The sequence below is a fragment of the Streptomyces sp. NPDC007095 genome (assembly GCF_040634475.1).
Taxonomy (GTDB): Bacteria; Actinomycetota; Actinomycetes; order Streptomycetales; family Streptomycetaceae; genus Streptomyces.
In genome coordinates this window covers 1-57,671 of record NZ_JBEYFS010000027.1, presented here as the reverse complement: position 1 = coordinate 57,671, position 57,671 = coordinate 1, and the positions used below count along the sequence as shown (strand labels likewise).

At 70.7% G+C, this 57,671-nt stretch carries 42 protein-coding genes and 1 other RNA gene (1 of these 43 running past the window's edge); 21 read left to right on the top strand and 22 right to left on the bottom strand.

Annotated features, from left to right (window positions below):
* Positions 1–990 carry the final stretch of a glycoside hydrolase family 3 C-terminal domain-containing protein gene (locus ABZ656_RS12295; RefSeq protein ID WP_360267154.1) on the top strand. The gene continues 1,944 nt to the left of window position 1, outside the view, so the window shows 990 of its 2,934 coding nt (coding positions 1,945–2,934); its start codon lies off the left edge, out of view; the stop codon is at positions 988–990.
* Between the two features lie 6 nt (positions 991–996).
* On the opposite strand, the gene ABZ656_RS12290 is transcribed toward ABZ656_RS12295, so the two are convergent.
* The 6 genes from ABZ656_RS12290 to ftsE all read right to left on the bottom strand — a co-directional run bounded on the left by ABZ656_RS12290 (position 997) and on the right by ftsE (position 5,721).
* Entirely contained in the window at positions 997–1,353 is a 357-nt protein-coding gene (locus tag ABZ656_RS12290; protein WP_101404880.1) for a hypothetical protein, read from the bottom strand.
* 390 nt (positions 1,354–1,743) lie between these two features.
* Positions 1,744–2,132: a transfer-messenger RNA gene (gene ssrA / locus ABZ656_RS12285) on the bottom strand.
* A gap of 105 nt (positions 2,133–2,237) precedes the next feature.
* Positions 2,238–2,780 carry an SsrA-binding protein SmpB gene (gene smpB, locus ABZ656_RS12280; RefSeq protein ID WP_054229635.1) on the bottom strand — a complete coding sequence of 181 codons (543 nt, stop codon included), beginning with the start codon at positions 2,778–2,780 and terminating at the stop codon, positions 2,238–2,240.
* Positions 2,781–2,848: 68 nt separating this feature from the next.
* Positions 2,849–4,015 carry a S41 family peptidase gene (locus ABZ656_RS12275; RefSeq protein WP_101404879.1) on the bottom strand — a complete coding sequence of 389 codons (1,167 nt, stop codon included), beginning with the start codon at positions 4,013–4,015 and terminating at the stop codon, positions 2,849–2,851.
* Between the two features lie 67 nt (positions 4,016–4,082).
* Positions 4,083–5,000 carry a permease-like cell division protein FtsX gene (gene ftsX / locus ABZ656_RS12270; RefSeq protein WP_101404878.1) on the bottom strand — a complete coding sequence of 306 codons (918 nt, stop codon included), beginning with the start codon at positions 4,998–5,000 and terminating at the stop codon, positions 4,083–4,085.
* 31 nt (positions 5,001–5,031) lie between these two features.
* Complete coding sequence (ftsE, locus tag ABZ656_RS12265) at positions 5,032–5,721, bottom strand: cell division ATP-binding protein FtsE (protein WP_101404877.1); 690 nt, start codon at positions 5,719–5,721, stop codon at positions 5,032–5,034.
* Between the two features lie 391 nt (positions 5,722–6,112).
* On the opposite strand from ftsE, the gene ABZ656_RS12260 reads away from it, so the two are divergent.
* Positions 6,113–6,304, top strand: coding sequence for a hypothetical protein (locus ABZ656_RS12260; protein WP_095854342.1), 192 nt, complete (start codon positions 6,113–6,115; stop codon positions 6,302–6,304).
* 178 nt (positions 6,305–6,482) lie between these two features.
* Here the strand turns inward: ABZ656_RS12260 and ABZ656_RS12255 are convergent, their stop codons facing one another.
* The 4 genes from ABZ656_RS12255 to ABZ656_RS12240 form a co-directional block, all read right to left on the bottom strand.
* The gene (locus tag ABZ656_RS12255) at positions 6,483–7,100 is read right to left on the bottom strand and encodes an LPXTG cell wall anchor domain-containing protein (RefSeq protein WP_101404876.1); all 618 of its coding nucleotides are present in this window, start codon (positions 7,098–7,100) and stop codon (positions 6,483–6,485) included.
* Between the two features lie 313 nt (positions 7,101–7,413).
* Positions 7,414–8,520: a peptide chain release factor 2 gene (gene prfB / locus ABZ656_RS12250; RefSeq protein WP_054229629.1), complete on the bottom strand. Its 1,107-nt coding sequence runs from the start codon at positions 8,518–8,520 to the stop codon at positions 7,414–7,416.
* A 274-nt stretch (positions 8,521–8,794) separates the two neighbouring features.
* Positions 8,795–10,036 (bottom strand): protein kinase, encoded by a 1,242-nt coding sequence (locus tag ABZ656_RS12245; protein ID WP_101404875.1) that lies wholly within the window; start codon positions 10,034–10,036, stop codon positions 8,795–8,797.
* A gap of 158 nt (positions 10,037–10,194) precedes the next feature.
* Positions 10,195–11,973 (bottom strand): serine/threonine-protein kinase, encoded by a 1,779-nt coding sequence (locus ABZ656_RS12240; protein ID WP_360267146.1) that lies wholly within the window; start codon positions 11,971–11,973, stop codon positions 10,195–10,197.
* Between the two features lie 478 nt (positions 11,974–12,451).
* Between ABZ656_RS12240 and ABZ656_RS12235 the strand changes: the two genes are divergently transcribed.
* From ABZ656_RS12235 to ABZ656_RS12190, 10 genes are all read left to right on the top strand, one after another.
* On the top strand, positions 12,452–15,865 hold the full coding sequence (locus ABZ656_RS12235; protein WP_360267143.1) for an FHA domain-containing protein: 3,414 nt from the start codon (positions 12,452–12,454) through the stop codon (positions 15,863–15,865).
* 33 nt (positions 15,866–15,898) lie between these two features.
* On the top strand, positions 15,899–16,732 hold the full coding sequence (locus tag ABZ656_RS12230; protein ID WP_360267140.1) for a 2-phosphosulfolactate phosphatase: 834 nt from the start codon (positions 15,899–15,901) through the stop codon (positions 16,730–16,732).
* Positions 16,733–16,957: 225 nt separating this feature from the next.
* Positions 16,958–18,391 (top strand): ABC transporter substrate-binding protein, encoded by a 1,434-nt coding sequence (locus tag ABZ656_RS12225; RefSeq protein ID WP_101404872.1) that lies wholly within the window; start codon positions 16,958–16,960, stop codon positions 18,389–18,391.
* A gap of 7 nt (positions 18,392–18,398) precedes the next feature.
* Positions 18,399–19,739 carry a sugar ABC transporter permease gene (locus tag ABZ656_RS12220; protein ID WP_360267137.1) on the top strand — a complete coding sequence of 447 codons (1,341 nt, stop codon included), beginning with the start codon at positions 18,399–18,401 and terminating at the stop codon, positions 19,737–19,739.
* The gene (locus ABZ656_RS12215; RefSeq protein ID WP_101404870.1) at positions 19,736–20,644 is read left to right on the top strand and encodes a carbohydrate ABC transporter permease; all 909 of its coding nucleotides are present in this window, start codon (positions 19,736–19,738) and stop codon (positions 20,642–20,644) included. The genes ABZ656_RS12220 and ABZ656_RS12215 overlap by 4 nt, the downstream gene beginning before the upstream one ends.
* Positions 20,645–20,793: 149 nt before the next feature.
* Positions 20,794–23,058 (top strand): bifunctional glycosyltransferase family 2 protein/CDP-glycerol:glycerophosphate glycerophosphotransferase, encoded by a 2,265-nt coding sequence (locus ABZ656_RS12210; protein ID WP_101404869.1) that lies wholly within the window; start codon positions 20,794–20,796, stop codon positions 23,056–23,058.
* A gap of 151 nt (positions 23,059–23,209) precedes the next feature.
* Positions 23,210–25,441, top strand: coding sequence for a CDP-glycerol glycerophosphotransferase family protein (locus ABZ656_RS12205; RefSeq protein WP_360267133.1), 2,232 nt, complete (start codon positions 23,210–23,212; stop codon positions 25,439–25,441).
* A 1-nt stretch (position 25,442) separates the two neighbouring features.
* Complete coding sequence (locus tag ABZ656_RS12200; protein ID WP_360267130.1) at positions 25,443–27,665, top strand: CDP-glycerol glycerophosphotransferase family protein; 2,223 nt, start codon at positions 25,443–25,445, stop codon at positions 27,663–27,665.
* A gap of 8 nt (positions 27,666–27,673) precedes the next feature.
* Positions 27,674–29,044, top strand: a complete 1,371-nt coding sequence (locus tag ABZ656_RS12195) for a hypothetical protein (RefSeq protein ID WP_360267175.1) — start codon at positions 27,674–27,676, stop codon at positions 29,042–29,044.
* 46 nt (positions 29,045–29,090) lie between these two features.
* Positions 29,091–30,731 (top strand): hypothetical protein, encoded by a 1,641-nt coding sequence (locus ABZ656_RS12190; protein WP_360267127.1) that lies wholly within the window; start codon positions 29,091–29,093, stop codon positions 30,729–30,731.
* A gap of 44 nt (positions 30,732–30,775) precedes the next feature.
* Here the strand turns inward: ABZ656_RS12190 and ABZ656_RS12185 are convergent, their stop codons facing one another.
* A complete protein-coding gene (locus ABZ656_RS12185; protein ID WP_054229732.1) occupies positions 30,776–31,189 on the bottom strand; it encodes an organic hydroperoxide resistance protein in 414 nt (137 codons plus the stop codon).
* A 124-nt stretch (positions 31,190–31,313) separates the two neighbouring features.
* Between ABZ656_RS12185 and ABZ656_RS12180 the strand changes: the two genes are divergently transcribed.
* A complete protein-coding gene (locus ABZ656_RS12180) occupies positions 31,314–31,829 on the top strand; it encodes a MarR family transcriptional regulator (RefSeq protein WP_101408078.1) in 516 nt (171 codons plus the stop codon).
* Between the two features lie 78 nt (positions 31,830–31,907).
* On the opposite strand, the gene ABZ656_RS12175 is transcribed toward ABZ656_RS12180, so the two are convergent.
* The gene (locus ABZ656_RS12175) at positions 31,908–33,428 is read right to left on the bottom strand and encodes a glycosyltransferase family 39 protein (protein WP_360267123.1); all 1,521 of its coding nucleotides are present in this window, start codon (positions 33,426–33,428) and stop codon (positions 31,908–31,910) included.
* Positions 33,429–33,536: 108 nt separating this feature from the next.
* Between ABZ656_RS12175 and ABZ656_RS12170 the strand changes: the two genes are divergently transcribed.
* From ABZ656_RS12170 to galE, 3 genes are all read left to right on the top strand, one after another.
* Positions 33,537–34,817, top strand: a complete 1,281-nt coding sequence (locus ABZ656_RS12170) for a glycosyltransferase family 87 protein (protein WP_180362492.1) — start codon at positions 33,537–33,539, stop codon at positions 34,815–34,817.
* A 55-nt stretch (positions 34,818–34,872) separates the two neighbouring features.
* Positions 34,873–36,468 (top strand): glycosyltransferase family 2 protein, encoded by a 1,596-nt coding sequence (locus ABZ656_RS12165; protein ID WP_360267173.1) that lies wholly within the window; start codon positions 34,873–34,875, stop codon positions 36,466–36,468.
* A 113-nt stretch (positions 36,469–36,581) separates the two neighbouring features.
* Positions 36,582–37,562: a UDP-glucose 4-epimerase GalE gene (gene galE / locus ABZ656_RS12160; protein WP_101404865.1), complete on the top strand. Its 981-nt coding sequence runs from the start codon at positions 36,582–36,584 to the stop codon at positions 37,560–37,562.
* Positions 37,563–37,643: 81 nt separating this feature from the next.
* Here galE and ABZ656_RS12155 read toward each other — a convergent pair whose 3' ends face one another.
* The gene (locus ABZ656_RS12155) at positions 37,644–38,603 is read right to left on the bottom strand and encodes an oxidoreductase (RefSeq protein WP_101404863.1); all 960 of its coding nucleotides are present in this window, start codon (positions 38,601–38,603) and stop codon (positions 37,644–37,646) included.
* Positions 38,604–38,720: 117 nt separating this feature from the next.
* Here ABZ656_RS12155 and ABZ656_RS12150 point away from each other — a divergent pair, with 117 nt between their 5' ends.
* On the top strand, positions 38,721–39,335 hold the full coding sequence (locus tag ABZ656_RS12150) for a TetR/AcrR family transcriptional regulator (protein ID WP_101404862.1): 615 nt from the start codon (positions 38,721–38,723) through the stop codon (positions 39,333–39,335).
* 167 nt (positions 39,336–39,502) lie between these two features.
* Here the strand turns inward: ABZ656_RS12150 and ABZ656_RS12145 are convergent, their stop codons facing one another.
* Both ABZ656_RS12145 and ABZ656_RS12140 read right to left on the bottom strand, forming a co-directional pair.
* The gene (locus ABZ656_RS12145; RefSeq protein WP_101404861.1) at positions 39,503–40,150 is read right to left on the bottom strand and encodes a response regulator transcription factor; all 648 of its coding nucleotides are present in this window, start codon (positions 40,148–40,150) and stop codon (positions 39,503–39,505) included.
* 25 nt (positions 40,151–40,175) lie between these two features.
* Positions 40,176–41,369, bottom strand: a complete 1,194-nt coding sequence (locus ABZ656_RS12140) for a histidine kinase (protein ID WP_101404860.1) — start codon at positions 41,367–41,369, stop codon at positions 40,176–40,178.
* Positions 41,370–41,566: 197 nt separating this feature from the next.
* On the opposite strand from ABZ656_RS12140, the gene ABZ656_RS12135 reads away from it, so the two are divergent.
* Entirely contained in the window at positions 41,567–41,758 is a 192-nt protein-coding gene (locus tag ABZ656_RS12135; protein WP_101404859.1) for a hypothetical protein, read from the top strand.
* 50 nt (positions 41,759–41,808) lie between these two features.
* Here ABZ656_RS12135 and ABZ656_RS12130 read toward each other — a convergent pair whose 3' ends face one another.
* Positions 41,809–42,477, bottom strand: a complete 669-nt coding sequence (locus ABZ656_RS12130; RefSeq protein WP_101404858.1) for a TetR/AcrR family transcriptional regulator — start codon at positions 42,475–42,477, stop codon at positions 41,809–41,811.
* 157 nt (positions 42,478–42,634) lie between these two features.
* Here ABZ656_RS12130 and ABZ656_RS12125 point away from each other — a divergent pair, with 157 nt between their 5' ends.
* The gene (locus ABZ656_RS12125; protein WP_075029020.1) at positions 42,635–43,546 is read left to right on the top strand and encodes an ABC transporter permease; all 912 of its coding nucleotides are present in this window, start codon (positions 42,635–42,637) and stop codon (positions 43,544–43,546) included.
* Between the two features lies 1 nt (position 43,547).
* Positions 43,548–44,372, top strand: a complete 825-nt coding sequence (locus ABZ656_RS12120) for an ABC transporter ATP-binding protein (RefSeq protein WP_360267171.1) — start codon at positions 43,548–43,550, stop codon at positions 44,370–44,372.
* 156 nt (positions 44,373–44,528) lie between these two features.
* On the opposite strand, the gene ABZ656_RS12115 is transcribed toward ABZ656_RS12120, so the two are convergent.
* The 4 genes from ABZ656_RS12115 to ABZ656_RS12100 all read right to left on the bottom strand — a co-directional run bounded on the left by ABZ656_RS12115 (position 44,529) and on the right by ABZ656_RS12100 (position 54,379).
* Positions 44,529–45,680 carry a glycosyltransferase gene (locus ABZ656_RS12115; protein ID WP_360267116.1) on the bottom strand — a complete coding sequence of 384 codons (1,152 nt, stop codon included), beginning with the start codon at positions 45,678–45,680 and terminating at the stop codon, positions 44,529–44,531.
* Positions 45,677–48,586, bottom strand: coding sequence for a CDP-glycerol glycerophosphotransferase family protein (locus tag ABZ656_RS12110; protein ID WP_360267113.1), 2,910 nt, complete (start codon positions 48,584–48,586; stop codon positions 45,677–45,679). Before ABZ656_RS12110 ends, ABZ656_RS12115 begins: the two co-directional genes overlap by 4 nt.
* 105 nt (positions 48,587–48,691) lie before the next feature.
* A complete protein-coding gene (locus ABZ656_RS12105) occupies positions 48,692–49,198 on the bottom strand; it encodes a GtrA family protein (RefSeq protein WP_101404856.1) in 507 nt (168 codons plus the stop codon).
* A gap of 240 nt (positions 49,199–49,438) precedes the next feature.
* A complete protein-coding gene (locus tag ABZ656_RS12100) occupies positions 49,439–54,379 on the bottom strand; it encodes an NAD-glutamate dehydrogenase (protein ID WP_360267110.1) in 4,941 nt (1,646 codons plus the stop codon).
* Positions 54,380–55,180: 801 nt separating this feature from the next.
* Between ABZ656_RS12100 and ABZ656_RS12095 the strand changes: the two genes are divergently transcribed.
* Positions 55,181–55,747, top strand: coding sequence for a DJ-1/PfpI family protein (locus ABZ656_RS12095; protein WP_101404854.1), 567 nt, complete (start codon positions 55,181–55,183; stop codon positions 55,745–55,747).
* Positions 55,748–55,901: 154 nt separating this feature from the next.
* Here the strand turns inward: ABZ656_RS12095 and ABZ656_RS12090 are convergent, their stop codons facing one another.
* Both ABZ656_RS12090 and ABZ656_RS12085 read right to left on the bottom strand, forming a co-directional pair.
* On the bottom strand, positions 55,902–56,573 hold the full coding sequence (locus tag ABZ656_RS12090) for an HAD family hydrolase (protein WP_101404853.1): 672 nt from the start codon (positions 56,571–56,573) through the stop codon (positions 55,902–55,904).
* Positions 56,574–56,619: 46 nt separating this feature from the next.
* On the bottom strand, positions 56,620–57,135 hold the full coding sequence (locus ABZ656_RS12085; protein WP_101404852.1) for a hypothetical protein: 516 nt from the start codon (positions 57,133–57,135) through the stop codon (positions 56,620–56,622).
* Positions 57,136–57,671: the final 536 nt, after the last annotated feature.

Here is a 57,671-nt window from a genome sequence, read left to right as displayed (position 1 = left end):
TACCCGACCACCCTCGGCGCCCTCCAGAAGGAGGTCCCGGCCCTCCTGTGGACCACCCACGCGGGCCAGGAGACGGGCAACGCGCTCGCCGACGTCCTCTACGGCGCCACGAACCCGGCGGGCCGCCTCACCCAGACCTGGTACCGGTCGACATCGGACCTCCCCTCGATCCTCGACTACGACATCATCAAGTCCGACCGCACCTACCAGTACTTCCAGGGGCAGCCGCTCTACCCGTTCGGCTACGGCCTGTCGTACACGACGTTCCGCTACGGCACGCTGAAGCACGTCTCCGGCGGCTACGAGGTGACGGTCACGAACACGGGCAAGCGGGCGGGCGACGAGGTCGTACAGCTCTACACCCACCAGCGGACATCGAGGGACAAGCAGCCCCTGAAGCAGCTGAAGGCGTACGCGAGGGTGTCCCTGGAGCCGGGCGAGACGAAGACCGTCCGGCTGAAGGTCCGTGCGAAGGACCTCGCGCACTGGGACGTCACCCGCTCGAAGTGGGTGGTGGAGAACGGCACGTACGACGTCCTGGTCGGCGCCTCGTCCTCGGACATCCGCTCCCGGACGTCATGGACGGTGCGGGGCGAGACGATCCCGCCCCGGGACCTCACGAAGGTGACGCGCGCCGAGAACTTCGACGACTACTCGCCCGGTTCCGTCCGCCTGGTCGACGAGTCGAAGGCGCGCGGGACGGCGGTGGGCGCGACGGCCGACAGGGCCTGGCTGAAGTTCGCGGACGCCCAACTGGGTTCTGGTGCGTCCGAGTTCAGCGCACGCGTCGCCGGTTCGTCCGGCACGGTCGAGGTCCGGCTGGGCTCGCCGACCGGCCCGCTCGTCGGCACCGCTCGTACGGACGGCACGGCATCCCCGTACGACTACACGACGGTGACCACCGCCCTCACCCGCGCGACGAAGGGCCGTACGGGCGTGTACCTGGTGCTGAGCGGGGGTGTGCGGCTGTCCACGTTCACCCTGCGCTGAGGCGGGTCAGCCGGCCTCGATCAGGTGATCCACGTCGGAGACGTGATACTCGCCGTACCCGAAGCGCTCGCCGATCACCTTGTACCGGTCGTACTGCTTCTGTGTGAGTGGCACGGACAGCGTGTTCAGGACGCGGAGGAACAAGCGGAACCCGAGATCGGGATCGATCCGGGTGACCACGTGTTCCAGCGCGTCCATGACGTCCGTGGCGGGAACAGGATGCCAGTGGGGGCTGACGACCTTGTCCGCCACCGCGGGCGCCGTCTCCCGGACTTCCCGCAGCACCGTGTCGGCGAGTTCGGTGCGGGCGGCCCCACAACGGGTGTGTACGCGGGGGCGGCCTCCCTCAGCCGCTCCCGGCACACGTCCGCGATCAGCCGAAGCCAGTCCCGGCCGTCGGTACTCCCCGGCCTGTCCGAGGCGCCGGCCCACAGGGCGGTGACCGCGGCGTCGGGCAGTGCGGACCGCAGCAGCCGGAGCGTGTCCTCCAGGAGGACGGCCGCCGCGTCACCCACGAGGCACCGAAATCGAATGCGGTGAAGCGCTCCACTGGATCTCTCCTCCTTATCTGCCACGGTCACGTCCGCATACGCCACGGTCACGTCCGCGAGCGCGAACCCCGGGCTGGTGGTGGCGCCGAACCAGGGCCCGGCGGGGTCGGCGTGTCGGTCGCCGGGCATGACAAAGGCCCCACCGCTCGAAAGCGACGGGGCCTTTGCCCACATGGGACGGAGGTCCGGGAGGACCTCCTGATCGTGGAGATGGCGGGAATCGAACCCGCGTCCACCGGTGCAGAATCAGGGCTTCTCCGTGTGCAGTTCGCTGCGATTTTCTCGGCCCCGGTGATCACGCGAACAAGTCGCCGACGGGCCCAGCCACTGTTTGATTTCCCATCGAACCCCGTGACCGGGCTCGATGGTTTAGTTCCCTAGATTATGCCAGGGTCCGGGTCGGGAACACCCCCGGGCTGACACCCATTAAGGGTCCTTCACTCATTGCTTATTAGGCAGCGAGGGCGAAGGACTGGGAATCGCTCTTGGAATTGGCGATTATTGGTTGCGACATATGGTTAACGAGATCATTGTCGCTTCCTCGACACGCTTCCCCTGCTTCGACAGCCGCTGTCGAAACCGATCATCCCCATGTTGTTTTTTCAAGCCCCTCCGAGGAGGGTTGCGCACCCGCCGTGAGGTGCAGATCCCATCGTACGTGACCAACGCACGTCGATGCCACCGTATTCCCCGTGGCTACTCGCCCCGCTGCTTCCGCTTCGCCGCCGCGATCGCGCGGTCCGACTCCCGGCGGTCCTGCTTCTCGCGCAGGGTCTGCCGCTTGTCGTACTCCTTCTTACCGCGGGCGAGCGCGATCTCGGCCTTGGCCCGGCCGTCCTTGAAGTACAGGGCGAGGGGCACGATCGTGTGACCCGTCTCCTCCGACTTCGACGCCAGCTTGTCGATCTCCTCGCGGTGCAGGAGCAGCTTGCGCTTGCGGCGCACCGTGTGGTTGGTCCAGGTGCCCTGGCTGTACTCGGGAATGTGGGCGTTGTGCAGCCACGCCTCGTTCCCGTCGATCTGGACGAAGCCGTCGGTCAGCGAGGCGCGTCCCTGACGCAGCGACTTCACCTCGGTGCCGGTGAGGACGAGCCCGGCCTCGTAGGTGTCGATGATCGCGTAGTCGTGCCGTGCCTTCTTGTTCTGCGCGACGATCTTGCGCTTGCCGTCCTTGGCCTTCGCGGCCCCTCCGCCCTGCTTGGGCTGGGACTCCTTCGGTACGTACATTCCCTTACTCATAGTGCTGCCATTTTCGCACTACAGGGGGGTCCGGGGGAAAGCCGATTACAAGAGCACCGAGCCGGCGACTACGAAGGGTCGCCGAGACCGCTCAGTACGGTCTCCGCCCGCTCCAGGGCCTCCTCGTCCACCTCCAGGTCGGGGGTGATGCCCCGCCCGTCGACGGCGTGCCCGGCGGGGGTGCGGTAGTGGCCGACGGTCAGCTCGGCGACGGAACCGTCCGGCAGCCGGCTCGGCATCTGGATCGAGCCCTTGCCGAAGGTCCTGGAGCCCACGACGACCGCGCGGCCGCGGTCCTGGAGGGCCCCGGTGAGCAGTTCGGCCGCGCTCATCGTGCCGCCGTCGACGAGCGCGACCAGGGGTCTGATGGTGTCACCGCCGGGGTCGGCGTGCAGGGAGCGCTGCGCGCCGTTGACGTCGTAGGTGGCGACGAGGCCGCCGTCGAGGAAGGCGGAGGCGGCGGTGACGGCCTCGGTGACCAGTCCGCCGGAGTTGCCACGCAGGTCGAGGACGATCCCGGCGTGCTCGGGCGTCTGCTCGACGGCGTTCCGTACGGCGTCACCGACGCCCTTGGTGAAGGCGGCGACCTTGATCACGGTGACGCCGCCGGGAAGCTTGTGGACGGTCAGGGAGTCCGTGGACAGCCTCGCCCGGCGCAGCGTCTCGCTCCACGCGCGTGTGCCGCGCTCCAGCCCGAGGGAGACCTTCGTACCGGCGGCGGCGTCGTCCGCGTCCCCGCGCAGTAACGAGACGACCTCGGTGACCGGCCGGCCGTCCACCTTCTCGCCGTCGACGCTGCGCAGCCGGTCGCCCGTGCGGATCCCGGCGGCGGCAGCGGGCGAGCCGCTCTGCACCCGGGTCACCTCGATACGGCCGTCACGCTCGCGCCGGGCCCACAGCCCCACGCCCGTGTACTGGCCGTCGAGGGCCTCCTCGAACTCCTCGTACTCGCCCTGGGAGTAGACGGCGCCCCAGCGGTCCCCGCTGCGGCTGACGGCCCGCTCTGCGGCCTCCATGGGGGACTTGCCGTCGGCCATCGCCTCGGCGGCGGCGTCGGTGACCGTCTCGCGGTGGGCCGCCGAGGTCGAACGCGCCGAAGGAGGCGGGGTTTTCCGGTCGGGATCACCGAAGGACCCGGTCGCGGCCCCCGCGACGAGGACACTCGCGAAAAGCAATGTCAGGGCGGCCCCGCGGCCTGCGCGGCGGGGCTGGCAGAACAGGTCTCGGCCTGACATGGCGGTGAGTCTAGGACAACGCAAAGGGCCGTACCGCCGGTTGGCAGTACGGCCCCCTTGGCATGCGTCACACCTTCAGGTACTTGCGCAACGCGAAGAACGCCGCAAGCGCGGGCATCAGCAGACTCGTCGCGAGGATGAGCGGCAGCTTGGTGAGCACGGCGTCCCAGCCGATGAAGTTGATCAGATTCAGCTTCTGGGACAGCGCGAGGCCGTGATCGATGATGAAGTACCGCGCGACCAAGAGGAATCCGCAGGCGACACCTCCGCCGATCAGTCCGGCGACCGCGGCCTCCATGATGAACGGCGCCTGGATGTAGAACCCGGAGGCGCCCACGAGCCGCATGATGCCGGTTTCCCTGCGCCGGCTGAACGCCGAGACGCGCACCGTGTTGACGATCAGCATCAGGGCGACGACGAGCATCATCGCCATGACCGCGCGCGCGGCCCAGTTCATGCCGTTGAGCAGCCCGAAGAGGTTGTCCAGGATGCCCTTCTGGTCCTGCACCGACTGCACGCCGTCACGGCCGTCGAAGGCGGTCGCGATGACCTGGTACTTCTGCGGGTCCTTCAGCTTGATGCGGTACGACTCCTGCATCTGGTCCGGCGTGAGGGAGCTGGCCAGCGGGGAGTCGCCGAACTGCTCCTTGTAGTGCTTGTACGCCTGGTCCGACGACTCGTACGAGACCTTCTCGACGACGGTCATCTTCTTGAGGTCGCTGAGGATCTGGTCCTTCTGCTCGGTGGTCACGGCCCCCTTGGCGCAGTGGGGATCGGACTCCGCGTCACTCTTGTTGCAGAGGAAGATCGAGACGTTGACCTTGTCGTACCAGTAGCCCTTCATGGTGCTCACCTGGTCGCTCATCAGCAGCGAACCGCCGAACAGGGCGAGGGAGAGGGCGACCGAGACGACGACCGCGAAGGTCATCGTCAGATTGCGACGGAGACCGACACCGATCTCCGACAGAACGAACTGGGCGCGCATGGCGTCTGCTAAGCCTTTCCGTGGACCGTCGTCAGTGCTGGTAGCCGTAGACGCCGCGCGCCTGGTCGCGGACGAGGCGGCCCTGCTCCAGCTCGATGACGCGCTTGCGCATCTGGTCCACGATGTTCTGGTCGTGCGTCGCCATCAGCACGGTGGTGCCCGTCCGGTTGATGCGGTCGAGCAGCTTCATGATGCCGACGGAGGTCTGCGGGTCGAGGTTGCCGGTCGGCTCGTCCGCGATGAGGAGCTTGGGCCGGTTCACGAAGGCTCTCGCGATGGCCACACGCTGCTGCTCACCACCGGACAGCTCCCCGGGCATCCGGTCCTCCTTGCCGCCGAGCCCGACGAGGTCGAGCACCTGGGGCACGGACTTGCGGATCTCGCCGCGGGACTTGCCGATGACCTCCTGCGCGAAGGCGACGTTCTCGGAGACCGTCTTGTTCGGCAGCAGGCGGAAGTCCTGGAACACGGTTCCCAGCTGGCGGCGCATCTGCGGCACCTTCCAGTTGGAGAGGCGCGCGAGGTCCTTGCCCAGGACGTGCACCTGGCCTTGGCTGGTCCGCTCCTCGCGGAGGATCAGCCGCAGGAAGGTGGACTTTCCGGAGCCGGAGGATCCCACGAGGAACACGAACTCACCACGCTCGACCTCCAGGGAGACATCCCTGAGAGCGGGTCGGGTCTGCTTGGGGTAGACCTTGGAGACACTGTCGAATCGGATCACGGATGCACCACGGGTCGCCGGGGGTAGGTGAGCGTGACCATACGCGAACCGGGTGCACGAGCGCAGTCGCCGGTCAGGGTTGCGCGGCGGTTGTGCGGGGCTTGTGCGTTTTTGTACAGGTCTTTTGCACGGCCCTTTTGTACGGGCCTTTGTACGGGCACCCCGTAGGGGCGCGGGGAGCCGCGCGCCCGGCCCCCACCGGTCGGCGGCCGCGATCCCGACGCCGGCCCCCCTCCGGAAGCGCCCGTTTCCCCGCCTAACCCGTGGAGCACAGGGCAGGATAAGGCGAGCCGCGCCGTTTCCAGCGGAACCTGGCACAGTGGAAGGGGAACGGTTGCGTTCCCTGCAGCGTTATGTAAACGGCGGAGGACGGCGCAAGGAGGGCAAGCGCATGACGTACGACCGATTGGTGTGCGCGAACTGCGCGGCGCCCGTCAGCGAGGGCCGCTGCCCGGTCTGCCGCGCGAACCGGGAGCGGTTGCAGCAGGAGAGCCCCTTCGCGGGGCTGAACCCGATGGCGCTGATCGCGCTGCTCGCCGTGCTGATCGCGGCGGTGGCACTGCTGGCGCACCAGACGGTATGAGTCTCGTGAGAGCGGCGGTGTGACCACAGTCACCATCTGAGGCGCTCGCCATGGCGGTCGCCGTCCGAGGCGGTCACTGTCCGTTGTGGTCACCTTTTGAAGCATCCTTGATGTTCCTGACGCGAGAGGGGCCCGGAGCAAGCTGCTCCGGGCCCCTCTTGTGCTGCGATCAGCTGCGTCAGGCAGCGGCGCCGCGGCCGTTCACGAGGCGCGGCAGCAGACGGAAGCCGATACCGCCCGCGATCATCGTGGCGGCACCGACCAGCAGGAACGTGGTCTCGGCGGCACCCGTCTCGGCCAGCTGCCCCTTCTTGCCCTGGGCGGAGGTGTCGGACGAGGTGTTCGCGCCGGTGTCGGTCAGACCGGAGGAACCCTTGCCCTGCTCGACGGGCTTGGAGCCGCCGTCGGGGTTGCTGTCATTGCCACCGGTGCCGGTGCCGGAACCGTCCGTCGGGCTGTCCGTCGGGTCGGTGGGCTCGGTGGGGTTCTCGGTGGGGTCGGTGGGCTCGTCCGTCGGCGGCGTGGTGGTGGGCGTGGCCGGGTCGGTCGGCGTGCTCGGGATGGTGGGCGTACCCGGGTCCGTCGGCGTGCCCGGGTCCGTCGTCGGGTCGGTCGGGGTGGCCGGGTCGCTGGGAATGCCGGTCTCGGTCGGGGTGGCGCTCGGGTCTCCGTCGACCGTGACACCGACGTTGATGTCGAGAGCCGAAGCGGCACCCGCGGCAGTCAGCGAAGCACCGGCGGCGATCACCACACCGGCTGCTATGCGTGCCACGCGGATCCGCGTCTTCTTGGTCATTTGCTTGCTACCCCCAGTAGCTGATCGTCAATGGAGCAGCGCCCGGGGCCACGGCGTCACAGGTGGCTCGCTCAGCCCCCCGGTTCACATGCGCCCCGGAGATACGCATGCCACGCGCTACCATTCCCAGTTTCCACAGCAACGTCAAGGTCGTTGCGTACGCGATGTCCGGATCAGCGACATTTGCCTGCCGTGCGGACATGTGACTGTGACGTAAAACCCAGAATTCCCCCACACAAAAGGCAACTGCCGCCCGATGGGCGGCAGTTGCCTTGTCGACAAAGAGGCATCGAGGTGATGTTGATACCTCGAACTACTTCTCCTGCTGCTTGCGCCAGCGAATTCCGGCCTCGATGAATCCGTCGATCTCCCCGCCGAAAACGGCCTCGGGGTTACCGACTTCGAACTCGGTCCGCAGATCCTTGACCATCTGGTAGGGGTGCAGGACGTACGAACGCATCTGGTTTCCCCAGGAGTTGCCGCCGTCGCCCTTCAGGGCGTTCATCTTGGCCTGCTCCTCCTGGCGGCGCCGCTCGAGCAGCTTGGCCTGGAGCACGTTCATCGCGCTCGCCTTGTTCTGGATCTGCGACCGCTCGTTCTGGCAGGAGACGACGATTCCGGTGGGGAGGTGGGTGAGGCGCACCGCGGAGTCGGTGGTGTTGACGCCCTGGCCGCCGGGGCCGGACGACCGGTACACGTCGACGCGCAGCTCGGACTCGTCGATCTCGATGTGATCGGTCTGCTCGACGACGGGCAGGATCTCGACACCCGCGAAGGACGTCTGGCGGCGCCCCTGGTTGTCGAACGGCGAGATGCGCACGAGGCGGTGGGTGCCCTGCTCCACGGACAGCGTTCCGTACGCGTACGGGACGTGGACGGCGAAGGTGGTGGACTTGATGCCCGCCTCTTCCGCGTACGAGGTCTCGTAGAGCTCGGTCTTGTATCCGTGGCGCTCGGCCCAGCGCAGGTACATGCGCTGGAGCTTCTCGGCGAAGTCGGAGGCGTCGACGCCGCCGGCCTCGGCACGGATGGTGACGACGGCCTCACGGGAGTCGTACTCCCCGGAGAGCAGCGTCCGCACTTCCATCTCGTCCAGCGCCTTCTTGACGGCGACGAGCTCGGACTCGGCCTCGGCACGGGTGTCCGGGTCGTCCTCCTCCTCGGCCATCTCGAAGAGCACGCTCAGATCGTCGATACGCCCGCGCAGCGCCTCGGCCTTCCTGACCTCCGCCTGGAGGTGGCTCAGCTTGCTGGTGATCTTCTGCGCCTCGTCGGGGTCGTCCCACAGGGACGGCGCGGCCGCCTGCTCCTCGAGCACGGCGACATCTGCCCTCAGCTTGTCGAGGTCCAGGACGGCCTCGATCGACTCCATGGTCGAGGAGAGGGACTTGAGCTCTTCGGATACATCGACGACTGCCACGCCTCCAGCGTAACGGCTGCCGCAAGCGAGGCTTGCCCCTCGTCCGACGAGGGGCGGCGCAAGCCCTCCCCGGGACTCGGGGCGAAGCCCCGCCCCTTCACGGGCGCGGGGAACTGCGCGATCAACCCCCACCGCCCCGCAGCCAAACAACCACCAGCCGCGGCTCGGGACGAAGCCCCAGCCTCCAGGGGCGCGGGAAACTGCGCGATCAACCCCCACCCGCAGGCAGACGAACAGCCCGGGGTCCGGGGCGGAGCCCGGGTCGGAGTGAGGGCTAGGGGGAGGCCGGGGCCGAGTTCTTCGTGTCGTGCGGCGTCGCCCCCGCGTCGTCACCCGACGTGGCCAGCCACGTACCGACCCCCACCGCGGCGACGAGAACGGCCCCCGCCACCCCCAACGTGATCCGACGCCGCCGCGCCGACGCCCGGTGCCGAGCCGACCCCGGCCGAGGCGCCCCCGCAGCCCGCGGCACCCGAGCCGTACCGCGCGCCCCACCCGCCAGCTCGTCCGGCCCCGGCACCCGCATCGACGTATGCGTGTCCCGGTTGGAGTCCGGCGCAGCCCCCGGTACCAACGGCACGGCCCCCCGCCGCGCCCGCGAGGCCGGCGCCGTCGGTTCCGCCGTCTCGCCCGCCTCGGGGGCGTCCTCCGCCGACTCCCCGTCCGGTTCGTCGACGTCCAGCGGCGGCATCCCCGCCAGCAAGGGCAGCTGCTCCCGCAGCCGCGCCCCCAGCTCGGACGCCCGCAACCGCGACGCCGGCGCCTTGGCCAGGCACTGCACGAGCAGCTGCCACAGCTCCTCGGGGATACCGGGGAGCGGTACGACGGTCTCCGTCACGTGCCGCCGCAGTACCGCACCGGGATGCCCGCCCCCGAAGGGCGTGAACCCGGCGAGGAGCTCGTACAGCACCGTCGCCAAGGCGTAGATGTCGACGGCGGCCCGCGGCGGCAGCCCCTCGATGATCTCGGGGGCGAGATAGTCCGGCGTGCCGATGATCTTCGTGGCCCGGGTCCGCCGCGGCGAGTCGATGAGTTTGGCCACACCGAAGTCCGTGAGCAGCGCGGGGTGCGAGCCCCCCGGGCCCAGCGGACCCTGCATGTCCAGCAGCACGTTCTCCGGCTTCACGTCCCGGTGCACGACCCCGGCCGCGTGCGCCGCCGCCAGCCCGTCCGCGACGTCGGCCACGATCGCGACCGCGGCCTCGGGCGCCAGCCGCCGTTCCCGGTCGAGCCGGGTGCGCAGATCCGTGCCCCGCACGAGGTCCATGACGAGCGCGAGGTCATTGCCGTCGACGACGAGGTCCCGTACCGCCACGACATGCGGGTGATCGAGCCCGAGCAGAGCCGTGCGCTCCTGTACGAAGCGGCCCACCAGCTCCTGGTCGGACGCGAGGTCCTCGCGCAGCAGCTTGATGGCGACGGGCCCCTCAGGTCCCTCGCCGAGCCACACCGTGCCGGCGCTGCCCCGCCCCAGAATCTGGTGGGCGGTGTACCGGCTGCCGATCTTCCGTGCCAAGACTGCTCCTACTGACGCGTGTTGCCGCTAAAAGTACGCGTCCGAAGAGCCAACCTTCACTCCGGAGACGGAAATCACCCGTCAGATGTCGACAAATCCCCAGAGTCGCGAGGGAACCGCGAGTGATTCACCGGGAATCAAAAGGGAATCGGCGGGAGCTAATTACCGGAACCGCCGAGATCCCCGATCCACTTGGTGGCGGTGTTGAACCCGTCCTTCAGCACACCCCAGTACCCCTTGGTCGTCCCGATCCAATGCTGGAGCGGGCTGAACTCCCAGACCAGCCAGCCGGCGACGAACAGGATGACGATCGTGAACAGGCAGCCCTTGAGGCAGCCGAGTCCCGGGATCTTCATCGGGTTGGCGCTGCGCTGCCGCGGCTCGCGCGACTGCCGGGGCGCCGGCGCCTCGGGCTGCTGCGGCGGGGGCGCGTACCGCTGAGGCTGCGGCTGCTGCTGGGGCGCGGGGGCGTACCCCTGCGGCTGCTGCTGCCGCTGGCGGCGCTGCTGGCGCTGTGGCTGTTGCTGCTGGGGCGCGTACTGCTGTGGCTGCTGGGGCGCGTACTGCTGCGGCTGTTGCTGCTGCTGATACCCGTATCCCGGCGGCGGCTGCTGGCCCTGCGGCGGGCGCTGCTGTTGCTGGGGCCGCGCGACCTGTCGCTGGGGACGGCGGCGCAGCGGGTCCTGGTCGGGGTCGAGGTACTGGACCTGGGTCTGCTCGTTGCGGTCCCGGGCCGCGCGCAGCTGGTTCTGCCAGGGGTGCGGGTCCTCGCCCTGCCCCGGCTGCCCGGGCTGTCCCGGCTGTCCGCCCGGCTGGTGCTGGGGCACCGGCGGCATGACGGCGGTCGGGTCGGCCGCGCCGCGGTGCGGCAGTACGGCGGTGGGGTCGGCGGCACCGGGCATGCCGGGGGCTCCGGTGTGCGGCAGGACACTGGTCGCGCCGTTCGGGTCGTACGCCCCCGGGGCGCCGTGCGGCAGCACCTGCGTGGGGTCGGCCGCACCGGGTACGCCCGGCACCGCGGCCGGCGCCGGGTCGGGGGCGAGCAGCGCGCCCACACCCTCCGCGGCGGCGATCTGCGCGGAGTTGGCGTGCACACCGATGCCCTGGGCGACGGTGCGCAGCCCGCGGGCGAGGTTCTCGGCGCTGGGCCGCTCGTCCGGGTTCTTGCGCAGGCAGCGCTCTATGACGGTCCACAGGGGGTCCGGGACCGTGGAGGGGCGGCGCGGCTCGGCGCTCAGATGCTGGTGCAGCACTTCGAGGGCGGACTCGCCGGCGAACGGGGGACGCCCGGTGACCAGCTCGTACAGCAGGATGCCCGCGCCGTAGATGTCGACGGCGGACGTCTGCGGGCGTCCCTCGGCGGACTCCGGCGCGACATACGCGGGCGTGCCGACGAACTCATGGGTCCGGGTGAGGCCCGGGGAGTCGGCGAGCCGGGCGATGCCGAAGTCGGTGAGCATCGGGTGCATCTGGCCGCCGTCCTGCTTGAGCAGGACGTTCGCGGGCTTCAGGTCGCGGTGCACGACGCCGTCGGCGTGGCTGGCGGCGAGCGCGTCGGCGACCTGGGCGGTGAGCAGGGCGGCGGCGACGGGCGAGAACGGGCCGTTCTCGCGCAGGTAGCGGTGGAGGTCGGGGCCGTCGACCAGGTCCATGACCAGGGCGAGCAGGTCGCCCTCGACGACGAGGTCCCGTACCCGCACGATGTTCGGGTGGGTCAGGCGCAGCAGGACGGAGCGCTCCCGGAGGAACCGCATCACGATGTCCGCGTCGTTGGCGAGCTCTTCCTTGAGGACCTTGATCGCCACGGTTTCGCCGGGCTGGCCGGCGACGGCCGCCTCGGCGCCCGCGGTCTCCCTCTGGCGGGCTCGCCAGACGGTGCCTGTGGCGCCGCGCCCAAGCGGCTCCTCAAGGAGGTACTTGCTCCCTACCGGCCGCACGTCATGCGCTCCCTGTTGCTTGCTTGCCTGGTCCGTCCGCCGTCGTCAACGTGCTGCGGCGGTTTCCGCCCCACTGTAGTGCCGAGACACCTGGCACCGGACTGTCGTCTTCCTGTGCTTTCCACTGCTTCCCATAAGCGCCTGTGCTTCGCATAAGCGCTTACGTACGCGTTCCCGTTCATGTTCGATGGAAAGACGCTCGCATTCGGCTGTTGGTTGCCGAACGGCGCCCGCGGGGGCGACGTGACCGATCTCAAGCGGGCACCGGTCGGGCACTGGTCAGGCACTTTTGCGGGCAGAGCCGACCAATCAAGATCACTTGCCGGTGGGTGGCGGGCGTGTTGTCAGTGACAGGTGCGAGGATGCCTTCAGTACTGGCCGACGTGCCCGTGTGCGGTGGGGGAATCTGCGGTGGGGGGACCGCGGCACAGCCTCGCTCTCCTCGCGGGTGCCTGCGCGGAAGGGACCGCTGGCGGCGATGCAGATCCGGCTGACCGTCGTAGACCCGCTTGGCTCGCCCTCGGAGCCGCGGGGGCGAGCCGCGGCCTGCGATGTGCTGGTCACCGCTCCCGCCGGGACGGCGTTGGCAGCGGTGGCGGCGGGTCTGGCCTCGGCGGTCGGCGGTGAGGGCGCGGGCCAGCACGACCGCGGTCGCGAGCTCGGCGGAGGTCCCGTCGTGCTGTACGCGGGCGCCGAGCGCCTCGACGGCCAGCGCTGCACGCTGGGCGAGCCGCCCCTGACGGACGGCGCCGTGCTGTCCCTGGGCTCCCCCGCCGAACCCGGTCCCGACGTGGACGGGGTCGCGGCCCGGCTCCATGTCGTCGCGGGCCCCGACGCGGGCGGCGTCCATCTGCTGCACGGCGGCCGGATCGACATCGGCCGCTCCGCCGACGCGGACGTCCCGTTGGACGACCCCGACGTCTCCCGCCTGCACTGCGCGGTCACGGTCACTCCCGAGGGCCGCGTCTCGGTCGCCGACCTGGGCTCCACGAACGGCACGACGCTGGACGGCACCCCCGTCGGCACCCGCCCGGTCCGCTTCGGGCAGGGCGCGCTCCTGCGCGTCGGCGAGTCCGCCCTGCGACTGGCTCCGCCCGGTGGCGCGGATCCGGTGGGCACGACACCCGACGGGGAGGGCCACGTCAGGGTCACCACCCCGACCGGTACGGCCACCCGCCCGAAGCCGCCCACCGGCCCCGGCCCCGGCCCCGCGTCGTCCTCCACCGCTCCCGCTGCCCCCTCCGGTCCTTCCGCTCCTGTCGTGCCCCACGCGCGCGTGGGGGGTGCCTCCGGTGCCGGCGCGCTGCCCGTGCCGCCCGTCGGTGACACACATCACGGCTTCGGATCTGCGGAGTGGGGAGCCGCGGGTGGCGTCCCCGGAGCGCAGGAGCACGGCCCGGTCGTGCCGGAGCAGGGCCGGGCGCCCCGGATCGAGAGCAGGCCCGCGCAGCCGTCCGGCCCCGACACGTCGGCGGGCGGAGCCACACCCCGAGCCGCGGCCGGCCCCGAGCCGGGCACCCGTAAAGGCACCCCCACGCGGGGCACCGACGTACCGCCCGGCGTGCGCAAGCGGGGCGGGTTCGGCGCGTGGGCGCGTCGGCTGGCCGGCGGCCGGGGCGAGCTGCCGGGCACCGGACCGGGGGATCCGTACGACACGGACGGGGATGACGGGGCGGCGGAGTTCCCGGCGGCCTTCCTGCCCACGCAGGCCCCGGAGAGCTGGCCCGATCCCGCGACGCTGCTGCTCACCGCGCTGGGTCCGGGGCCCCGGCTGTGGGAGCGCGGCCCGGGCCACCCGGAGACGCTGACGGTGCGGCTGGGCACGGCGGACCGGGCGGCGCCCGACGGTTCGGGGCTGGTACCGGCGGTGCCGGTGACCGCGGGCCTGCGGGAGGTCGGCTCACTGGGCCTGGCGGGGCCGCGGGCGCGGCTGGCCGGGCTGGCCCGCTCGGTGATCGCCCAGCTCGCCGCGCTGCACTCCCCCGACGCCCTCGACATCGTCCTGATCAGCGCGGACCGCTCCCGCACGGTGGAGGAGCGCACCGCCGAGTGGTCCTGGCTCGGCTGGCTCCCGCATCTGCGCCCCACCCACGGCCAGGACTGCCGTCTCCTCCTCGCCTACGACCGTGAACAGGCGACGGCCCGCACGGACGAGCTCGTGCGCCGCCTGGAGGACCTGCTGACGGAAACGGGCGGCGCCCGGCGTGCGTACGACAAGGGCGATCGCGTCCCCGTGGACGCGCGGGGCGGCGCACGGCGCCCGACCTGGGCCCGCGACGAGGACCCGACAGGCGCGGACCGGGACTTCGAGGGGCCGTTCACCGTGCTCGTCGTGGACGGGGACCCCGGAGGCGCCGACGTTCGGGAGGCGGTGCTGCGGCTGACGCACGAGGGCGCGCGGGCAGGCATACATGTGGTGTGTCTGGCCGAGACCGTGTCCGCGTCGCCCGCGTCCCCGGTGACGGAGACGTACGAGGCGGCCTGCGAGGCGTCACCGGCGTTCCGGGAGTGCGGAGCGGTCGCGCTGCTCAGCGGGGACGTGGCGACGGCGTTGCGGCTGATGCGGGTGGGATCCGACGGGCCCGTGGGGCACGGCACGGTCGCCGCGGTGGACGCGGTGTCACCGGCGTGGGCGGAGCGTTTCGCACGCGCTCTCGCCCCCCTCCGTACGGACGGGGCGCACGCCGACCGCCACGCGCGCGTGTCCGCGCCGCTCCCTCAAGCGGCCCGTCTCCTGGACGAGTTGGGACTGGCCCGGGCCACCCCTGCGTCGCTCATGGCCCGTTGGGCGGACGCGGCGGACGACACGGAGGCGCTCGGCGGCCGCGGCCGGGCCGTCCTCGGCGCCGGGCCGCGCGGCCCGGTCGCCGTGGACCTCCCCGCCGAGGGCCCGCACCTGCTGATCGAGGGCCCGCCCGGCAGCGGTCGCACGGAGCTGCTCCGCGCTATCGCCGCGTCCCTGGCCGCCGCGGAGCGCCCCGACCGGCTCGGGATCGTGCTGATGGACGGTCGGGACAGCACCGGGGGCCACGGCGCGGGCCAAGGAGCGGAGGGGCTGCGGGTCTGTACGGATCTGCCCCATGTCACCACCCACCTCACCGCCAACGACCCCGTAAGGATGCGGGAGTTCGCCCAGTCGCTCAGCGCCGAGCTGAAGCGGCGGGCCGAGCTCCTGGGCCGGCTCGGCTTCGCGGAGTGGCACACGCGCGGCGAGGTGTCGGGCCGGATGGTCGCCCAGCGCACGCCCAAACCCACCCCGGGAGCGAAGCCCGGCCCGGCCTCTCCCCCCGCCTCCGGCGCCGCGGATCTCGACGCGCCCCCCAGTTCGACCCTGCGGCTGCGCCCGGCGGCTGCCCGCGAACGGACGGATCCGGGCCCCCCGTTGGCCCGTCTCGTCGTCATCATCGACGACCTGGACGCACTGCTCTCCCCCGCGCTGGGTTCCCCGGGACGGCCGGCGGCCGGTTCGGTCGTACGGGCTCTGGAGGCCGTCGCCCGCGAGGGTGACCGCCTCGGTGTGCACCTGGTGGCGGCCGCCGCGGACGACGGCCGCACGGCGACCACCGAACTGGGCCGCGCCGCCTCGCTCCGTATCTCCCTCGACCCGGTGTCCCCCGGTGCGGACGAACCCGCCCCCGGCCGGGGCCGCCTGTCCACTCCCGACGGTCGACTCACGCCCTTCCAGGCCGGCCGGGTCACGGGCCGCATCCCCCGCACGGCCACCCTCCGCCCCACGGTCGTCCCCCTCGAATGGCACCGCATGGGCGACCCCCCGGCCCGCCGCCCCGTCCGCGAACTCGGCAACGGCCCCACGGACCTGGCCCTGCTGGCCAGCGCGCTGGAGCGGGCGGCGAGGTCGGTGGCCGCGGTGGAGATGCCGTCGTTGCTGTAGGTCTTCGACGGACGTACGCCACACTCGGCCGTCATGAGTGACGTGAGTGACTGGTATCTGCAGCGGGAGTACGGGGTCCGGTTCGAGTGGGGGGCCGGTGGGGCGGAGCGGGTCGCGGATGGGGTCGGTTGTCTCGTGGTGGTGGACGTTTTGTCGTTCACCACGTCCGTGAACGTCGCCGTCGAGGCGGGGACCCGGGTCCACCCCTATGCCTGGCGGGACGAGACGGCGTCCGTCTTCGCCAGGGACAACGCCGCGGAACTGGCCGTCGGACGGCGGGCGGTCACCCCGGCCTCTCCCTGGTCGCTGTCCCCCGCCGCGCTCCGGCGGGCCCCGTTCACCCCCCGGCTCGTCCTCCCCTCGCCGAACGGATCCGCCATCGCCGCGGCGGCGGGCGGATCGACCGTGGTCGCGGGCTGTCTGCGCAACGCGTCGGCCGTCGGCCGATGGCTGACGCTCCATGGCTACGGAACCCTGGAACGGCCCCTCGCCGTGATCGCCGCGGGCGAGCGCTGGCCGGACGGCAGCCTGCGGCCCGGGCTGGAGGACCTGATGGGGGCCGGAGCGGTCATCGCCGCGCTCCTGGCGACGGGCGGCGCCGGACCGCTGTCGCCCGAGGCCGCCGCCGCACGGACCGCCTACACCGGGACCCCCGACGCGGCCGGCGCCGTGGCCGCCTGTTCCTCCGCCCTGGAACTGGCCCGGAGCGGCTTCGCCGACGACGTGGCGATCGCGGTCGAGGCGGACGCGAGTACGACCGTGCCCGTTCTCACCGACGGCGCCTTCACCGCGGGCACCCGCACCGACGGCAGCCCCTTCGACGGCGCTGTCCACACCGGCCCCGTCCACCTCACTCCGCCCGCCTGACCCGCCGTCACCCGGCTTTCGACTCCTCCTTGCGCCACTTTCACCGCCGGAGCGCCTGCGCCGCACAGAGTCCGCACCGCGTTCGCACAGCCGCCCACGTCACGACCCAATCACGATCACCCACTTGACAGCGCAGGCGCTCTTGCCGCCCTCGATGCCCCGGGCGTAGACCAGAGCGCACGGGACAGCGCCGGACGTTCGACGAGGAACGAGAACGGGGCAGTGATGCACAGAGCTCTTCGTACACACAGGTCGGCCAGTCACTCGACGCACAGGTCACGCAGAGCCGCACAGAACCGCAGGTCACCCAGGGCCGCACAGGCCGCCGCAGCCGCCGTCGTCGTCGCGCTCGCCCTCACCGCGTGTGGTGGTGGCAGCAAGGACAAGAAGGAAAACGGCGGTACGAGCAGTGCCAGTGCGAGCGGCGACACCGTCACCCTCCCCAAGCTCAACGGCGAGAGCCTCGAAGTCGCCGCCGTCTGGACCGGCGAGGAGCAGAAGAACTTCAAGACGGTCCTCGCGGAGTTCGAGAAGCGCACCGGCGCGAAGGTGACCTTCGTGGCGGCCCAGGACCCGATCATCAACTTCCTCGGTTCGAAGATCGCGGGCGGCCAGCCGCCGGACGTCGCGCTGCTCCCGCAGCCCGGCGCCATCAAACAGGCCGTCGACAAGAAGTGGGCCAAACCCCTCGGCCCCGAGGCCGTGGCCGAACTCGCCAAGAACTACTCGCAGGGCTGGCAGGACATCGGCAAGGTGGGCGGCAAGCAGTACGGCGTGTACTACAAGGCCGCCAACAAGTCGCTGATCTGGTACAACGCCAAGGTCTTCGAGAACGCGGGCGCGAAGGAGCCCAAGACCTGGCAGGAGCTGCTGACCACCGCGCAGACGGTCTACGACTCCGGTGTCACCCCGTTCTCCGTCGGCGGCGCCGACGGCTGGACCCTCACCGACTGGTTCGAGAACGTGTATCTCTCCCAGGCGGGCCCGGAGAAGTACGACCAGCTGAGCCAGCACAAGATCAAGTGGACGGATCCGTCCGTCAAGCAGGCCCTCACCACCCTCGCCGGGATCTGGGGCAAGAAGAACTACGTGGCGGGCGGCGCGAACGGCGCCCTGCAGACGGAGTTCCCCAACTCGGTCACCCAGACCTTCACCGGCGGCGACCAGCCCAAGGCGGGCATGGTCTTCGAGGGCGACTTCGCACAGGTCAACATCGGCGAGACCAAGGCCAAGGTGGGCACGGACGCGAAGGTGTTCCCGTTCCCGGCCGTGGGCAGCGCGGCGCCCGTGGTGTCCGGCGGCGACGCGGCCGTCATCCTGAAGGACTCCAAGGCGGCGCAGGCACTGGCCACCTTCCTGGCCTCCCCGGACGCGGCGACGATCCAGGCGAAGCTGGGCGGCTACCTCTCCCCCAACAAGAACGTGCCGAACTCGGCGTACCCGAACGCGGTGCAGCAGAAGATCGCCAAGTCCCTGATCGCGTCGGGCGACGACTTCCGCTTCGACATGTCCGACCAGGCCCCGCAGGCCTTCGGCGGCACGCCCGGCAAGGGTGAGTGGAAGGACCTCCAGGACTTCCTGAAGAACCCGACCGACGTCGCCGGCACCCAGGCGACGCTGGAGAAGGACGCGGCGGCGGCGTACGGCAGCGGAAGCTGATCCGGCGATGACGTCGGCAACGGCCGGAGGAACCTCACCGGTTCCTCCGGCCCGAACGCGCAAGAGCGTGACCGGCACGCGCAGGACCGTGGCGGTGCTGTTCCTGCTGCCCTGTCTCGTGCTGCTCGGCGCGCTCGTGGTCTACCCGATCGGGTACTCGCTGATCCGCAGCTTCCTCAACCAGTCCGGCGACGGTTTCGCCGGGGTCGACAACTACAAGGCGCTGTTCACCGACGACGGCATCCGTACCGCCCTCAAGAACAACGTCATCTGGGTCGTGTTCGCGCCCACCGTCGCGACCGCGCTCGGTCTCGTCTTCGCGGTCCTCACCGAACGGGTCCGCTGGGGCACGGCGTTCAAGCTGGTCGTCTTCATGCCGATGGCGATCTCGATGCTCGCCGCGGGGATCATCTTCCGGCTGGTGTACGACCAGGACCCGAACAAGGGGGTCGCGAACGCGGTCTGGGTGGGGGTGCACGACACCTTCGCCGAGTCGTCGGCGTTCCCGAACGCCCACCCGGGACGGCAGTCGCCGCTCCGGCCGGAGAAGGGCGGGTTCCTCACCCAACAGGCCGTGCACGCCGGGCAGTCCGTCACCCTTCCGCTCGTCGGGGTCGCCCCGGACAAGATGCCGAGCGGCGCGAAGAATGCCGTACAGGCACCGTCCGAGCCCGGCAAGGTCACCGGCACCGCCTGGCAGGACTTCACCCGGGGCAAGGGCGTCGGCAGGCTCGGCCAGGTCGACCCGGGCGAACTCGGCTACGCGGGGATGAAGATCGAGGCGGTGAAGGACGGCAAGGTCGTCGATTCGGCGAAGGTGCGGGGGGACGGCACCTTCACGCTCTCCGACAATGCCGACGGGGCTCAGCTCCGGCTCCCGGCGAGCAACTTCCGCGAGCCGTACAACGGCGTCGACTGGCTCGGCCCGTCGCTCGTCACCCCGGCCGTGATCGGAGCGTACGTATGGATGTGGGCCGGCTTCGCCATGGTGCTCATCGCGGCGGGGCTCGCCGGCGTGCCGCGTGAACTCCTCGAAGCGGCGCGGGTGGACGGGGCCAACGAGTGGCAGGTGTTCCGAAGGGTCACCGTGCCACTGCTCGCGCCCGTCCTCGCCGTCGTCCTGGTCACGCTGATGATCAACGTGCTGAAGGTCTTCGACCTGGTCTTCATCATCCCGCCCGGCTCGTCCCAGGACGACGCGAACGTGCTGGCCCTGGAGCTGTACCGGAAGGGCTTCTCCGAGGACCAGCCGGGCATCGCCAGCGCGATCGCCGTGTTCCTGCTGCTGCTCGTGATCCCGGTGGTGTGGTTCAACGTGCGTCGTCTGCGACGGGAGGTACGGCGATGACCCCCCAGGTCGGCGGTCTGACGAAGACCGCGCCCCTCACCGGCGTCAAGGCCGGGCAGTCGCTCGGCTCCCGGCTCGCGAGCGGTGTCAGCGGCGGGATCGTCCGGGTCTTCCTCCTCCTCGTCGGCCTGTTCTGGCTGGTGCCGACGATCGGGCTGCTGCTGTCCTCGCTGCGCACACCGGAGGACATGAGCGCGTCCGGCTGGTGGAAGGTCTTCAGCGAGCCCTCCCAGCTCACCGTGGACAGTTACCAGAAGCTCCTGGAGAACGGCGACATCACCGGGTCGCTGGGGAACACGGTGCTGATCACCGTCCCGGCGACCGTCCTCGTCGTCGTCATCGGCGCGCTCGCGGGCTACGCCTTCGCCTGGATGGAGTTCCCGGGCCGCGACTGGTGGTTCCTGGCGGTGGTCGGTCTGCTGGTCGTCCCCGTGCAGGTGGCGCTGATCCCGATCGCCGAGCTCTTCGGCAAGATCGGCATCTTCGGCACGATCTTCGGGGTGATCCTCTTCCACGTGGGCTTCGGTCTGCCCTTCGCGGTGTTCCTGCTGCGGAACTTCTTCGCGGAGATCCCCCGGGAGCTGCTGGAGGCGGCCCGGCTCGACGGCGCGGGTGAACTGCGCCTGTTCCTGCAGGTCGTGATGCCGCTCGGCGGTCCCGCGATCGCCTCGCTCGGCATCTTCCAGTTCCTGTGGGTGTGGAACGACATGCTGGTCGCGCTGGTGTTCTCCAACTCGGGCAGCCAGCCGATCACGGTCGCACTCCAGACGCAGGTACGCCAGTTCGGCAACAACATCGACGTGCTGGCGCCCGGCGCCTTCATCTCGATGGTCATCCCGCTGGCCGTGTTCTTCGCGTTCCAACGTCAGTTCGTGTCCGGGGTGATGGCGGGCGCGGTGAAGTAGCCGGACAAATAACCACATCGGGGGCGAGCTGGACACCGGCTCGCCCCTCGGCGTTCACCCGGAATCCCCCGTATGCCACATCTGGCGTAACCAAGTCACTCCTTCGGCCGTTGCCGGGCAGTATGCCCGCGCCGACCCATGGATGTCCCTTGCCCAGGTTCAGTGTCATCGTCCCCGCGTACAAGGTTCAGGCGTACCTGCACGAATGCCTCGAATCCGTGCTGGAGCAGTCCTATCCGGACCTCGAACTGATCGCCGTCGACGACTGCTCGCCCGACGCCTGCGGCGCGATCATCGACGAGTTCGCCGCCCGTGACTCCCGGGTCCGCCCCGTCCGCCTGCCGGGGAACGTGGGCCTCGGCCGCGCCCGCAACGCGGGGCTCGAACACGCCACCGGCGACTACCTGGTCTTCCTCGACGGCGACGACACCCTCACCCCGGACTCCCTGCGCGCGATCGCCGACCGGCTGAAGGAGACCGCCGAACCGGACGTCCTCGTCTACGACTACGCGCGCACCTACTGGAACGGGGACGTCGTCCGCAACCACTTCGCAGAGCAGCTCAGCCAGCGAGGCCCCGCGCCCTTCCGGCTCGACGACCGGCCGGGGCTGCTCAGGGTCCTGATGGTGGTGTGGAACAAGGCGTACCGCAGGGAGTTCGTCGAGCGCGAGGGTCTGTCCTTCCCGCCCGGCTACTACGAGGACACCCCCTGGACCTACCCGGCGCTGATCTCCGCCGAGACGATCGCCACCCTCGACCGGGTCTGTGTGCACTACCGCCAGCGCCGGCAGGGCAACATCCTCGGCACCAGCAGCCGCAAGCACTTCGACATCTTCGAGCAGTACGACCGTGTCTTCGCGCATCTCGACGCGCACCCGGAGCTGGCACGCTGGCGTCCGGTCCTGTTCCGCCGCATGGTCGACCACCTCTCCACGGTCTTCACCAAGCGGGGGCGGCTGCCGCGCGGCAGCCGCGCCGAGTTCCTGCGCAAGGCCCGCAGCCACTACCGCCGTTACCGCGCCCCGGGCGCCCCCGTCCGCCCCCGCACCCGCCTGCGGCACGCCCTGGTCCGGCTCGGCAACCACCGCACGTACCGCCTGCTCGGCCTGGCCACGAGTACCCACAAGAAGGCCCTGCGCGGCGTCAAGGGACTGCTGCGCAAGGTCCGCGGCGGCGCCCTCCAGTTCCACTACCGCGTCCAGCTCCGCCTGCCGCTGCGCGCCGACCGCGCCGTCTTCTCCAGCTACTGGGGGCGCGGCCACGGCTGCAACCCGGGCGCCCTGGAGTCCGCGTTCCGCGAGCTCGCCCCGCACATCCGTACGGCGTGGATCGCGCACCCCGAGCACCACCACACGATCCCGGCCTCGACGCGCCGCCTGCGGCCCGGTACGACGGCGTACTGGACGGCGCTCGCCCGCTCCAAGTACCTCGTCAACAACGTCAACTTCGACCGCCGGCTGGTCAAGCGCCCCGGCCAGATCATGATCCAGACCCAGCACGGCACCCCGCTCAAGTACATGGGCCTCGACCTCCAGGACCGCCCGGCGGCAGCACGTGACACCGACTTCGCCGAGCTGCTGCGCAGCGCCGACAAGTGGGACTACTGCCTGTCGGGCAACCGCCACTCCACCCTGATCTGGGAGCGCGTCTTCCCCGCCGCGTACACGACGCTGGAGTACGGCCTCCCCCGCAACGACGTGTTCCAGCGGGCGACCTCGACGGACGTCACCCGGCTGCGCCAGTCCCTCGGCATTCCCGAGGGCACGGTCGCCGTCCTGTACGCGCCGACCTACCGCGACTACCGCCGCACCCAGCGCCTCGCCCTCGACCTGGAGCGCGTCCTGCGCCGGCTCGGCCCCCGGTTCGTCGTCCTGACCCGCGCCCACCACTCGTACGCCGCCGCGCTGAGCACCCGCTCCGGGGCCCGGCTCATCGACGTCTCCGACCACCCGAGCATCGAGAACCTCTGCCTGGCCTCGGACGCGCTGGTCACCGACTACTCCTCCCTGATGTTCGACTACGCGGTCCTGGACCGGCCGATCGTGATCCACGCGGACGACTGGGAGGCGTACCAGGCCTCCCGGGGCACCTATTTCGACCTGCGGGACTTCCCGCCGGGAGCGGTCGCGCGCAGCGAGGACGAGCTGATCGACATCTTCGCGACCGGCCACTGGCGCGGTTCCCGTTCGACCCAGCTGCGGACCGCGTTCCGCGAGCGGTTCTGCCCGTACGAGGACGGGCGCGCCGCCGAGCGGGTCGTACGCCATGTCGTGCTGGGCGAGAGCGCCGGGCTGCCGCGGGTGCTGCCGCCCGCGCAGCGCCACCCGGTCCCGTCAGCCGCCGCCCGCACCCGGACTCCCCTGGCCACCGTGCCCGCGCCCGCCACCCCCGTCACCGTCGCCGAGACCCTCTGAACCGGAGCAGGCATGCCCTCCAGCCCCTCCCGGCCCACACCGACGCGACCCGTCACCTGGCGCCCCGCCGGGCGGCCCGGGCGCCGACACCCACCGGCACCCCAGCAGTAGCCCAAGAAGCAGCCAGAGAAGTAAGCAGAGAAAGAGCAGAATGCCCCGCTTCAGCATCATCGTCCCCACTCATGGAGTCGCCGGGCGGCTGGCCCTCGCACTGGACTCGGTCCTCGACCAGTCCTTCGGAGACTTCGAGCTGATCCCGGTCTGCGACGGGCCGGACTCCCCGGCGGGCGAGGTCGCCGCCGGGTACGCCGCGCGGGACTCCCGGGTCGCCCCGGTCCACTCGCCCCCCGCGGACGGACTGAGCGGGGCGCGCAACACCGGGACCGGGGCGGCGGGCGGCACGTATCTGCTCTTCCTCGACGGCGACGACGTCCTGGTGCCGGGCGCGCTGGCCGCCCTGGACCACAGACTCCAGGAGGGGCCCGAGGAGGTGGACGTCCTCTACTTCGGGCACGAACGCATCCACTGGTGGGACGTCGAGACCAGCGCACCGTCGCTCCCGAAGACCCCGGAGGGGGTGTTCACCCCGGACCGGGCGCCGCGGCTGACCGGGGCGGGCCTTCCGGCGTGGAGCGCGGCCTACCGCCGGGCGTTCCTGCGGGAGCGGCGCCTCGCCTTCCCCCCGGGGCACTTCACGGATCTCGGCTGGGGCGGCCTGGTGACGGTCGCCGCCCGGCGGGTGGCGGTGCTGCGCCAGGTCGTCGTACGGCACCGGCTGCGGCGGCAGGGCAGCCGCTTGAACACGCCGGGCGAGCACCAGTTCCAGCTCCTCGACCAGGTCGACCTGGTGCTGAGGCGGGCGGCCGAGGAGGAGCTGTCCGTGGAGCGGTCGCGGGCGCTGTTCGGTGACCTCTTCGCGGCGGTGCTGAAGTCGGCCGCCCATCCGAAGCGGCTTCCGCTGCACCGGCGCCGGGCCTTCTTCCGGCGTGCGGGCCGCCTCTACCGGCGCCACCGGCCCGCCGGGTTCCGGCCGCCGCCGGGCCGGATCGGGGTGCAGTACCGGCTCCTGGCGGCCGGGGCGTACAGCGCGTTCCGCGCGCTGCGCGGCGTCAGCCGGCGGATGACGAGGACGGGGGTCCCCCCTGGTCGAGCGAAGTCGAGAGCTTGGGGGAAGCTGCCGCGCCCCCGCCGGCTGAGCGCCCGCGCACGGTACGCCGTGCAACTGCGCCTCCCCCTCGACGAGAACCTCGTCGTGTACTGCGCCTACTGGGGCCGCGGTTACGCCTGCAGCCCGGCCGCGATCCATGCCAAGGCCCTCGAACTCGCCCCGCATCTGCGCTCGGTGTTCCTGGTCGAGGCCGACGCGGTGGACCAGGTCCCGGACGGCCTGGAGTACGCGGTGATCGGCAGCCCGCGCGCCTGGGAGGTGCTGGCCCGTGCCAAGTACCTGGTCAACAACGCCAATTTCGCGGACGGGGTCGTCAAGCGGCCCGGCAGCGTGCACCTGCAGACCCAGCACGGCACGCCGCTGAAGACGATGGGCGTCGACCAGTCGACGTATCCGATCGTGGCCGCCGCGACCGGCAGCTTCGCCAAGCTGCTGGCCCGGATGGACCGCTGGGACTACAACCTCTCCTCCAACCGGCACTCCACCCAGATGTGGGAGCGGGCCTTCCCTGGCACGTACGAGGCCCTGGAGTACGGCTATCCGCGCAACGACGTCTACTACACGTCGACCGCCGAGGACGTGGCCCGCGTCCGCGCCCGGCTGGGCGTCCCCGAGGGCAGGACCGCCCTCCTCTACGCGCCCACACACCGCGACTACAGCACCGGCTTCGAGTCCCGGCTCGACCTGGAGGCCTTCTGCGAGGAGATCGGCGACGAGTTCGTCGTGCTCCTGCGCGCCCACTACTTCTACGACGAGGGCAGGGGCAGAAGCAGCGGCCGGATCATCGACGTGACCCGGCACCGGTCCTCGGAGGACGTCTGTCTGGCCGCCGACGCGCTGATCACGGACTACTCGTCGATCATGTTCGACTACGCCAACCTCGACCGCCCGATCGTCGTGTACGCGGACGACTGGGAGGTCTACCGGGAGACGCGGGGCGTCTACTTCGACCTGATGGAGGCACCGCCGGGCCCGGTGGTGCGCACCCCGGGGGAGCTCGCGGCGGCCTTCCGTGACCGCTCCTACGCGGACGACTCCTCGCGGGCCCTGCGGGCCGCGTTCCGTGAGCGCTTCTGCCAGTTCGACGACGGGCAGGCCGCCGAGCGGGTCGTCCGCAGGGTGCTGCTGGGCCTGCCGCCCGAGGCGATCCCCCCGGTGATCCCCCTCGCCGAGCGCCTTCCGGCCCCCGCCGCGTCCACCCTCGTAAGGAGCTGACGTGCCCCGCTTCAGCGTCATCGTCCCCGTCTTCAAGGTGCAGGGCTTTCTGCGCGAGTGCCTCGACTCGGTCCTGGACCAGTCGTACACCGACATCGAGGTGATCGCGGTCGACGACTGCTCGCCGGACGGCTGCGGCGCGATCCTCGACGAGTACGCGGCCCGCGAACCGCGCCTGCGGGTGCTGCACCTGCCGCAGAACGTGGGGCTCGGCCGCGCCCGCAACGCCGGAATGCCGTACGCGACGGGGGACTTCCTCTTCTTCCTCGACAGCGACGACACCCTCACGCCGGGCGCCCTGCGCGCCATGGCCGACCGCCTCGACGAGACGGCCGACCCCGATGTGCTGGTCTTCGACTACGCGCGCACCTACTGGTGGGGCGGTACGCGCCGCAACGTCCTCTCGCAGGTGCTGGCCGAGGGCGGCGACGGGTGCTTCACGGCCGCCGAACACCCGGAGATCCTCGACCTGTTGATGGTCGTGTGGAACAAGGTCTACCGCCGCGCGTTCGTCGAGCGGGAGGGCTTCACCTTCCCGCCCGGCTACTACGAGGACACCCCCTGGACCTTCCCGGTCCTGCTCAGCGCGGAGCGGATCGCCACCCTGGACCGGATCTGCCTGAACTACCGGCAGCGCCGCCAGGGCAACATCCTGTCCACCACCAGCCGCAAGCACTTCGACATCCACGACCAGTACGAGCGGGTCTTCGCCTTCGTCGACTCCCGCCCGCAGCTGTCGAGCTGGCGCCCCTTCCTGCACCGCAAGATGGGCGAGCACTGTCTGGACATCCTCGCCAAGCCGGACCGGCTGCCCGCGTCCGACAAGGGCGAGTTCTTCCGGCGTACGGCCGCCCTCTTCCGCAAGCACAAGGGCGGCGGTCCGGTGCCGCGCGAACTGCGCGTCCTTCAGGGCGGTTACGTGACCTACCTCGCCCGGCGCCAGTCCGGCCGGCTCGGCGAGGAACTCGGGCGGCGCGGGCTCCAGGTGCGCAGGGCGGCGGCCACCCGGGTCAAGAGCGGCTGGTCCGCGGCGTACGAGCACCGGCCGCTGGACCCGGACCTCGCGGTGTACTCGGCGTTCTCGCACCGCGGGGTGCTCGGCGACCCGGGCGCGATCTACCACGCGGCGCGCGTACTCGCCCCGCACGTCCGGGGGGTGTGGGTGGTGCGCGAGGACCAGGTGCCGCTGCTGCCGCCCGGCATCGAGTACGTCCTGCCGGACTCGCTCGGCTACCGCCGGGTCACCGCCCGCGCCACCTATCTGATCAACAACGTCAACTGGCCCGGCACCCTGGTCAAGCGCGCGGGCAGCGTCCATGTGCACACCCATCAGGGCACCCCGCTGAAGTACATGGGAGCCGACCTGCGCGACAAGCCCGTCGCCCGGCACGGCTTCGACGTGCCGCAGATGCTGCGCCGCGCCGACCGCTGGGACTACAGCCTCGTCGCCAACCGCCACTCCGAACTGGTCTGGGACCGCGCCTACCCCTGCCACTTCACCTCGCTGCGCACCGGCAGCCCCCGCAACGACGTCCTCGTACGGGCCCGGCCCGAGGACGGTGCGGCGGTCCGCGCCCGCCTCGGCATCCCGGCCGGCCATCGGGTGGTGCTGTACGCGCCCACGCGCCGCGACTACGTCCGCGGCGGGCTCGTCGACCGGATCGACCTCGCCCGGTTCGCCGACGACCTCGGCGAGGGCCACACCCTCCTCGTACGGCTGCACCCCTCGCTCACGGACGGCCCCTCGCGCGGGATGGGCCTGTCCGAGCTGCACCGGCGCGGGGTCGTGCTCGACGCGACCGACGAGCCGCACGTCGAGGACCTCATGCTCGCCTCCGACGTGCTGGTCACCGACTACTCGGCCCTGATGTTCGACTACGCCAACCTGGACCGGCCGATCGTGATCCACGCGGACGACTGGGGGGCGTACGCCGCGAGCCGGGGCGCGTATTTCGACATCACGGCCGACGCGCCGGGCCATGTGACCGGCTCCTACCGGGAGTTGGCGTGGATGTTCGCGTCCGGGTCCTGGCGGGACGAGGAGTCGGCGCGGCTGCGGGCCGGGTTCCGGGCGCGGTTCTGCGCGTTCGACGACGGACGGGCCGCCGAGCGGGTGGTACGGACGCTGATGCTCGGCGAGCGCGTCGAGCACCCGGTGCCGGTGGCAGTGGCAGTGGCGGTGGTGCCCGCGCAGGCGGGACACGACGTCCTCACGTCGTCGTGAGCGCCCTCATGACCGCCCTCGGCCCGTTCGTGAAGCCGCGACCGCCCCGGTTCTGGGTGGTCGTCCTGGCCGTCGTGTTCGCCCTGCTCCAGCTCGCGAACGTCACCGGCCGCGACACCCCCGACACCAAGAACTACCTCTCGTACGCCCTGAGTCTGCGCGGCGCGAGCAAACACGAGGCGGCCGCGGCCACCATCGACTACGCCTGCGCCGGCCGGGCGTCCGTCGCGCGCCGTGACCAGAGCGTCAACGTCGTCCACTTCCGCGAGCCGAGCCCGGCCGGGCAGGTCGTCGAGGAGTGCCGGCGCGATCAGTGGGGGTGGGTTTCGAAGCGGCTGAGCGCCGGGCAGACGGCGGGCCACACCGTGCCGTTCATGCCGCCGCGCTTCATACGGATCTTCGAGACGCGCCCCGGCTACCCGGTCTTCCTGGTCCCCTTCATCACCGTCCTCGGTGTGAAGTGGGGCCTGTGGACGTCGAGTGTCCTCATCACGGTCACCGGGGGCGTACTCGCCTTCCTGGTGCTGCGCACCCTGCGCGCCCCCGCCGTCGCGGCGCTGACCGGACAGGCCCTCTTCTACGTCCTGCCGTGCGGCACGACCGCCATGCGGCCCATGACCGAGGGCCTGATGCTGACCCTGACGCTGGCCGCGCTGTGGGGCTGCGCACTCGCTCTGGAGGGCCGGACGCGGGCCGCGACCGCGCTGGTCGGCGGGTCCCTGGCCGCGCTCTTCGCCGTCAAGCACTCGCAGGCCCTGTTCCTCGGGCTGTGTCTGGTGGGCGCCTGTGCGGTGCTCGGCATCCGGCGCGGAGGGGTCCGGCAACCGCTGCGCAGGCTCGCGCGACCGCTGCGGGAGGTGGGGGTGGTGGCGGCCTGCGGGGTGGCCGTCACCCTGCTCGCGGCGAAGGTGCTGGGCTACCCGTCCGAGTCGGAGTCCCTCCAGGACCTGCTCACGGCCCATTTCTCCCGGCCCGACCGCAGCCGCCCTTGGCCGGATTTCCTGGACCTGGAGGTCAACTTCTGGGTGGAGTGGCTGCGCCGCGAGCTCTGGGAGCCGTTCTTCCTGACGGCCCTGCTGGCCGGGGCCTGGGGCGCGCTGCGGCAGCGTCCGGCCTTCGGGGTGTTCCTGGTCGCGGGCGCGCTCACCGGCGTCCTCAACCAGGCCGCACACCCCGACATCAACATCTACGGCGACCGGCTGATCGTGCTGGCGTGGGTGCTGCCGGTGGTCGGACTTCCGCTGCTGCTGGAACAGGTCGTACGGCCGCGGGTGCGGGGTCTCGACACGGTGCCGGGCCCGCTTCGGGCGGACGCGGGGCCGAACACCGCAAGGGACGCCGGGATGGGCGCCGGGGTGGACGCCGGAGTCGCTCGATGAGGTGAAGTTCGGCAAAGCCGTTGGCTTCGGTGGGCATATACGACAAATGATCCGAACAGCTCAGAGCGAGGTCGACCTCCTGGTCCGGCGGACCGCCCGCGGCGCGACCGCGCTGCACGGCGCCCCCTCTCGCCCCTCGCCGTATCAGGTCTTCGGCGGACTGTTCTGGCTGGTGCTGTGCCTCGCCTCCTGGCGGGTGCCGATGTGCTGCGACTTCGGCCAGCACGCGGCGGTCGTCGAGCGCCTCAGGGCGAACCTCCTGCATCCGGCCCATCCGACGGCGGACCTGCCGGGCGAGGGCAGCCCCTTCTACTCGCCGTACACCGTGGCGCAGGGCGCCTTCGCCCGGCTGACGGGCCTCGCGGGCTGGGAGGTGGTCCGGCTCTCGGTGCCGCTGAACCTGCTGGTGCTGCTCACGGGGATCGGCCGCTTCGTCCGCGTCCTGGTGCCCCGCCGCCCCTGGGCCCCGGTGTGCGCGCTGCTCGCGATGGTGCTGCTGTGGGGTACCGAGCGGGCCTGGTCGAGCGGCTACCTCGGGCTGATGTCAATGACGGGGAACCTCGGCTATCCGTCGACGTTCGCCATCGGACTCACCTTCTGGGCCTGGGCGCTCACGGGCACGCTCGCGGGAGGGATCGGCGGCCCGGTCCGGTACGTCGGCCCGAGCGGGCTGCGGAGCCTTTCCGGGTACAAGGGGCTCGGCGTCCTCTACGGGCTGATCCTGCTCGTCCATCCGATCACCGCGTCGGCGGCGGCGCTCGGGGCGGTGGCGTTCGTGGCCGGCTGGCAGCGGGGGTGGCGGGCCGCCGTGGCGGGCCGGTGGGCGATCACGGGGGCGGCGGCGCTGCTGACCGCCCACCTCTGGCCGTACTTCGACGTCCTCACGCTGTTCGGGGACCACAGCATGGACGCGATGCAGCGGCGGCTGTACGAGGGGGTGCCCGGGCACTTCTGGCTGGCGCTGATCGGGGTACCGGCACTGTGGCTGCGCGCGCGGCGCTCCTGGCGGGACCCACTGGTGCTGATGTTCGCGCTGGACTGCCTGGCGGTGGCGTACGGCTGGGTCAGCGGGCACTACACCTACGGCAGGATCCTGGGACTCGCGCTCGTGGCACCGCAGTTCGCGCTCGCGATCGAACTGGCGGCGGCGCGGCCGTGGCCGGTGTGGCGGCGGGCGCTGGGCGTGGTGGCGGCCGTCGGCGCCTGCGTCGGTTTTCTCACGGTGCAGGCCGGTGCCGTCGTACCGCGTTCACTCGATCCGGTGAGTTTCGAGCAGCCGCCACGCTGGCCCTCGTACGACTGGGCGGCGCGGCACATCAAGCCAGGCGAGGTGGTGATCGCCGACGGGTACTACGCCGCCCGTCTGATCCCGGGCTACGGCCCGAACCTGGCCGCGCCCGTGTGGCCGGACGCGGGACTGGACGAACGGGAGCGGGTACGGCGGCTCACGGCCGTCCGGGGCTATCTCGACCCCGCGTCGACGCGCGCCGGGCGCTCCGCGGTGGTGCGGCGGTATCACGTGCGGTGGCTGTTGCTGACCCGGGAGCGTCGGGTGCCGGAGGAGGCGACGGTGGTGGCCTGGAGTTCTCAGACCGGCGAGGTGCTGGCCCGGGTGGGGGCGTGCGTCAAGAGGTGTCCGGAGACTGCGGGCAGTGGGAGCCGAACGCGCAGTTCCCCGCGCCCCTGAAGGGGCACGGGGCGCGTTTCACGACCTCACGGAACTCTCCCGAACTACTCGATGACGAGCTCGACCGGGATGTTGCCTCGGGTGGCGTTGGAGTAGGGGCAGACCTGGTGGGCCTGCTCGACCAGCTTGCGGCCGGTGGCCTCGTCCACGGAGTCGGGGAGCTCGACGCGGAGCGTGACGGCCAGGCCGAAGCCCTCGCCCTGCTTGCCGATGCCGACCTCACCGGTCACCGCGGCCTCGCTGACGTCGACCTTCGCGGCGCGGCCGACGAGGCCGAGGGCGCTGGCAAAACAGGCGGCGTAGCCGGCGGCGAACAGCTGCTCGGGGTTGGTGCCCTGGCCGCTGCCGCCCATCTCCACCGGGATGGCCAGCTGGAGGTCGAGCTTGCCGTCGGAGCTGACGGCGCGGCCCTCGCGGCCGTGGGTGGCGGTGGCGACAGCGGTGTAGAGCGCGTCCATGGAGACCATCCCTCTCAAGTCAAGGTCTTGCCGGGGCGGCCGGTCCGACCGCCTCACGGCCACAATTAGAGCACGCAATTCAATTGCGCACAACTTAATGGCGGGCAAGAGCTATCCTGGAGTCATGACCGCCATGCCGACCCCGAGCCCCCGGGCCCCGTCCGACGGGGACTACCTCCGCCTCGACCAGCAGATCTGCTTCTCCCTGAACGCCGCCTCGCGCGCCTTCGGGGGCGTCTACCGGGTGATCCTCAAGGACCTCGGGCTCACTTACCCCCAGTACCTGGTGATGCTGGTGCTGTGGGAGCACGGCGAGCTGCCCGTCAAGAAGGTCGGCGAACATCTGCGGCTCGACTCCGGGACGCTGTCCCCGCTGCTCAAGCGGCTGGAGACGGCCGGTCTGGTGCGGCGGGAGCGCAGCGCGGTGGACGAGCGCTCCGTGCACGTCCATCTCACGGACGAGGGCACCGCCCTGCGCGAGCGTGCGCTGCTCGTGCCGCGCCGGATCGCCGCGGCGACGGGCGCGGACCTCAAGGAGATCCGGGAACTGCAGGCGCGGCTCGACCGGCTCACGGCGGCGCTGGACGCGGCGGCACTCGACCCCACGACCCTGGACGCGGCCGGCGCGGACGTCTCCTAGGTCCTGTCGTCAAACTCCCGTCTGCCCCGCGACGGGAACTTGGCGACAGGACCTAGGGTCCGATCCGCCGGACGGGCCCTAGCGGCGACGTACGTACAGGCGAAGGGTGACGCCCCTGCGGACGATCTGCTCGCGCAGGGTGAATTCCCGCGCGAGTACGGCGCGTTTGGTGTCCTCGGTCGCGACCGAGGTGTCCGGATGCCAGTGCGGCCGGAACACGAACGGTTCGCAGATCAGCCACACCCGGTCGAGCCGGTCGAGCCGACTGCGCAGTTCGCGCGGGCCCACTTCCGTCCCGTACAGCGTCCCGGACACCATGGCGGACCTCTTCAGGGCGACATCGCGCACCCCGCGGAAGCCGGCCGGATAGGCCAGCGCCGAGCGACGCGTGAGCGACGGCAGGTACAACACCGGATCGCCGGGCCGCAGTTCACGACCGGCGGCGGCGGAGACGGCGGCCAGGTTGTCGGGACGGCGGGCGGGGTCGCGGTCCTCGCGGAGCAGGGGGAACTGGACGGCGAGGACGAGGGAGATGGCGAGGACACCGGCGAGGGCGACGAGGCGGGGAGCCGCGGCGCTCGGCAGCCGCGACACCCATCCGGTCAGCCGCTCCGCCCCCGCCGCCGCCAGCAGCGGCGCCCCCGCCAGCGCGTACAGCACATACCGCTCGTCGTACAGCGGCCGGAAGCGGGAGACCGCGATCAGGACCGTCGGCGGGACCAGCAGGAGCGGCAGGGCGACCGCCAGGAGGGTCACCTCGCCGCGTCGCGGGAACGGGCGCCACAGGGCGAGTGCGATCAGGAACAGGTAGGGCACGAACACCAGTTGGGCCTGACCGAGGAAGGCGTGGATCAGCTGGTCCACGCTCTTCCGGTTCGGCACCGCCAGCCATGCCACCTGCGCCGACTGCCGGTGGGAGACGAGCGCGAGCGGCGACAGGACGAGCAGCGTGGCCCCCGCCGCGACACCCCATCGCCACCACACCCGCCACGGCATCCGCGTCAGCGCCAGGGTCGTGCCGTGCGCGAGCAGGAGGAGTACGGCGAACTCGTGCAGCAGGCAGGTGACGGCGACGGTCACGCCGTACGCCCACCAGCCCCTGTCCCCGCGCAGGGCCCTCACGAGGAGCAGGGTCGCCGCCGTCGCCCCGGCCGCGACCAGGGCGTACGAGCGGCCCTCCTGGGCGAAGTGCCCGGCCAGGGGGGTGACCGCGTACAGCAGTCCCGCCCAGAGGCCGACGCGAGGGTTGCACAGGCGGACCCCGAGGGCGGCGACGAGACCCGCGGTCGCGGCGGCGCCGGCGACCGAGGGCAGGCGCAGGGCGACCTCGCTGGGGGCGGGGACGAGGACGAGATGCATGAAGAGGTAGTACAGACCGTGCACCGCGTCGACGTGGTGCAACAGATGCCAGATCTGCGGAACCGAGCGCCGCGCGACCTGGTAGGTGGCCGCCTCGTCGCGCCACATCCCCCCGCGGTCGAGCCTCCAGAGCCCGAGCGCGAGCATGACGACCACGGGCAGCACCACGGCGGCGACCCGCGCCACGGGCTCGGCCGAGACCTCCGGAGCCTCCTGGCGGCCGGCGCCGGACCGTTTCATTAACACCTTTACCCCCATGTCCAAATTCTTACTATTAACTAACCTTCGTTAACCCTTGATGGAGTATCAGCCCCATTGAGGCATCCGAGAGCCTACGATCCGGCCTTGATGAGCGCATACCTGAGCCTCCGAGGCCGATCCCGCCTGTTCCCCCTCGCCGCCGCCTGGGTGGCGACCCGCGCCCTGATGCTGTGGCTGCTCGCGCACGACGACCTCTCCGTGCTGGGCGGCGGCGGGGTCTCCCGCGAGGTGAGTCACCTCTACTTCCGCTGGTACAAGACCCTGTCGCACGGCGCCTATCCGGCGGGCGACCGGCTGTGGCAGTACCCGCCGGGCGCGGGCCCCGTACTGCTCTCGCCCGGACTGCTGCCGGGCCTGACGTACTTGCACGCCTTCGTGGCCCTGACGCTCGTCGCGGACGCCGTGATCGTGCTGGCCCTGGCGCGCGCGGGCAGCGGACCCGGCCGCAGCCTGCGCGGCGCGGCACTGTGGACGCTGGGCCTGCCGTTGCTGCTGCACATCCCGCTCGCCCGCTACGACGTACAGGTCACGGCGCTCGCCGTCGTCTCCCTGCTGGCGCTGAAGCGCTCCCCGCGCACGGGCGGCGCTTTCGCCGCGCTCGGCGCCCTGGTGAAGGTCTGGCCCGCGCTCGCCCTCATCGGCACGCCCCGGGGCCGTACGACCCGGGAGGCCTGGACGGCGGCGGCACTCACGGCGGTCACCCTGCTCACCGTCCTCGCGACGGCCTTCAGCGACCCCTTCGACTTCCTGCGCCAGCAGGGCGGCCGGGGCGTGCAGATCGAGTCGCTCGGCGGCACGGCGCTCGGCTTCGCACGCCATGCGGGCTGGCCGGGCAGCGTCCGCTACCAATACGGCGCGATGGAGTTCGTGGGCCCCTACGTCCAGACCGTCGCGACCCTCTCGCTCGCCCTGACGGCCGTCTCCTTCGCGCTCCTGCTGCTGTGGCGGGTGCGCGCACGGCACTGGACTGCGGCGACCCCGTACGACGCCGCGTTCGCCGCCGTGCTGATGTTCACGGTGACGAGCCGGGTGATCAGTCCCCAGTACATGGTGTGGCTGCTCGGTCTGGCCGCCGTGTGCCTGACATCGCGGCACACCACACAGCGCCCGGTGGCGGTGCTCGTCGTCGTGGCGACGGCAGTCAGCTCCGTGGCCTACCCTGCCCTGTACGGGGAGGTCATCGACAGCACATGGACGGGCTGTTTGCTCATGCTCATCCGCAACGGTCTGCTGGCGGCCGCGGCGGTGCTGTCCTTCACCCGGCTCTGGCACTCCGGACTTCCCGTGCTCGTGGTGGATCGGCCGAAAAATGACGCGCAGGAACGGAACTCCCACCCGATTCCTGTCGTCTTCCGGACCGGACACTAAGTACCTCTTAACGGAAAATTACTGTCACGCCCTACGATTTCGGCCCGTGGATCCTATGAAACCTCACCACTCGCAGGTCTGTGTCGTCGTCATCGGTTACAACGACGCCGACCACGTGACGGACGCGGTGCGTTCGGCACTCGCTCAGGGCCCGGCCGTCCGGGAGGTGCTCGCCGTCGACGACCGCTCGACCGACGGCAGCGCCGACCTCCTCGACCGCCTCGCCGCCGATGAGCCGCGCGTGAAGGTCATACGCCGCTCCGAGAACAGCGGCGGCTGCGGCAGCCCCCGCAACGACGGCATCGACGCGGCCACCGCCCCGTACGTGATGTTCCTGGACAGCGACGACGTGCTGCCGCCGGGCGCCGTGGACGCGCTGCTCGAAGCGGCGCGGGCACAGCGCACGGAGGTCGCGGCGGGTCTGTGCGTACGCCGCGAACTGCCCTCGGGCCGCGAGGTCCCCTGGGAGCGCGACCTGTACGCGAAGCCCGCGCTGATCCCCCACCCGTCACAGCGGCCCCGTCTGGTCCACGACACGCTGTGCGTCAACAAGCTGTACCGAACCGACTTCCTTCGTGAACACGCGATCCGCTTCCCCGAGGGCCGTCACCCCTACGAGGACTTCGTGTTCACCGCGCGCGTGCTGGCCGCCGGACCGCGCATCGCACTGATCCCCGACACGGTGTACGTGTGGCATGTGCGGCGCGGCGCCCAGCAGTTGTCGATCTCGCTGGACCGCGCGGACATCGAGAACTGGCGCTCCCGCACCGAGGCGCACCGCACGGCCTACGAGATCCTGCTCGGCGCCGGTGAGAAGCAGCTCGCCCGGGCCGCCAACGCCAAATTTCTCGACCACGAACTGCGTATGTACGCCCGCGAGTTGGAGCTGCGCGACGCCGGCTACCGGCGGGCCTGGTGGGAGCTCACGCGCACGTACCTGTCGACGTTCGACGCCGGCGACTTCACCGTCAACCCGACCGCCCCGGGCCGGCTGATCGCCCGTGTCGTGCTCGCCTCCGAAGAGCCCCGCGACCTGCCCCGCCTCAAGGAACTCGCCGCCCGCCCGGCCCGGTTGCGCCCGCCGTACGCCCGCGACGCCGACGGCACGCCCGTCTGGTCGGACGACCTCCCCCAGGTCACGCTGGACCACTACCTGGAACGCCCCGCGCACGTGCTGCCCGCCGCGGTCGACGCGGAACTGCGTCCCCAGGCGCGTGCGGCACGGCTGCGGCTGCGCCTGCACGACCTGTACGGACGGCTCGCGGAGGCCGGTCCGGCCTCGGCGGACGTGGAGTTCGTGCACCGGGACGAGGGGCGGATCGGGCTGAGCCTGCCGGTCGGGCTGGCGCAGGACGCGGACCGGGACACCTGGTCGGGCGAGCTGCCGGTGGACTTGTCAGCGCTGGGCTCGGGCACCTGGGACCTGCGGTTGCGGGTTCACTACCGTGACGGTTCGAGCCGGGACGTCACCGCGCACGCGGTCGGCGGCGGGGGCCTGCTGCGCCGCCGCGCGGTCCCGAACCTGCGCTACGGCGTCCTGCTGGTGCAGCCGTACCGCACCCACGCGGGGGCGCTGGCGCTGCGCCTGGCGCCCGGCTGGAGAGGAATGGCCGACGTGGTGCGCCGTCGGCTCAAGCGCCTGCTTCACTGATACGCGAGCGTCCCGGCGATCTCACCGGCGCTGCTCTCACATCTCACGGCACCGATCTCGCACCGATTCACACCGCTCTCACACTGATCTCACTCCCGAGGGGACGACCGTTCATGACCTGGCTGATCACCGGCGGCGCCGGCTACATCGGGGCGCACGTGGTGCGCGCGATGCGGGACGCGGGCGAGCAGGCCGTGGTCTACGACGACCTGTCCACGGGCATCGCCGAGCGGGTTCCCTCCGACGTGCCGCTGGTGGTCGGCTCGACGCTGGACGCCGAGCTGCTGGCCCGCACGATCGAGGAACACGCGATCACCGGCGTGGTCCACCTCGCGGCGAAGAAGCAGGTGGGTGAGTCCGTCGACCTCCCGCTGCACTACTACCGCGAGAACGTCGAGGGCCTGCGGGTTCTCCTGGAGGCGGTGACGGCGGCGTCCGTCGGCTCCTTCGTGTTCTCGTCCTCCGCCGCGGTCTACGGCATGCCGGACGTCAACCTGGTGACGGAGGAGACCCCCTGCGCACCCATGAGCCCGTACGGCGAGACGAAGCTGGCGGGCGAGTGGCTGGTCCGTGCTACGGGCCGCGCCACGGGCCTGTCCACGGCATCGCTGCGCTACTTCAACGTGGCGGGGGCGGCGACCCCCGAACTCGCCGACGTCGGTGTCTTCAACCTCGTCCCCATGGTCTTCGAGAAGCTCACGGAGGACGCGCCGCCGCGCATCTTCGGTGACGACTACCCGACGCCCGACGGGACGTGTGTACGGGACTACATCCACGTGGTGGACCTGGCGGAGGCCCACGTGGCCGCGGCCCGCGCCCTCGAGGCCTCGCCCGGGCGTGACCTGACCCTCAACATCGGTCGCGGAGAAGGCGTTTCGGTCCGCGAGATGATCGACCGGATCAACGCGATCACCGGCTACGACCGTCCCGCGGTGACCACACCGCGCCGCCCCGGCGACCCGGCGCGCGTCGTCGCCTCCGCCGACCGCATCGCGGTGGAACTGGACTGGAAGGCGAAGTACGACGTCCAGGACATGATCACGTCGGCATGGGCGGGGTGGGTACGGCTGCACCCCGGCGCGGCGCGCTCGTAGGACTCGTCACCCCAGGGCCCGGCGGTCCAGGCCCTGTCGGTCCAGGCCCTGTCGGTCCAGGTCTTGTCCGGCGGACAGGACCTAGACCGAGATGGTCTGCGGGGTCCGGCCCTGGCTCTGCTCGGATTCCAGCCGGGGAAAGGTGACGCCGGTCAGTTCCTCGGAGGCCGCCCACAGGCGGACCGCGGACACCGGGTCGCTGGCCGCGGCCGAGCGCCCGACCAGTGTCGGCGTGCCGCGCATCTCGCCCAGCCCGTCGGGTCCCACATAGCTGGCGCCGGGCAGGTCCTGCGTCGCGGCGTACAGCGTGGGCAGGGCGCCGGCCTTGTTGTCCTGGGCGATGAACCGGTTGCCCACCGCCATCAGCGTGCGCCGCAGCACGCTGGCGTCCCGGCCCTGGAGGCCGGTGGCGGCCCAGCCCGGGTGCGCGGCGAGGGCCCGTACGGACGACCCCGCGGCGGCCAGCCGGCTCTGGAGTTCCAGCGTGAACAGCAGGTTCGCGAGCTTGGACTGGCTGTAGGCGGCGACGGGCGAGTACTCGCCGGTCAGGTTCAGGTTCTCGAAGTGGATGCGGGGGGTGCCGGGCATCTTGTGTGCCCCCGAGGACACGGTGACCACCCGGTCGGTGAGGTGCGGCAGCAGCAGGTTCGTCAGGGCGAAGTGCCCCAGGTGGTTGGTCCCGAACTGCATCTCGAAGCCGTCCTTCGTGGTGGCCTCGGGGATGTTCATGACGCCCGCGTTGTTGATCAGCAGATCGAGGTCGCCCCGCCAGGACGCGGCGAACTCGCGCACGGACGCGAGGTCCGCGAGGTCCAGTCGGCGCACCTCGACGCTTCCGTTGACGGTGCGGGCGGCGGCCTCGCCGCGCCCCGGGTCCCGTACCGCGAGGACGACATGGGCGCCGGCCCGGGCGAGGGCGTCGACGGTGGCGATGCCGAGCCCGCTGTTGGCGCCGGTGACCACGGCCGTACGGCCGCGCTGGTCACCGATGCCGCCCGCGTTCCACTTGCTGTTCTGGTCAGCCGAGTGCTTGGTAGCCATACCCTGAATGTAGACGCCGACAACAATGATGTCAACGACAACAATGATGACGATGCCAACAAAGCTGGCAGCGCCAACAATGTAGCCGCCGGTCACATACCGGATAGACTGGCGGGCATGCAGACCCGCCCTCGCCGCTACCACCATGGAGACCTGCGCGCCGCACTGCTGACCCGCGCCGAGGAAACACTCGAAGAGAGGGGCCCCGGCGCCCTGTCCCTGCGCGAACTGGCCCGCGACCTGGGCGTCAGTCACGCGGCCCCGAGCCGGCACTTCAAGGACAAGCAGGCCCTGCTGGACGCGCTGGCCCTGGCCGGCTTCGAACGGCTCCTGGCCACCCTGACCGCGTCACAGGAGACCGCGGGCGAGTCCTTCGCCGACCGGCTCGGCGCCCTGGCCCGCACCTATGTGGGCTTCGCCACCGCCAACGCGGAACTCCTCGACCTCATGTTCGCCGTCAAGCACGACCCGGAGGCGTCCGAGGCCCTGGTCAAGGCCTCCCAGAGCATGGGGGGCCTGGCCGCGGAACTCATCACGGAGGCCCAGCGCAGGGGCGAGGTCCGCGAAGGACCCCTGGAGACCATCGCCATCCCGATCTTCAGCACCCTCAACGGCTTCGCGCGGCTCGCGGTCAGCGTCACCCTGCCCAGCGAAACCCTGGACAGGGACCTGGAGCACGTCATCGCCCACACCCTCCGCGGCTGCGCCCCGGACACCGCCACGCCACACTGACCCCATGCCCCGCCCTCAAGGGTCCGAGGGGTCCCCGATGAACACAGCGACGGTGCGGTGCGAACCTGTCTCGGGTCCGCGCTGCGGGCAAGCGACACCGCCGCCGTCACGGGTGGGCGGGTCGGAGCCCTCTACGGGATGGGCGGGATTCCGGTGCCCGGTGCGGTTCACGAGTCCCTGTTGAGGTAGGCCAGTACCGCGAGTACCCGGCGGTGGCCGCTGTCGCTCGGCGGCAGGCCCAGCTTCAGGAAGACGTTGCCGATGTGCTTGCTGACGGCGCGTTCCGTGACGACCAGCGTCTTCGCGATGGTCGTGTTGTCGCGGCCTTCGGCCATCAGCTTCAGGACCTCGCGCTCGCGGGGCGTGAGCGTGTCGAGCGGGTCGTCACGGCGGCGGGTGAGGAGCTCGGTGACCACCTCGGGGTCGAGAGCCGTACCGCCCGTCGCGACCCGGTCGAGCGCGTCGAGGAACTCGTCGACCCGGCCCACCCGGTCCTTGAGCAGATAGCCGACTCCGCTCGCACCACCGCCGAGCAGTTCGGCGGCGTACGACTCCTCGACGTACTGGGAGAGCACGAGCACCGGCAGGCCGGGGATCTCCTTGCGTGCCTCCAGGGCCGCGCGCAGGCCCTCGTCGCGGAAGCCCGGCGGCATCCGGACGTCGAGCACGGCGACGTCCGGCCGGTGCTTGAGGAGGGCGGGCAGCACCTCGGGGCCGCTGCCCGCGACGGCCACGACCTCGTGCCCGGCGGAGGTCAGCAGCAGCACCATCCCCTCCCGCAGGAGGGCGTTGTCCTCGGCGATCACCACACGCACGGCGGCCTCGTCTCCACTGTCCCGGTCACCACACGCACGGCAGCTCCACCTCGATCACGGTCGGCCCCCCGACGGGGCTGGTCATCAGCAGGGTCCCGTCGAGCGCGGCCACGCGTCGCTGCATACCGAGCAGCCCGGAGCCGCCCCCCTCGCCCCCGGAGCCGAAAGCCTGGGAGGTGCCCCCAGCACCCCCCTGCCCCTCGTCGGCGACCCGGACGCTCAGCCCGCCGCGCATGCGCACCAGCCGCACCTCGGCGCGCTCGGATCCGCTGTGCTTGGCCGCGTTCGTCAGCGACTCGGCGACCACGAAGTACGCCGCCGCCTCGACCGCCGCCGGGGCCCGGGACCCGCTCTGCGCCCCGTCCTCCAGACCGTCCACGACGACGGTGACGTCCAGCCCGCTGCTCGCGGCCAGCGCCCGTACGGCGCCGGCCAGTCCCCGGTCGGTGAGGATCGGCGGGTGGATGCCGCGGACGACGTGGCGCAGCTCGGTCAGCGCCTCCTCGGCCTGGCTCTGCGCGTCCTCGAGAAGTTTGAGCGCGGTCTCCGGGTCGCGTTCATAGGCCCGCTTGGCGATGCCGATGCGCATCGACAGGGAGACCAGCCGGGCCTGCGTGCCGTCGTGCAGGTCGCGCTCGATGCGGCGCAGTTCGGCGCCGTGCGCGGCGATCGCACCGGCCCGGGTCTCGGTCAGCTCCTCGATCCGGACGGCGAGCAGCGCCTCCGGGGAGGGCTTGAGCAGGGCGGTGGACCAGGCGGCGTCGAGGTCCGCGAGCCGGCCGATCAGCGGCAGGACGAGCGGGGAACGGCCGAGCAGCCCCTGCCGTACGCCGTCGACGGGCAGGCCCAGCAGCCACAGCGGGGCGGTGAGCAGTCCGAGGAAGCCGTAGACGTAGTGGGAGATCATCCAGAGGAGGTCGCCGAGCGTGCCGGGGCCGCGGACCGCCGTGCGCAGTCGTTGCCGCAGCGGGCCCTCGATGGGCTGGTAGGCCTCGGGGATCACCTTGCCCGTCCACTGGGCCACCAGGTTCCGCTTGGCCCCGGCGATCCGCCGGATCAGCAGCACCGTCTCGGGCAGCAGCCCGGCGCCGACCACCGCGAGCGTCAGCGTGGCCGTGATCAGCAGCACGGTGATGAAGAGGATCGTGCCGAAGGCCAGCGCGGCGGACATGACGAGGCCGGCCGTGGCCCGCGCCGCCTGCCGCACCGTCTCTCGCATGGGCACAGGCTAGGCGAACGGCAACCACCGTGGGCGAACAGGTGACCCTGGTGAGGTGTAGCCCAATACACCACGGGTTCGGGAGGGCGCTCCCTCGTGGCGGCGATCAGGCGACGGCAGAGTCGATCTCAACGGGAAACACCCCGTCGACCTCGGAAAACAGGCCGCCCCAGGCCCCGTTGGAAGGAAACATCCTCATGAAGGCGCTCCTGTCGTCGAAGCCGGTCCTCTGGTTCCTGTTCCTGTTCAACCTCGTCGTCGCCGCGGCCGCCCCGTTCGTCGTCGACGGCGCGCAGGGCGTCGCGACCGCGGCCGGCATGGGAGCCGTCTCCCTCGGAGCGGGCAGCGCCCTACTCAAGGGCCGCAAGCAGGGGCAGCACGCCGCCTGAGCCCGACCCCTTTCGGCGGGTGCCCGAGTCCGCCCGTCGGACGGGCGCCCTCACAGCGCCCGCAGCGCCGCCGCCGTAGCCCGGGCCAGGCTCGCCAGGTACCCCTTCGGCAGCTTGGTCCCGCGGACCACCACCGCCCGCCAGTACAGCGGGCCCGACATGAGGTCGAGCGCGAGTTCCTGGTCGATCCCCTCGCGCACCTCACCCCGCGCGGCCGCAGCCGCGACGATCCCGCTCGCCACTCCCTGCTGGCCTTCCCGCAGCGCCTTCTGCATGGCGTCCGCGATGTCGGGGTTGCGGGCCGCCTCCGCCTGGAGGTCCGGGATGATCTGGCCGGCCACGGGGTGGCGCAGCGCACGGGAGGTGACCTCGTACAGCAGGCGCAGGTCGCCCTCCAAGGAGCCCGTGTCGGGGGCGGGCAGTCCCTGGACCGCTATGGCGGAGACCAGGTCGAGCACCAGGTGCAGTTTCGAACGCCATCGCCGGTACACCGCCGTCTTGCCGACGCCCGCGCGGCGCGCGATGCCCTCGATGGACATGCGGGCGTAGCCGACGGCCGCGAGCTCCTCGAAGACGGCGGCCCGGATCGCCTCGGTCACGTCCTCGCGCAGCACGGCCGCCCCCGCCGGAGCCCTACGACGCGGGGCCTTCCCGGCAGCACTCCCCGCCTTCGCGGCGGCACTCGTGGTGTCGGCGTTCGTCGTCATGTCTTCCAGCATAGGGCGTTACGACGAAACGGTTGCGTTCCGACGTCGAGAAGCTCTAGTCTCGCGTTGCGACGATACGGTCCCGTCCCGACGTAAGAAGCTGGCAAAGCGGCAGTAAGAAACGTCAAGGACGGCCGTGCATCCCACCCCCCGAGCGAAAGCAGCGGATGTGAGCCAGGTCCTCCACACACCGCCGACGTCGGTTCCCCCCACCGACGATCCCGCGGCGCTCGCCGCCCGGTACGGCCTCACCGTCAGCGGCGCCCGCCCGACCCTGCCGGAATACGTCCGCCAGCTCTGGGCACGGCGTCACTTCATCACCGCCTTCGCCACCGCCAAGCTCACCGCCCAGTACAGCCAGGCGAAGCTCGGCCAGGTCTGGCAGGTGGCGAACCCGCTGCTGAACGCGGCGGTCTACTACTTCATCTTCGGTGTACTGCTCGGCACCAAGCACGGCGTGCCTGACTTCGTGCCGTTCCTGGTCACCGGCGTCTTCATCTGGACCTTCACGCAGAGCTCGATCATGGCGGGCACCCGGGCGATCTCCGGCAGCCTCGGCCTGGTCCGCGCCCTGCACTTCCCGCGGGCCGCGCTGCCGGTGTCGTACGCCATCCAGCAGCTCCAGCAGCTGCTGTTCTCGATGGCCGCGCTGGTCGTCATCCTGCTCTGCTTCGGCATTCCGGTGAGCGCGTCGTGGCTGCTCGTCGTACCCATCCTGACGCTGCAGTTCGTCTTCAACGCGGGCGTGGCGATGGTCATGGCACGCATGGGCGCCAAGACGCCGGACATCGCGCAGCTCATGCCGTTCGTGCTGCGCACCTGGATGTACGTCTCCGGTGTCATGTGGAGCATCGCCTCGACGCTCAAGCACAGCCACATGCCGCACTGGGCGATGGTCGCCCTGGAGAGCAACCCGGCCGCCGTCTACATCGACCTGACGCGCTACGCGCTGATCGACAGCTTCCACGCCCACCAGCTGCCGCACCACGTGTGGGCGCTGGCGATCGGCTGGGCGCTGCTCGCCGGAGTCGGCGGCTTCATCTACTTCTGGAAGGCCGAGGAGACGTACGGACGTGGCTGACATGGCTGACACCCTCACCCAGGACGCGCGGCCCCAGGGCGCGGCCGGTACCGCCGACGCGCTCATCCCCACCGTCGTCGCCGACCACGTGGACATCGTCTACCGGGTCAACGGCACCGGCGCGGGACGGGGCAGCGCCACCGCCGCGCTCAACCGCATGCTGCGGCGCAAGCAGGCCGAGAAGGCCGCGGGCGTACGCAAGGTGCACGCCGTCAAGGACGTGTCCTTCACCGCCTACCGCGGCGAGGCCATCGGGCTGATCGGCACCAACGGCTCGGGCAAGTCCACCCTGCTCAAGGCGGTCGCCGGCCTCCTCCCCGTGGAGAACGGCAAGATCTACACCGACGGCCAGCCCTCACTGCTCGGCGTCAACGCGGCCCTGATGAGCGACCTCACGGGTGAGCGGAACGTCTACCTCGGCGGGCTCGCCATGGGCATGTCCCGCGAGCAGGTCAGGGAGCGCTACCAGGAGATCGTCGACTTCTCCGGCATCAACGAGAAGGGCGACTTCATCACCCTCCCGATGCGGACGTACTCCTCCGGGATGGCGGCGCGGCTGCGGTTCTCCATCGCGGCGGCCAAGGACCACGACGTGCTGATGATCGACGAGGCCCTCGCCACGGGGGATCGCTCCTTCCAGAAGCGCTCCGAGGAGCGGATCCGGGAGCTGCGCAAACACGCGGGCACCGTGTTCCTGGTGAGCCACAACAACAAGTCGATCCGGGACACGTGCGACCGCGTGCTCTGGCTGGAGCGGGGAGAGCTTCGGCTGGACGGGCCCACGGAGGATGTGCTCGCGGAGTACGAGAAGTTCACCGGGAAGTAGGGGCGACTCGAGGGCGGGGAAGTAGGGACGACTCGGGGGGCGCGGGGAACTGTGTGCCGGCGGCTGCGGGTTGTACGTGGCTGAGCGCGCAGTTCCCCGCGCCCCTTTGGGGTGCGCCTCGGTGGGCCGGAATCAACCGGCCCACCGAATTCACTTCTACCTCTCCAAGAAGGTGAAGAGGTCTTCCCACCTGCGGACGATCTCGTCCGTCGTGTAGCGCTGGATGTTGACGCGGGCCGCCTCGCCCATGCGGTCGCGCAGGTCCTTGTCGGACATCAGGGTGTCGAGCCGGCGGGCCAGTTCGCCGGTGTTGCCCAGGGCCGCGAGGAGACCGTCCTCGCCGTCCTGGATGATCTCGTGCACGCCGGGAGCGCAGTCGAAGGCGGCACACGGCAGGGCGGTCGCCATGGCCTCCATGAGGGCGAGGGGGAAGCCCTCGCCGCGGGAGGACAGGACGAAGACGGAGCCGCCGCGCAGGGCGCCGGGTACGTCGCTGGTACGGCCCATCCACTCGACGGAGTCGTCGAGGCCGAGGGCGGTGCACTGCTTCTTGAGGATCTCCTCGTCCTCGCCGGAGCCGAAGATCCGCAAGGTCCAGTCGGGATGGCGGGGCGCCACCTCGGCCCAGGTGTCGAGGAGCATGTCGATGCCCTTCTGGTCCGAGAGCCGGCCGACGCTGACGACGACGTTCTCGGTGCGCGAGGAGGGCACCTCGGGCATGAAGGGGATCGGGTTCGGCATGAAGGACGCGTTGTCGAGGCCCTGGCGGATCCACAGGTCGGCGTCCTCGCGGGTGAGCGCGAGCATCCGGTCGACGTCCTTGTAGTGCTTCTGCACCCGCCCGAAGCGCGAGGTCGCCTTCGAGTACGCGAAGGACTCGTGGCTCATGCCGATGACGGTCAGGCCGGTGGTGTCGGCGAGCTCCACCCACTCCATCGCCCACACCTGCGTGACGATCACGACGGCGCCGGGACGCGCGGCCCGGAACAGCCGGGTCAGCTTGGCGGCCTGCTCACGCATGCCCGCCGCCCGTTCGACGCGCAGCCTGCGCTCGGCGACGTTGAGCCGCCCCTTGATGCCGCGCGCGGAGCCCACGCGCGGCGGGTGGACGTCGTACAACGTCGTGGTGGGGTACGGGAGTTCACCGAGCTCCTGGACGACCGCGGGCTCGGTGATGCCGATGACGTGGACGCGGTGGCCGCGCTCGGTGAACAGCCGGGCCATCTGGTGCGACCAACTGGTCACGCCGCCGAGCTCGTCGACGCTGTTGGAGACGAAGAAGACGTCCCGCTCGCTGTACGCGGTCACGCGCGCCTCCACTGGGAGAAGAACTGGTCGACGATGCTCTGCGCGGCGTTGCCCTGGTCGAACTCGCCGAAGTCGGCGACGAACCGCTCGCGCGGGGCCGCGTACTTCACCTTCTGCTCCTCCAGCGAGTCCAGGACCGCGTGCAGCTCGTCCTCGGTGCGGACGACCGGGCCGGGGGCCCTCTCCAGCAGGTCGAAGTAGGTTCCGCGGCCCTCGTGCACGTACTCGTCGTAGTCGTACGCGAAGAAGAACATCGGGCGGTCGAGGAGGGAGTAGTCGAACATCACGGACGAGTAGTCGGTGATCAGACCGTCGGCGAGCGCCAGCAGGGGCGTCATGTCGTGGTAGTCCGTCACGTCGATGACCCGGCCGCGCACGGAGGGCGGCAGCACCACGTGGTTGAGGTAGTGCGAGCGGACCAGGAGGACATAGCGGTCGCCGAAGGTGTCGGCGAAGCGCTCCACGTCGAAGGGCAGCTCGAACCGGCGCTTGCCGCCGCGCTGCCGGAAGGTCGGCGCGTACAGCAGGATCTGCTTGTCCTCCGGGATGCCGAACTCGGCCGCCAGTGCGCCGCGCTCCCGCTGCCCGGTGGCCTCCTCGCGCTGCTTGGCCTGGACGAGCGCGTCGTTGCGCGGGTAGCCCACCCGCAGCAGCGTCCGCTCCTGGAGCCGGAACGCCCGCGCGAGAGTGCGCACATCGTGCTCGGAGCGGATCAGGAAGCGGTCGAAGCGGTCGAGGGTGCGCTGCTGCTCGGCCTGCTCCTCACGGGACTTGAGCTTCCACTCCGGCTCGTCGAAGCCCATCCGCTTGAGCGCCGAACCGTGCCAGGTCTGGATGTACGTCGTCTCGGGCCGCTTGGCGACCTTCAGCGGGTAGCTCTGGTTGTCCACCCAGTACTCGGCCTGCGCGAGCGCCTTGAGGTACGGCAGCGACCAGCGGCGTACGAGGGTGGCGTCCTCCGGGAAGCCCTGGGGACTGTCCGCGTAGGCCCACACGGCCTCGAACTCGATGCCCTGGCGGCGCATCTCCTCGTAGATGGCCTTGGGGCTGTCGCTGTACTGCCGGCCCAGGTGGCTCTCGAAGACGACGAGGCCCTTCTTGACGGGCAGGCGGCTGAACACGTCGTGGTAGACGCGGAGCTTGGTGTCACCGGAGGCGAGTTCCTTGCGCAGCGCCTTGGCCTTGCGGTAGCCGGTCTTGGCGAGCCGCCCGGTCGGGCCCTGCACACCGCGCTGGACGAGTTCGTTGGCCTTCTTGTCCGGGACGAGCCGGAAGGAGAGGTGACCGCGGGAGGAGACCTCGGGCTCGATGCGGTCGGCGACCAGCCGGGTGAGGCGGGGCCGGACGGGCAGGTGCCCCTGGGCCAGCTCGGGCTCGGAGGCCGTGAGCCGGGTCGTGGTGCGGACGGTCTTGGCACCTTCGCCCTCACCGGCGACGGCGAGCTGGAGGCGTACGTCCCAGACCGCGTCCACGATGCCGAGCGGACGCAGGCCCTTGGCGAGGTCGGCCGAGGCCTCCCAGGCGATGGCCTCGCCCTCGTGGCGCACGGTGGCCACGGGGAAGCGGAAGGTCTGGAAGCGCACGCCCGGACGGCGGGCGTAGAACTCCAGCTGCGCGGAGAGCCGGGCGTCGGGCGGGATCACACCGAGCGGGTTGGTGATGCGCCCGGCCAGCCGGACGGTGCCGTCGGCCTCCGCGTATCCGGTCAGCGCGTTGCGCAGGAACATCTTCTCGACCGGCTTGGTGTGGTAGCCCAGCTCGGTGACGTCCAGGACGTGCCGGGCGAAGGCGTCGTGCTCGATGTGCTCGGCGCACCAGTACACGCGTCCGTCGTGCTCGACGAGCGGCGAGGAGATCTTGTCGCGGTTGCTGAGCGTGTCCACGGCGGGCAGCAGGTTGTCCCAGTCGCTCTCGTGGAGGAGGTACGCGCAGATGGCGTGGATCGGCTCGATCTCGTCGAAGGCGATGCGGTCGATCGACTCCAGGTAGGCGCGCGCGATCTGCGCGAACTCCTGGCGGTAGGTCTCGTCACGGAAGGGCAGCTCGCGCAGGTGCAGCACCAGGTCGTGCTTGAGCCACTTGACGTCCTTGGCGAACTTCAGCTCCAGCAGGCCGTGCTCGGCGAGGAGCTCGTCGACCCGGCGGTGGATCTCCATGCGGTGCGTGAAGTTGGCGATCTCGTCACGCCGGTTGCTGATGGACTTGGCGGCCGCCTTCTCGACGATCCGCCAGTCGTACACCCGGTTCGGGATGAGCGTGATGCGCCGGGCGGCCACGTAGGCCTGCGCGGAGAACAGCAGGTCCTCGTAGTGGATCCCGACCGGGAACTGAAGGCCCTCATCGAGCAGGAACTGCCTGCGGTAGCACTTGTTAGTCGACAGTGTGTCGAAGACCAGCAGGTCGGGCAGCTCGGAGATGGACTCCAGGGTGCGGGTGCGGTCGTACAGCCAGGGGTACCACTTGACCTCCTTGGCGGCGCGCGAGTCGACGTGCACACGCACGCACAGGCCGGAGACGAGGTCGGCGCCGGTGGACTCTGCGGCCTCCAGCATGTTGCGGCAGGCGTTGCGCTCCAGGACGTCGTCACTGTCGAGGAAGAGGACGTAGTCGCCGCGGGCCTGCTGGATGCCGTGGTTGCGGGGGGCGCCGCAGCCGCCGCTGTTCTCGGGCAGCCTGAAGGCCCGGACGCGGTCCGGGTGCGCGGCGGCCAGCCGCTGCGCCACGTCGTACGAGCCGTCCGTGCTGCGGTCGTCGACGATCACGACCTCGACACCACGCAGGGTCTGGTCGAGAACGGAGCGCACGGCCGTCGTCAGCCGGGACGCGTCGTTGTAGACGATCACGACCACGGACACGGCGGGCACGGCTGCTGTTTCTGCTGGCGGGCAGGGGTGATCCACACTCATCCTATTAATGCTAGACATTCCTGATGGTTCAACCTAGGCGATCTAGTCCATTTGCGTATCACCTAGGTAGATGTCGATCGCCAGCAAAGGGTTGCGGGTGACTGTCTAACGGCTGTGTTTCACCTGTTCGAACACCCAGGTGCGGTACACCAGGAAACGGAACGCCGAGGCCAGCACGATCGACAGCGCCTTGGCCAGGTTGGAGCCGAGCGGGGTGTCCATGCCCAGGCCGTGGTAGCCGATGTAGAACAGCGCGCTCTCCATGATGACGCCGATACCGCTGAAAGCGAAGAACAGGACGATCTGACGTCGGGTGCGCGAGGCCCGGTCACGGTAGGCGAAGAAGCGGAAGCCGAGGTAGTTGCTGCCCATGGCGACACAGCTGGCGATGACCGTGGCGGCCATCGGGGCCCACTTCAGGCCGTGCAGGAGGAGGTTGAAGACCAGGAAGTTGACTGCGATACCGCTACCGCCGACGGCCCCGAACTTCACCACTTCGAGGACGATCCGCCGGGTCCTTTCGATCGCCCCGGGAGGAGTGGCGGGAGGTGCGGGCTGGGCCGGTACGGGGGCCTGTCGGCCTACACGGGCCCGCCCCTCGGAGAGGTTCACAGTCACAATTGTCCCTTTTATCAGCAATAGGTAAATTCCAGTTCCGGTTTTCCCGAGAGATCTGCAAGAGCGAGGCAAGAGGGCGGCCGAGCCTCTTGCGTTCACCTGCGCAAATGGGGGCAGCCCCGGCCATCCCGGCCGGGGCTGCCTCCATCGACGTACATCCGATCGAGTGAAACAAGTGCACTCACGAGTGAGTCAAGCGCACCCAGAGGTGATCTACGAGTGCGCCGGCGCCGCCTACGAGTGCGTCCGCAGGAGCGTCCGCATCGTGCGCATCGCCACCGACAGGTTCGCCAGGTCGAACGAGTCCGAGGTCTGGATCTCCTCCAGGGTGGTGCGGGCGCGGCCCAGGATCGCGGCGTTCTTCTCCTCCCAGGCCTTGAAGCGCTGCTCCGGGGTCGAGGTGCCGTTGCCGACCGCGAGCACGTCCGCGGTGAGCGCCGCGTGGGCCGCGTACAGGTCCTCGCGGATCGAGGCGCGGGCCATGGACTGCCAGCGGTCGGCGCGCGGGAGCTCGATGATGCGGTCCATGAGCTGGGTGATGTTCAGGCGGTCGGCGAGGTCGTAGTAGACCTCGGCGACGGACATCGGGTTCTTGCCCGTGCGGTCGGCCACCGCGACGATGTCCAGCGTCGGGAAGGCCGAGGAGAACCCGGCCACGTGCGTGGCGAGCTCCTCGGGGACGCCGGCGCCCGTCAGCTCCTCGAAGATCTGCTGGTACCACTCCAGGTCCGCACCGCGCAGCAGCTTGGGCAGCTCGCCCCAGACCTGCGCGACACCCTCGCGGAAGAAGGAGATGTTCTCGGCGAGCTGGAGCGGCTGCGGCCGGTTGTTGAGCAGCCAGCGCGTGCCCCGCTCGACGAGACGACGCGAGTGCAGCCGGATCCTGGTCTGGACATCGGCGGCGACGACATTGTCGAGCGCCTCCACCGCGTCCCACACCTTGCTCGACTCGAAGATCGCTCGGGCCGCGGTCTGCGCCCGGACGATCTCCTCCAGGGACGCGCCCGTCTCCTCACGGAGGCGGTGCAGGAAGCTCGTACCACCCGTGTTCACCGTGTCGTTGACCAGGATGGTCGTCACGATCTCGCGGCGCAGCGCGTGCGCCTCGATCTGCTCGCGGAACTTCTCGCGCAGCGCGGTGGGGAAGTACGCGAACAGCAGCTTCTGCAGGTGCGGGTCGTCGGGCAGCGAGGTGGCGAGCAGCTCGTCGGCGACGGTGATCTTCGTGTACGCGAGGAGCACGGCCGTCTCCGGACCGGTCAGGCCCTGCCCGGAGTTGAGCCGCTCACGGATCTGCCGCTCGTTGGGCAGGAACTCCAGCGCCCGGTCGAGATGGCCCTCCCTGACCAGGAAGCGCAGGAAGCGCTGCTGGGCGTGGAGCATGCTCGGCGACTGGGCAAGCGCGTTGGCGATCGCCACGTTCTGCGCGTAGTTGTTACGCAGGACCAGCGCGCCGACCTCGTCGGTCATCTCGGCGAGCAGCTTGTTGCGCTGCTTGACCGTCAGATCGCCGTTGCTCACGACAGCGTTGAGCAGGATCTTGATGTTCACCTCGTGGTCGGAGGTGTCCACGCCCGCGCTGTTGTCGATGGCGTCGGTGTTGATCTTGCCGCCGTGCTGCGCGAACTCGATCCGGCCCAGCTGGGTCAGACCGAGGTTGCCGCCCTCGCCGACGACCTTGACGCGCAGGTCCGCGCCGTCGACGCGGATGGCGTCGTTGGCCTTGTCGCCGACGTCCGCGTGGGACTCGGCGGACGACTTGACGTACGTACCGATGCCGCCGTTCCACAGCAGGTCGACCGGCGCCTGCAGGATCGCCTTCATCAGGTCGGCCGGGGTCATCTTCATGACACCGGCCTCGATGCCGAGGGCCTCACGGACGTGCGCGTTGACCGGGATCGCCTTGGCCGTCCGCGGGAACACCCCGCCGCCGGCCGAGATCAGTTCGGTGTTGTAGTCGGCCCAGGACGAGCGCGGCAGCTCGAAGAGACGACGGCGCTCGGCATACGAGGTCTCCGCGTCCGGGGTCGGGTCGAGGAAGATGTGCCGGTGGTCGAAGGCGGCGACCACGCGGATGTGCTCGGAGAGCAGCATGCCGTTGCCGAACACGTCACCGGACATGTCACCGACGCCGACGACGGTGAAGTCCTCGGTCTGGGTGTTGACGCCCAGCTCCCGGAAGTGCCGCTTCACGGACTCCCAGGCACCGCGCGCGGTGATGCCCATCTTCTTGTGGTCGTATCCGGCGGAGCCGCCGGAGGCGAAGGCGTCCCCGAGCCAGAAGTTGTAGCTCTCGGCGACCTCGTTGGCGATGTCGGAGAAGGTCGCGGTGCCCTTGTCGGCGGCGACGACGAGATAGGTGTCCTCCCCGTCGTGCCGGACCACGTCCACCGGAGGCACGACCGCACCGGCGACCAGGTTGTCGGTGATGTCGAGCAGCGCCGAGATGAAGGTCCGGTAGCTGCGGATGCCCTCCGCGAGCCAGGCGTCGCGGTCCACGGACGGGTCGGGCAGCTGCTTGGCGACGAAGCCGCCCTTGGCGCCGACGGGCACGATGACGGTGTTCTTCACCATCTGCGCCTTGACCAGGCCCAGGATCTCCGTCCGGAAGTCCTCGCGCCGGTCGGACCAGCGCAGACCACCGCGCGCGACCTTGCCGAAGCGCAGGTGCACGCCCTCCACCTTCGGCGAGTACACCCAGATCTCGTACGCCGGCCGCGGCGCCGGCAGGTCCGGGATGGCCTGCGGGTCGAACTTCATGGAGACGTACTCGTGCGGCTTGCCGCCCAGCGCCTCCTGGAAGAAGTTGGTGCGCAGGGTCGCCTTGATCAGGGTGAGGAAGGAGCGCAGGATCCGGTCCTCGTCCAGGCTGGCCACCTGGTCGAGAGCGGCGTCCAGCTCCTCCATCAGCGCGTCGGTCAGCTCGACACCCGCGTGCTGGCGCTCCGGTGACATCCGCGCCTCGAAGAGGGAGACCAGCAGCCGCGTGGTGTGGACATTGTTTCGGAGGGTGTCCTCCATGTAGTCCTGGCTGAAGGTGGAGCCCGCCTGGCGCAGGTACTTGGCGTACGCGCGCAGCACCATCGCCTGCCGCCAGGACAGCCCGGCGCTCAGCACGAGGGCGTTGAAGCCGTCGTTCTCGGCCTCGCCGGTCCAGGTGGCGGCGAAGGCCTCCTGGAAGCGCTCACGGCCGTCGTCGCCGAGGTAGTCGCCGTTGCCGTTCAGCGACTTGGGCAGACGCAGCCCGAAGTCGTAGATCCAGGCCGTCGTACGGTCCGAGCAGCGCAGCTCGTACGGGCGCTCGTCGGTGACCTCGACGCCCATGCGGTTGAGGGCCGGCAGGACCGCGGACAGGGAGACCTGCTCACCGGTGCGGTAGATCTTGAAGCGGCGCTCGCCGGGGCCGGCACCGACCGGCTCGTACAGGCTGAGCGCGAAGTCCTTGCTCCGGTCGCGGGTGAGCTTCTCCAGGTGGACCAGGTCGGCGACCGCGGCGCGCGGGGTGTGGTCGGCCTTGTAGCCCTCGGGGAACGCGCTGCCGTAGCGGCGCAGCAGCTCGGCCGCGCGCTCCTCGCCGCACTCGGCGTTCAGCGCCTCGGCGAAACCGTCGGCCCAGGAGCGGGCGGCCTCGACGAGCCGCACCTCGAGCCTGTCCTTGTCGGCGTCGCTGAGCTGCGCCAGCTCGGTGCCCTGCGGGACACGGACCACGAAGTGCAGCCGGGAGAGGATCGACTCGGTGTTCCAGGCGGTGAAGTCGACGCTGGTGCCGTTCAGCTCCTCCTTCAGGATGTCGATGATCCTGAGGCGCACTCCGGTGGTGTAGCGGTCGCGCGGAAGGTAGACGAGGGCCGAGTAGTAGCGGCCGTACTCGTCCTGGCGCAGGTAGAGGCGCAGCCGGCGCCGCTCCTGGAGGTAGAGGACGCTGGTGACGATGGAGCGCAGCTCGTCGGCGGGCGTCTGGAAGAGCTCGTCGCGGGGGTAGGTCTCCAGGATCTGGAGCAGGTCGCGGCCGTCGTGGCTGTTGGGCGAGAAGCCCGCGCCCTTGAGGACCTCCTCGACCTTGCGGCGGACCACGGGGACGCGGCGCACGGACTCGGTGTACGCGGCCGAGGAGAACAGGCCCAGGAAACGCCGCTCACCGATCACGTTGCCCTCGGCGTCGAACTTCTTCACACCGATGTAGTCGAGGTAGGACGGCCGGTGCACGGTGGCGCGGCTGTTGGCCTTGGTGAGGACGAGCAGCTTGTGCTCACGGGCCTTGGCGCGGGCGTCGGCGGGCAGCCGCTCGAAGGACGGGCTGACCGGGTGACTGTCGTCACCGCCGTGCTGCGGATCGGAGCGCAGGATGCCGAGTCCGGTGCCGGGAACGGCGGCCAGCGCGTCGTCGTCGCGCAGCTCGTACTCGCGGAACCCCAGGAAGGTGAAGTGGTCGTCCGAGAGCCAGCGCAGCAGCTCACGGGCCTCCTCGACCTCCAGGTCACGCAGGTCGTCGGCGGTCGGCTCGGTGGGCAGTTCCTCCGCGATGCGCAGCGCGGCGTCGCGCATCTTCTCCCAGTCCTCGACGGCCTCGCGGACGTCGGACAGGACGCGCAGCAGATCGGCGGTGATCTGCTTCAGGTCGGCGCGGTCGGTCTCACGGTCGATCTCGACGTGGATCCAGGACTCGACGTGCGCGTCGTGCGGCAGATCCTCGATGGTGGGCCGGCCGGGCAGCACCTCGATGAGCTCGCCGGTCAGATCGCGCCGTACGACGAACTGCGGGTGGATGACGAGGTGGATGCCCCGGCCCTGCCGGGACAGCTCGTTGGTGACCGAGTCGACGAGGAAGGGCATGTCGTCGGTCACGACCTCGACGACGGAGTGGCTGCAGGTCCAGCCGTTCTCCTCGACGGTGGGCGTGTGCACTCGGACGTTGGCCGTGCCCTGGGGGCGGTTCTCGGCCAGTCGGTAGTGGGAGAAGGCGGCTCCGAAGACATCGACCGGGTCGCGGTCGGTCAGGTCCTCCGGGGCGGTGTGCAGGTAGTAGCGCTGGAGGAACGCGAGCACGGTGTCCTTGTCCGGAGTGCCCTCGCTCGTCGTCCCAGTCGGTAGGTGCCCCCCGACCGGGCTGTTCTCAGCTACCCGGGCAGCCCTCTCGAGCAGCTCGGCCTTGGCTTCGTCCAGCTTGGTCTGCATTGTCCTCTGGCTCCTGTCGCGCGCCGTTGCGTGACGTAGAAGGAAGTACGGTCTCTTCTCCGACGTAACGCCGTGACGCGGGGTGTCCGGTCTGGTCCGACGCTATGCCGCATGGAGAGATGAGCGGGGTGGTATCGGCCATTCTCGGCACCTGCGGCGACTGTGACGCTGATCTCTGCGTCGTCCGTCCCCGGGGTGTCCGCGGCCTACGGAGCACGCTCACGATTCCGCTTGCGTCCACGTTCCCGCTGGTGCGTGCCGCGGTCGCCGCTCCGTCCCGCCCATGAAGATCAGCGATCGCCGCCCGGTCACGGATGTCGTCCGTGCGCTCCGGGCGCGAGGCAGGGGCAACTGGGCCCCCGCGAGATATCGCGCTGATCACGCCACCAGGCTATCGCTCCCTACCCGGGGCCCGTCATGAGCCGTATGTGTACAAAACCGGGGGTGGAACTTTGACAGTATGCACAGGGACGAAAGGGACGGGGCCGTGCAGTCCTCCGGTAACCCTCTCCTGCGGCACCACGTTGACGAGGACGGTGGGGCAGAGGCGGAATAGAGCTGTAGCCCCTCTGAAATCCCGCTGGGACCCACTGGGACCCACTGGGACCCGCTTGGGCCACTGGGACCCACTGGGACCCACTGGGGCCCGCTGGGACCTGCTGGGACCCACTGGGGCCCGCTGGGACCTGCTGGGACCTGCTGGGACCCACTGGGACCTGCTGGGACCCGCTGGGACCTGCTGGGACCCGCTGGGACCCGCTGAAGCTCCACCGAAGCTCCACTGAAGGGAGCGGCACCGACATGACACCGAAGATCCTTATGGTCACCGGCGACGCGGCGGAATCACTGGAGGTCCTGTACCCCTACCAGCGCCTGCGCGAGGAGGGCTACGAGGTCCATATCGCGGCTCCCACCCGCAAGCAGCTCCGCTTCGTGGTCCACGACTTCGAACCCGGCTTCGACACGTACACGGAGAAGCCCGGCTACACCTGGCCTGCCGACCTCGCGTTCTCGGAGGTCGACCCCGGTCAGTACGCCGCCGTGGTGATCCCGGGTGGCCGCGCGCCCGAGTACCTCCGCAACGACCCCGAACTCCGCAAGATCCTCAAGTCCTTCTTCGACGCCGACAAGCCCGTGGCCCAGATCTGCCACGGTCCACTCCTCACGGCCGCCGCCGACGCCCTGCGCGGCCGCCGCGTCACCGCCTACCCGGCACTGGAACTGGACATGCAGGCCGCCGGAGCGACCTTCCAGGACGCGGAGGCGGTGGTCGACGGCACCCTCGTCTCCGCCCGCGCCTGGCCGGACCACCCGGCCTGGATGCGCGAGTTCCTCAAGGTACTGAGGACGAAGGCACCGGTGGACTGATCGACTCGGGGGCGGTGACGTGGGAGGTGTGAGCCGGGTACACGGCTCAGCACCGGCGAGATCTGAACCGGGTACGCGGCTGCCCCGCCGGCGAGGGGCGCCGCACATCCCGGGCGCCGCCGCACACCCCGGTCAGCGAGCTCGAACAACAGGCCTACGCCGCCATCAGTCGCTCGGCCTCCTCGACCGCCTCCTCCAGGCTGTCCACCACGGGCACGCCGATCCCTTCGAGGCTGGCGCGGCTGTGCGAACCGCCGGTGTAGAGCACGGCCCGCGCCCCCACGTGCAGGGCGGCCACCGCGTCGTCGGCGGCGTCACCGATCACCACCGTGTGCTCCGGGTCCACGCCCGCGAGCGAACCTATGTGCCGCACCATGTGCTCGGCCTTGCTGCCGCCGGACGGCCCGACCCGCCCCTCCACCCGCACGAAGTGCGGCTCGATCCCGAACCCCCTGACCAGCGGCACCAGTTCCTCATGCACATACATGCTCAACAGCGACTGGCTGCGCCCCGCCGACCGCCAGTCCGCGAGCAACGTCGTCGCCCCCTCGGTGAGCTCGCACGTCACGCGGTGCTCCGCGTAGTACCGGTGGAAGGTGTCGTCCATGACCTCCCACTCGGCATCGGTCGGCAGCCGTCCCATCAGCCGCTCGTAGAACTTCGGCACCGGCACGCAGTACAACTCCCGGTACCGCTCCAGCGTGAGCGGCTCCAACCCCAACTCGGCGAACGCCGCGTTCGTCGCCCCGATGATCGCGGCGTTGTCGTGGAACAGCGTCCCGTTCCAGTCCCACACGATGTGCGCTGCTGCGCCCTGCTTCCCCATGCCAAGAAACTACCCGCCCGCACTGACAACGCCCACCGGCGCAGGCTCAGTCCTCCAGCCCTACCAGGTTGGGAATCTCCTGCGTCGCGAACCACAACAGCTCGTGGTCCTCGGCCCCGTCCACGATGAACTGCGCGTCGTCGTCCCCGTGATCGGCCGCCCCCAGCGCGTCCACGGCGGCCGAGACATCCCCCCCGGCGTCATCGGCGTCCACGTGCACCGCGGCCGCCTTTGACAGGGCCACGGAACCCGACACCCGCACCTCACCGAGCGCCACCGGATCGAGCCCCCGGTCGGGATCGGCGACCGCGGCCCGGTCGGGAACGTCGACCGCGACGACCACCCGCCGCCGCACAGCGCCCGGCTCCCCCGCGAGCAGCCGCAGCGAGGCCAGCGCGGCCCGGTTCAGTGCCGCGTACTCGAGCTCCTCGATGTCGTCGGAGAGGTACCACTCGCGCAACGCGGGCGTGACGGCGTACGCGACGACCGGTCCCGCCGCCAGCTCCCCCGTCTTGTACGCCTCGGCGAGACCGGAGAGGGTCAGGGGGACGTAGACGCGCATGACTGGCCGCTTTCGTAGTCGGGAGGGTTCCCGGGTCGGAGGGCTCCCGGAAGGGCGGTCCCGCGCCTCCCGGGAAGGCCTTCAGGATACGTGCGGGCGTCCCCTTTCGGGTCCCGGTCCCTCCCCCGTACGGCGTCCACCCCCGGCCCGCGATTCACCCGGCGCATCCCTGCCCCGCCAGGCCTCCCACCCCTCCCGCTCACTCTGATAGGTGAACCTTCCGGCCGCCGCGGCGCGCGCCGGGCGTCCTTGCGGGGGCCCGCTCCCGCCTCGTAGAAGATCCCCAACACGAAGTTACCGCCCGGTATCAACCGGTCACGGCGAGCGAGGCCGACGCATGAACGGGGACGACGCATGAACAAAGTGATGACCAGGACGAAGCGCCGCCCGGGCACCCGCCCACCCGGCCGCCACGACACCCGCCGCCCCGGCACCACGCCACCGCGCCCGAGACCGGATCCGAGGTCACCCGCCACCAGGTCGGAGACCTCGTCGGCATCGGCTGCATGGTCAACTCCTGCCGCGAGTGCGTGAAC

Excerpts from the sequence above, each read along its gene's own strand:
- ftsX (WP_101404878.1), bottom strand. The coding sequence starts at position 5,000 with ATGCGCGCCCAGTTCGTTCTGTCGGAGATCGGTGTCGGTCTCCGTCGC.
- ABZ656_RS12215 (WP_101404870.1), top strand. The coding sequence starts at position 19,736 with ATGACCCCCCAGGTCGGCGGTCTGACGAAGACCGCGCCCCTCACCGGC.
- ABZ656_RS12095 (WP_101404854.1), top strand. The coding sequence starts at position 55,181 with ATGACACCGAAGATCCTTATGGTCACCGGCGACGCGGCGGAATCACTG.
- smpB (WP_054229635.1), bottom strand. The coding sequence starts at position 2,780 with ATGAGTAAGGGAATGTACGTACCGAAGGAGTCCCAGCCCAAGCAGGGC.
- galE (WP_101404865.1), top strand. The coding sequence starts at position 36,582 with ATGACCTGGCTGATCACCGGCGGCGCCGGCTACATCGGGGCGCACGTG.
- ABZ656_RS12195 (WP_360267175.1), top strand. The coding sequence starts at position 27,674 with ATGACCGCCCTCGGCCCGTTCGTGAAGCCGCGACCGCCCCGGTTCTGG.
- ABZ656_RS12135 (WP_101404859.1), top strand. The coding sequence starts at position 41,567 with ATGAAGGCGCTCCTGTCGTCGAAGCCGGTCCTCTGGTTCCTGTTCCTG.
- ABZ656_RS12220 (WP_360267137.1), top strand. The coding sequence starts at position 18,399 with ATGACGTCGGCAACGGCCGGAGGAACCTCACCGGTTCCTCCGGCCCGA.
- ABZ656_RS12175 (WP_360267123.1), bottom strand. The coding sequence starts at position 33,428 with ATGAAACGGTCCGGCGCCGGCCGCCAGGAGGCTCCGGAGGTCTCGGCC.
- ABZ656_RS12185 (WP_054229732.1), bottom strand. The coding sequence starts at position 31,189 with ATGGACGCGCTCTACACCGCTGTCGCCACCGCCACCCACGGCCGCGAG.
- ABZ656_RS12140 (WP_101404860.1), bottom strand. The coding sequence starts at position 41,369 with ATGCGAGAGACGGTGCGGCAGGCGGCGCGGGCCACGGCCGGCCTCGTC.
- ABZ656_RS12120 (WP_360267171.1), top strand. The coding sequence starts at position 43,548 with ATGGCTGACACCCTCACCCAGGACGCGCGGCCCCAGGGCGCGGCCGGT.
- ABZ656_RS12150 (WP_101404862.1), top strand. The coding sequence starts at position 38,721 with ATGCAGACCCGCCCTCGCCGCTACCACCATGGAGACCTGCGCGCCGCA.
- ABZ656_RS12260 (WP_095854342.1), top strand. The coding sequence starts at position 6,113 with ATGACGTACGACCGATTGGTGTGCGCGAACTGCGCGGCGCCCGTCAGC.
- ABZ656_RS12165 (WP_360267173.1), top strand. The coding sequence starts at position 34,873 with ATGAAACCTCACCACTCGCAGGTCTGTGTCGTCGTCATCGGTTACAAC.
- ABZ656_RS12180 (WP_101408078.1), top strand. The coding sequence starts at position 31,314 with ATGACCGCCATGCCGACCCCGAGCCCCCGGGCCCCGTCCGACGGGGAC.
- ABZ656_RS12130 (WP_101404858.1), bottom strand. The coding sequence starts at position 42,477 with ATGCTGGAAGACATGACGACGAACGCCGACACCACGAGTGCCGCCGCG.
- ABZ656_RS12155 (WP_101404863.1), bottom strand. The coding sequence starts at position 38,603 with ATGGCTACCAAGCACTCGGCTGACCAGAACAGCAAGTGGAACGCGGGC.
- ABZ656_RS12255 (WP_101404876.1), bottom strand. The coding sequence starts at position 7,100 with ATGACCAAGAAGACGCGGATCCGCGTGGCACGCATAGCAGCCGGTGTG.
- ABZ656_RS12230 (WP_360267140.1), top strand. The coding sequence starts at position 15,899 with ATGAGTGACGTGAGTGACTGGTATCTGCAGCGGGAGTACGGGGTCCGG.
- ABZ656_RS12110 (WP_360267113.1), bottom strand. The coding sequence starts at position 48,586 with ATGAGTGTGGATCACCCCTGCCCGCCAGCAGAAACAGCAGCCGTGCCC.
- ABZ656_RS12275 (WP_101404879.1), bottom strand. The coding sequence starts at position 4,015 with ATGTCAGGCCGAGACCTGTTCTGCCAGCCCCGCCGCGCAGGCCGCGGG.
- ABZ656_RS12225 (WP_101404872.1), top strand. The coding sequence starts at position 16,958 with ATGCACAGAGCTCTTCGTACACACAGGTCGGCCAGTCACTCGACGCAC.
- ABZ656_RS12190 (WP_360267127.1), top strand. The coding sequence starts at position 29,091 with ATGATCCGAACAGCTCAGAGCGAGGTCGACCTCCTGGTCCGGCGGACC.
- ABZ656_RS12090 (WP_101404853.1), bottom strand. The coding sequence starts at position 56,573 with ATGGGGAAGCAGGGCGCAGCAGCGCACATCGTGTGGGACTGGAACGGG.
- ABZ656_RS12100 (WP_360267110.1), bottom strand. The coding sequence starts at position 54,379 with ATGCAGACCAAGCTGGACGAAGCCAAGGCCGAGCTGCTCGAGAGGGCT.
- ABZ656_RS12235 (WP_360267143.1), top strand. The coding sequence starts at position 12,452 with ATGCAGATCCGGCTGACCGTCGTAGACCCGCTTGGCTCGCCCTCGGAG.
- ABZ656_RS12085 (WP_101404852.1), bottom strand. The coding sequence starts at position 57,135 with ATGCGCGTCTACGTCCCCCTGACCCTCTCCGGTCTCGCCGAGGCGTAC.
- ABZ656_RS12170 (WP_180362492.1), top strand. The coding sequence starts at position 33,537 with ATGAGCGCATACCTGAGCCTCCGAGGCCGATCCCGCCTGTTCCCCCTC.
- ABZ656_RS12205 (WP_360267133.1), top strand. The coding sequence starts at position 23,210 with ATGCCCCGCTTCAGCATCATCGTCCCCACTCATGGAGTCGCCGGGCGG.